A 50334-nucleotide genomic window follows, 5' to 3' on the forward strand; every position below is an offset into this window, starting at 1 on the left:
TTAATGGGTTACCTTGTACGCCGCCTGTCCAAACGAATGTGTTAGCAACAAGTTTTTGACCGTCTTTTAAGTCGATTTCATTGCCAGCAACGTTTGTTACAGGAAGACCAGTTAAGAATGTAACACCGCGTGCTTCTAGGCTAGTAGTTGCACGTTCGATTAAATGGTCTGGTAATACAGGAAGGATTTTTGGACCTGCTTCAACAAGAAGAAGTTTAACTTCTTTTGGATTTACGCCGTGGCTTTTTGCAAGTTTAGGCATAATGTCAGCAAGCTCACCAACTAGCTCAACGCCAGTTAATCCGCCACCACCGATTACGATTGTAGCATCAGCTTCGTTTTTCGTTTTCGCGTATTCACGAATACGGTCTTCAACGTGTTTGTAGATTTTGTTTGCATCAGCAGCAGATTTTAATACCATGCTGTTTTCTTCTAGTCCTGGAATACCGAAGTAAGCAGTTTTACTTCCTAAAGCAACTACAAGTGCATCGTAAGATAATGTAGTGCCACCAGCCAGTTTGATTTCTTTGCTATCAACTGAGAATGACTCAACTGTTGCGATTTTAAGATCGATATCTTTACCTTTGAAAAGCTTTGTAAGTGGCATTGCAATTGCTTGCTCAGCAACGTTACCAGCTGCAAGGCGATGTAGTTCAGTGATGATTTGGTGTGTTGGGTATTGGTTAATCACTGTAACTTGTGCTTCTGATTTGCTGTAAAATTTACGTACGTTTAAAGCGGCAAGAAGACCGCCATAACCAGCGCCTAAGATGACAATTTGTTTTGACATAGTATGATATCCCCCGTCTTTACTAATTGTTGTTATAAGTTAAATTATTTATTGTTACGTTCTGCACTAATTTGAAGATATGCGTTCACAAAGCGGAACATTTTTTGTGCTTGTGGGTCTTTTAGTAATTTTAATAGACCGAATAGGCCGATAACTTCGTTGCTTTCGTCAGCACGATCTTTCGCTTCGATTGCAGTTGCAGCCATGCTTTTCACTGTATCTTTTACAGGCTCTACAAGCTCTGTGATTGCACCAACAGTGTCGCTTTTTAATACTTCATCAGTAGCAACAGTTTGAGCGAAGTCATAAGACTTAGTTAAAATGTTAACAAGCTCAGTTAATTTTGGAAGCTGTTCTACTAGTGTTGTTAATGATTCTTGTACCTCAGGTTTTAACAACTGATCAAGTACATCAAGTTGTCCTTGGCTAGCAGAAATTTGTACAGTTTCTTGTTCTGGCTTTGTTTGAGTCATAGTTTCTGGCATCTCCAATTCTCCTTTACGATAGCAATACTCTTATTTTTTATAAGTAAGATAGTAACCGTTTACGAAACTTTATACAAAGTTTCACAAAACACAATAAAATGCCTTTAAATTTATGACAGCAACTAAGCTGCAAACATAAATCTAAAACCATAACGTCTTACTTATTATTTATGAACTGTCCGATATATGGCTTGTCCGCATAATGGAAAAGCTCCGTTACCGGAAAGTGTATATAATATATATCTTATATTATATACTATATACACCTATGTTAACATAAAAATGATTCCTAATTATTTGATATTGAGTGTATAACGTAGTGCTGACAAGGTATGAAAGCGTATAAAATATTTTGTTTCAGTTAGAAATGTACATATATATATAGAAAAAAAGGAAAAAACGAACAAATTCATGTTCGTTTTTTCCTTTTTCCTATTATTCACCTTCCGCAATTAGCATCGATGTGTTACCTTCTTTTTCAAGATGGCATTCGCCCCAAGAACAAAGAGAATCAAGAATCGATTCTAAAGACCAACCGTAATCAGTAAGAGAATATTCTACTTTTGGTGGGACTTGATTGTATACTTTTCTTTGAATAACTCCGTCGTCCTCTAATTCACGTAATTGCTGCGTTAACATTTTTTGTGTAATACCAGGCATTGAGCGTTTTAGTTCACTCGTTCTCTTTGTACCTTTCGTTAAGTGACAAAGAATAACAACTTTCCATTTGCCGCCGATAACTTCTAAAGTCGCCTCTACAGGAATATTGTATTTCTTCATATGAAACCCTCCTTTTGTGAGCAAAGTAAGTTAAATAATATAAATGTTACTTTTTAGTACCTATAGCACTTTAAAGTACGTACTTTTTATTATGTTAAATATGTTTCATAATAGCACATGTAAGAGGCAAGTGAGTAGTACGGTACTGAAAAGTGACTATGTTACTTTTTGGTGCCTATCGTACTTTAAAGTGCGTTCTTCAAAAAAAGAATGAAACCATTCATAATAGCATTTGTAAGTATGAAATATATGTTTTAGAAGATAGAAGGGCCCTTTTATCACACTATTATGATTGGATTTCTTGTAATAAGGAGGAATTCAATTGAGTTCATATACAGTACCATCTTCGGAAGTTCAGACGAATCGAAGAAGTATGTTTGCTTTATTAGCACTAGCAATTAGTGCGTTTGGGATTGGTACGACCGAGTTTATTAGTGTCGGTTTACTACCATCTATTTCAAAAGATTTAAATGTCTCGGTTACAACAGCTGGTTTAACGGTTTCCTTATATGCGTTAGGAGCGGCAGTAGGCGCTCCTGTTTTAACAGCGTTAACGGCTAGTATGTCGCGAAAGACATTATTAATGTGGATTATGGTTATTTTCATTATTGGTAATGGCATTGCGGCGGTAGCAACAAGTTTCACTATATTAATTATCGCAAGGATTGTAGCTGCATTTGCACACGGTGTGTTTATGTCGATAGGATCTACAATTGCGGCTGCAATCGTACCAGAGAATAAACGTGCTAGCGCAATTGCAATTATGTTTACTGGATTAACAGTCGCGACTATTACTGGTGTGCCAATTGGAACATTTATCGGTCAAGAGTTTGGCTGGAGAGCGTCATTTATGGCGATCGTTGTAATTGGAATTATTGCTTTCATCGCAAATAGTATACTCGTCCCATCTAATTTAAAAAATGGTGTACCTGTATCGTTTCGTGATCAATTTAAACTAATTAAAAATGGAAGACTGTTACTTGTTTTTATTATTACTGCACTAGGATACGGCGGTACATTCGTAACATTTACGTATTTATCACCGTTATTACAAGAAGTAACAGGATTTGAAGCAAGTACCGTTACTATCATTTTATTAGTGTATGGAATTGCCATTGCGATAGGGAATATGGTCGGCGGAAAATTATCGAATCATAATCCAATTCGAGCGCTATTCTACATGTTCCTTATTCAAGCGATTATATTATTTGTTTTAACATTTACAGCGCCGTTTAAAGTAGCTGGATTAATCACAATTATTTTCATGGGACTATTCGCGTTTATGAATGTTCCGGGGCTACAAGTATATGTAGTTATATTGGCAGAGCGCTTTGTTCCAAGTGCGGTTGATGTTGCTTCAGCAATTAATATTGCCGCATTTAACGGAGGAATCGCTTTAGGTTCTTATATAGGTGGCCTTGTAACGAATTCGTTAGGGTTAATCCATACTGCTTGGGTAGGCGGCCTTATGGTAGTAGGTGCTGTTATTTTAACAGCATGGAGTATGACATTAGAAAAAAGAGATCAAGTAAAATAAAAGGAGAGAAAATAAAATGAAAAACTTACAAAGTAAAACAGTATTAAATAATGGTGTAGAAATGCCTTGGTTCGGTTTAGGTGTATTTAAAGTAGAAGAAGGACCAGAACTTGTAGAAGCAATTAAATCAGCGATTAAAGCAGGATACCGCAGCATCGATACAGCTGCAATTTACGGAAATGAAAAAGCTGTAGGTGAAGGAATCCGTGCAGGTATTGAAGCGACTGGTATTTCAAGAGAAGAATTATTTATCACTTCAAAAGTATGGAACGCAGATCAAGGATATGACGAAACAATTGCTGCATATGAAGAGAGCTTAAAAAAATTAGAACTAGATTATTTAGATTTATACCTTGTTCACTGGCCTGTAGAAGGAAAATATAAAGATACATGGAAAGCGCTAGAAACACTTTATAAAGAAGAGCGTGTACGTGCAATTGGCGTAAGTAACTTCCAAATCCATCACTTACAAGATGTAATGAAAGATGCAGAAATTAAGCCAATGATTAACCAAGTAGAATATCATCCTCGTTTAACACAAAAAGAATTACAAGCTTTCTGTAAAGAACAAGGTATTCAAATGGAAGCGTGGTCACCACTTATGCAAGGTCAATTATTAGATAACGAAACATTACAAGAAATTGCTGATAAACACGGCAAAACAACAGCGCAAGTTATTTTACGTTGGGACTTACAAAATGGAGTAATTACAATTCCAAAATCAACGAAAGAACACCGTATTATTGCAAATGCTGATGTATTTAACTTCGAATTAACAAAAGAAGACATGGAAAAAATCGATGCATTAAACCAAAATCACCGCGTTGGTCCAGATCCTGATAACTTCGATTTCTAAGATTAAAGTAGGAAACAAAAAAAGAGTGCTTTTATGCACTCTTTTTTTGTGTGTATAAAAATATTTTCTAATTAAATACTACTTAGTATTAAGTTTGTTATTAAGGGGCTGTGAACATGAATATAAAGCAATCGTTCAAACTTTTAGCTATGTTTTTAAGTGTCTTATTTGTATTATTCCCACTTCAAAAAGCATTCGCAGAAGTTATGGACCATACAAAATATGAAATGGATTGGAGTTATAGTAAGTCAAAGAAGAAACCAATTCGAACAGAACTTATTAAAACGGCAGATGGAAAAATTGCATTTTGCTTAAATGTAGATTTAAAATCTCCGAGCGGTCAAGACTTACCAGAAATGGGTAAAGTGGATATTAACGTGTACCGTGTACTGTTGAATGGATATCCACAAAAGAGCCCACAAGAATTAGGAGTATCTGATTGGAGAGAGGCGCATTATGCAACGCAGCTGGCAGTGTGGAATGCGTTAAAACAAATTGATGTTAATGATTTAGATTTCCGCAATAAAAATGTAGAGAAAGTAACGAAAGACATCGTTGCAAAAGCAAACGCTAGTGAAGAATTACAAGAAATTACGATGAGCGTAACTCCTACAGAAGAACAAGAAGCAGTATTAAAAAATGATTTCTTTGAAACAGGTTTATATACAGTAGAAACAAATGCAAAAAGCGGAACGTATAAAGTGCAAGCAACAGGTGCACCAGCTGGTGTGAAATTTGCAAATGAAAAAGGCGAAGCAAAAACGGAATTTAATGTAGGAGAAAAGTTCCGCATTTTAATTCCGAAACAAACACCAGCAGGTGGATTTAGCTTTAAAGTATCAGGGAATTTAACGAAATTACAAGGGATTGCGCATAAAGGAACACCAACAATTCAAAATGCAGTAGTATTACTTGAGCGTAGTGAAGAGAAAACAAGTCCGGAATTAGCGGTGAGTTGGAAAAAGTCTGAAGGACCACAGAAACCGAATAAACCGTATACTCCAAATGAGCCACATAAACCGAATCAAATTAAAAGATAGTATAAAAAGCATTGGCATTTGCCGATGCTTTTTATATACATGGATTAGAAGGAATGGAAAATACGAAAACATTGACAGAAAAATTTAATGGTATGTTATTTGGGTATGATATACATGACGTATTCTTTAAAATTACCAAACAAGGTTTCGAAAGAATAGAAGGTATACAAGAGGTAAAAGCTTAAAAATAAAAAAGCTCGTAAAACATAATGTTTTACGAGCTTTTTCTTATTATTCAGCTTCAGAAACTAATGTGAAGCGTTCGTTCACATGTTTTGGATTTTCGATTTCATCAAGTGCTGCTACTGCGAAGTCTTCGTAACTTACGTAGCTATCGCCTTTTGAGTTAACAAGAAGATTGTCTTTACCAGCTGTGTAAGAGCCAGTGCGTTTTCCTAATGCGAATAGTGCAGAAGGGCTGATGAATGTCCAAGTGATATCATTTGTTTGTTCCAAGATTTCTAAGTTTTTACCTTGGTTTTGAGCTGTTGCAAGGTATTCGCCTGGGAAACCTGGTGTATCAAATACACGTGTTGTTTTCTCTTCGTCTACAAATAAGCTTCCAGCTCCACCAACTACAAGTAATTTTGTATTTGGTGCACCTTTCACAGCTTCAATCAGTACATTTCCTGCATCTACGTGAAGATGCTCTTGTCCTGCTGGAGCACCGAAAGCATTTACAACTACATCGAATGCTTGTAGATCGTTAGATGTAAGAGCGAATACATCTTTCTCTAAAACTTTTACATTTTTTTCTGTAATTTTCGCAGCATTTCTTACAATTGCAGTAACTTCATGTCCACGATCTAATGCTTCTTTTAAAATACGGCTTCCAGCTTTACCAGTTGCTCCGATGATTCCGATTTTCATAATAAATCCCTCCAAAGTGTTTTGTTAAAGTGTATATCTGAAATGAATGAATGTAATGTAATTAGGTTAGTTACAACCTGATGTAACCATTATAGTTACAGTTATATATTTTTGTCAATGGTGTTGTTTATGAAATTATTTTTTGTTTTAGTATGCACAGCTACTGAAAGTGGAGTCATAAAAGAAGGATGTATTTACGTAGGGAAACCTAATATTTGGAAGTTGTGAGATGTCGAAAAATGTTGATTTTTGAATATTTTTTGAATATAATTCGATTTATGGAGAAAAGGAGGGGTTAATTGTATGAATATTTTAGATCAATTCGTTTCATCAACGAATACGATTCTTTGGTCATATGTTCTTATTGCAATGCTAATTGGTTTAGGGCTTTATTTTTCTATTAAATTAAAATTCGTACAAATTACTCATTTAGGAGAAATGGTTCGATTAATGAGTGATGGACTAACTGGTAAGACACGTAAAAAGGGTAGCGTATCTTCTTTCCAAGCGTTCTGTATGAGTTCAGCAGCTCGTATTGGTATCGGAAACTTAGCTGGTGTAGCGTTAGCTATTTCTATGGGAGGACCCGGAGCTGTATTTTGGATGTGGGTTATTGCAATTATCGGGGCGTCTTCAAGTTTCGTGGAAAGTACGCTTGCGCAAATTTATAAAATAAAAGATGGCAGTGGCTTCCGTGGTGGTCCTGCTTATTATATGGAAAAAGGTTTAAATAAACGTTGGATGGGAATTTGGTTCTCTATTCTAATCACAATTAGTTACGGTTTAATTTTCAACTCAGTACAAGCGAATACAGTTACGTTAGCATTTGAAAATGCATTCGGTTTAGAGCGTTATATTGTTGGGATTGTATTAGCGGCATTAGTTGCAGTTATTATTTTTGGTGGTGTGAAAAGTATTGCGCGTATGTCAGAAATGATTGTTCCGCCAATGGCACTTATTTATATTGCAGTAGCTATTTTCGTTGTTATTAAAAACTTCTATTTAATACCAGATGTATTTACAGAAATCTTTAAAGGTGCATTCGGTTTAGATTCAGCTGTAGGTGGCGGTATCGGTGCTGCAATGAAATTTGGTATTCAGCGCGGGTTATTTGCGAATGAAGCAGGTATGGGTAGTGCGCCGAACGCGGCAGCAACAGCTGATGTAACGCATCCAGCGAAACAAGGTTTTATTCAAACGATCGGGGTTTTAGTAGATACATTCTTAGTATGTACATCAACAGCGTTTATCGTATTATGTTCTGGTGCATATAAAGCAACAAATTTAGAAGGTATTGAATTAACACAAAACGCATTAAGTTCACAAATCGGCCCATGGGCAAGTAGCTTCTTAGCGATTATTATTTTCTTATTTGCATTTAGTTCACTTCTAGGAAACTACTATTATGGTGAAACGAATATTGAATTCATTAAACAAAGTAAAGCTTGGTTAACAATTTACCGTATTGCGGTAGTTGCAATGGTATTATTCGGTTCTGTTGCGACGCTTAAAGTCGTATGGAATATGGCGGATTTATTTATGGGTCTAATGGTAATTACAAACTTAATTGCGATTACACTTCTTGGACGATTTGCGTATGCTGCGTTGGCAGACTATGTAAAGCAAAAGAAACAAGGAAAAGATCCAGTCTTCAGTGCAGATTCTATTCCTGGTTTAACGAATACAGAGTGTTGGGATAAGCCAGCGGTAACGGATAAAGAAAAAGCAGTGTAATGAAAAGGCGAGCATCGAGAGGAATTTGATGCTCGCCTTTTTTGTTGTAGTAAATGATGAGAAGGGTGAAAGGTAATTATTAATATAATTTTTGTTTGTTCATTTCTCTCGTTATTTGTAGGTAACGTACTGTCTTAAAAGTATGATTGGTCGAATAGGATGAGTGATTGAGTAGTGGATAAATGCACGTATTGGTTATAGTTTTAAGTGGAAAACATATGTATGTTAAGAAATCTAACTTAATCATGTCATGAAACCTAACATAAAGTTCTTGATTACTAAAAGTTTTTAGAATATAATTTTCTTATTGTTAGGAAGAGGGGGCAATTCGATTATGGATTTTTTAGCTAAAGTAATTGGGGATGTAAATAATGTCCTTTGGTCATATATCATTATTGCGATGTTAATTGGATTAGGACTCTATTTTTCATTTCGTGTGAAATTCGTCCAAATTCGCTACTTCGGAGAAATGATTCGCCTACTTGGGGACGGGGCGAGTTCAAAGACGAGAAAAGCGCAAAAAGAAAAAAGCGGTGTATCATCATTCCAAGCATTTTGTATGAGTACAGCTTCTCGTGTAGGTACTGGTAACTTAGCTGGTGTAGCTATTGCAATCTCAGCAGGTGGTCCAGGTGCTGTATTTTGGATGTGGTTAATTGCGGTAATAGGGGGTGCTTCTGCGTTTGTAGAGAGCACATTAGCGCAAATTTATAAAGTAAAAGATGGGAACGCATTCCGTGGGGGCCCAGCGTATTATATGGAAAAGGGTTTAAAGAAACGCTGGTTAGGTGTTGTTTTCTCTGTTCTAATAACAGTGAGTTTCGGATTGATTTTTAATGCAGTGCAGTCAAACACAGTAGCGGCAGCTTTTGATGGCGCATTTAAAATGGATAGTAGACTTGTAGGTCTGTTTATGGCTGGTTTACTTGCAATCATTATTTTCGGTGGGGTTAAGCGAATTGCACGTGCAGTTGAAATGATTGTTCCAGTAATGGCAATTATATATGTAGCAGTTGCATTATTCGTTGTTGTAACAAACATTACGGCAATTCCGTATGTATTTAAAGAAATCTTCTTACATGCATTCGGAATTAAAGAAGTAGTTGGTGGGGGACTAGGAGCTGCGATTTTACTAGGAGTAAAACGTGGGTTATTCTCAAATGAAGCAGGTATGGGTAGTGCGCCGAACGCAGCAGCGACTGCGAACGTAACGCACCCAGTTAAACAAGGTTTCATTCAAACTTTAGGGGTATTTACAGATACATTATTAATTTGTAGTTGTACAGCGTTCATCATTTTATTATCTGATGTACCTGGTGCAGCTGATTTAAATGGAATTCAATTGACGCAACAAGCCTTAAGCCAACATATCGGACCGTGGGCATCCGTATTTGTAGCGGTTGCAATCTTCTTGTTTGCATTCAGCTCATTAGTAGGTAACTACTACTATGGTGAAACAAATATTGAGTTCTTAAATGGAAGTAAAGTGTTATTAACGGCATACCGCATTGCTGTACTTGGTATGGTTATGTTAGGATCTGTAGCAACAATTCAAATCGTTTGGGACTTAGCAGATTTATTTATGGGGATTATGGCTGTTATTAACTTAGTGGCAATTGTATTCCTTTCAAAGTACGCTTTCGCAGCGTTATCAGATTACGTAAAGCAAAAGAAACAAGGAAAAGATCCAGTCTTTTATGCGGAGTCTATTCCAGGGTTGAACAATACAGAGTGTTGGGATAAGCCGGAAGTAGCAGAGAAAGAAAAAGCTGTATAATAAAGTGAAACTTTAATCAGTGGGAGTTTTACTGCCCGGTAAATAGCGGGATAAAAGATGGAACGAGCATCAATGAAATTTGATGCTCGTTTTTTGTGTAGTTATAAAATAGGAGAAAGGGGCAAAATACGAACGTTAATGAGGGTTTTATAATAAAATGTATTTTTTTTAGAAAAGTGCGGATATGAGTTGGGATTTATGATAGAATGGAAAATGCCTTTGAGACAAGAGGTTTTATGATTTTTTATATCCAGTAAAGTGTTTTGGTGGAGAAATGGAAAGTTCGGATTATTTCTTGTTTTGAATGGTCAGACGTTCAACGTTAATGAAGAGTTAAATGGAGGATTTTATTAATGAAGTTTGTTATGTTTCTTGTAGGATTACTCGTTGTATTCGTACTCGGTTTTCTTATAAGTGCCGATCGAAAGAAGATTAAGTATAAACCAATCGCACTCATGCTTGTAATTCAGTTAGCATTATCGTATTTCTTATTAAATACGCAAGTGGGTTATATTTTAGTAAAAGGAATTTCAGATGGATTTGGCGCACTTCTTGGGTATGCGGAAGCTGGAATCGTTTTCGTATTTGGTGGCCTTGTTAATAAAGGAGAAGTTTCATTCTTCTTAACTGCATTATTACCAATCGTATTCTTCGCAGTATTAATCGGAATTCTACAACACTTTAAGATTTTACCGATATTTATTCGTGCTATTGGTACTTTGTTAAGTAAAGTAAATGGTTTAGGGAAATTAGAATCATATAATGCAGTAGCAGCTGCAATTGTTGGACAAGCGGAAGTATTTATTACAGTAAAAGATCAATTAAGTAAAATCCCAAAACATCGTTTATATACATTATGTGCATCTTCAATGTCGACAGTATCGATGTCAATCGTTGGTTCTTATATGAAAATGATCGAGCCAAAATATGTAGTAACAGCACTTGTATTAAATTTATTTAGTGGTTTCATTATTATTCATATTATTAACCCGTACGATATTACGGAAGAAGAAGATACACTGAAGTTAGAAAATAAGAAAAAGCAATCATTCTTTGAAATGTTAAGCGAATATATTATGCTTGGTTTCATGATTGCAATTACGGTAGCAGCAATGTTACTTGGTTTCGTAGCATTAATTACAGCAATCAATAGCTTGTTTGATTCAGTGTTCGGTATTACATTCCAAGCTATTTTAGGATATATTTTCTCACCATTAGCATTCGTAATGGGTATCCCGCAAGCAGAGATGGTAACAGCGGGACAAATTATGGCAACAAAATTAGTATCAAACGAGTTTGTTGCGATGCTTGATCTTGGCAAAGTAGCTGGTGATTTATCAGCTCGTACAGTAGGTATTCTTTCTGTATTCCTTGTATCATTTGCGAACTTCTCATCAATTGGAATTATCGCAGGTGCAACGAAAGGTATCGATGAAAACCAATCAAATGTTGTATCATCATTCGGTTTACGTCTTGTGTATGGTGCGACATTAGTAAGTATATTATCAGCGATTATCGTTGGTGTTATGCTATAAAAAAGAATGGTTCTAGCTCATAGCTAGGGCCGTTTTTTATGGTTAATTTACATAAAAAACCAATTAATTAGGAATATATTAACATATAAAAATCTTTTAAAATTTATATTGCATTTCGTCTAGATAACGCTTACAATTTGATTTGTAGGTGGTATCAATTTCAGACTTTTAATACGGTAGGAGAGAAGAGGCTACCTTTTATAAATTGCAATTTATGTAAACGCTTACTGATTTTAGATAACAGTTGAATAGTATTTAGGGGTTTTAAATTTTTTAACATCAATGGTCAGACGTCATTCGTTATACGTTATACGACCAATAACTCGTGGAAGAAGTGGAGGATTCACATATGAAAATAGTAATGTTTCTAGTTGGTTTACTTGTAGTGTTTGTACTAGGTTTCCTTATAAGTTCAGATCGTAAGAAAATTAAATATAAGCCAATTGCACTTATGCTTGTCATTCAATTGGTACTTGCGTATTTCTTATTAAATACAAAGGTCGGATTTGTATTAGTAAAAGGGATTGCAGATGGATTTGGCGCTATTTTAAAATTTGCGGAAGCTGGGGTTAATTTCGTATTTGGTGGTTTAGCGAACGATGGACAAGCACCATTCTTCTTAACAGTATTATTACCGATCATTTTCTTAGCGGTATTAATCGGGATCTTGCAACATATTAAAGTTTTACCGATTATCATTCGTGCAGTCGGTTTCGTACTAAGTAAAATTAACGGTTTAGGAAAACTAGAATCATATAATGCGGTAGCAGCTGCAATTGTTGGTCAAGGTGAAGTGTTTATTACAGTAAAAGATCAATTAAGCAAATTACCGAAAAATCGTTTATACACACTTTGTGCATCTTCAATGTCAACAGTATCAATGTCAATCGTCGGTTCTTATATGAAAATGATTGATCCAAAATATGTAGTAACAGCACTTGTATTAAACTTATTTAGTGGATTCATTATCGTTCATATTATCAATCCATATGAAGTAAAAGAAGAAGACGATATTTTAGAATTACAAGAAGATAAGAAACAAACATTCTTTGAAATGTTAGGCGAATATATTATGCTTGGTTTCTCTATCGCTGTAACAGTAGCGGCGATGTTAATCGGTTTCGTAGCATTAATTACAGCAATTAACGGTGTATTCGATTCAATTTTCGGAATCACATTCCAAAGCATTTTAGGATATATCTTCTCACCATTAGCATTCGTAATGGGTATTCCAACATCAGAGATGCTAGCAGCGGGACAAATTATGGCAACAAAATTAGTAACGAACGAATTCGTTGCAATGCTTGACCTTGGAAAAGTAGCTGGTGATTTATCAACTCGTACAGTAGGTATTTTATCTATCTTCCTTGTATCATTTGCGAACTTCTCATCTATCGGAATTATCGCAGGTGCAACAAAGAGTATCGATGGCAAACAAGCAAATGTTGTATCATCATTCGGACTAAAACTTGTATACGGTGCAACGTTAGTAAGTATATTATCAGCGATTATTGTTGGGGTTATGCTTTAATAAATTAAGAAAAGCAATGAGCGTAGGCTCATTGCTTTTTTTGTTTAACTTGCTTTATCCAAGTCTTTTTTAAATCGTGGTCTCTCTAAATAAGTTCCCATTCTCCACGCATATTCTATAGGGCCCATTTGGTATTTTTGTAGCCAATAGGCGCTAACGAATAATTGAATTGTATAAATTCCAATGGTCAAAAGAATACCGAAGAAATATCCGATTTTACCGAATAAGCCAAAGCCGTATGCGTAAAAAATTGTTGTTGTGATAATGGATTGAGCTAAGTAATTACTAACCGACATTTTCCCCATATTCGCCATATATGTTAGTAAGCGCGATGCTTTTTTGTAATGGAATAATAAAATAATGGTGCTTCCGTAAAAGAATGTCATGGTTACTGATGTAAGGCCATCTTGTAACATAATTAAAATTGGATGCTTTACGAACATGGCTAAGATTTTAATTGTAAAAGAGAAAATACCAGTGATAAGCCAAATCTTTTTGATAGAAGGTATGTGTTTATCAATCTCAAATAGCCAGCCCTTTTTTCCTACATACATTCCGAGTAAGAAAAGTGGGGACATAAAAATTATTGCGAAAATTGATATGAAAACTAGTCCGAAGAAACCGTTAATCCCAATATAATCGAAAGGACTTTCAGTTAACCTAAAGTTGACATGATCCATATAGCTTCCAGTTTCATGAACTTTATGCTCTTTTTCAATATAAGGAGCAAAATCATTAATATTTGTATTTGGATCAGTTTGATAAGACATAAGTGTAATGAGTGCGAGTAGAATAGTTGCCCAAATCAATAATGTTTTTGGTTTTCTATTTATAAACATCATTAAGAAAATCCCGATAAGTCCGTATGCAAATAAAATATCTCCGGACCAAATAAAGGTACCGTGAATGAAACCTAGTAGTAAAAGAATGCTAATACGTCTTATATATGTGGGGAAAAACTTTTTTCCTTTTGCGATAATACTTTTTTGTAACAAAATAATGCTAAGCCCAAATAAAAAAGAGAATAGGGAAATGAAATTTTGTGTGCCGAAAAATTGAATAAACCAATTAGCACTTTCATCGAGTTTTCCGAAAATATAAGTGGGTTTTTCATTAGCGAATAACCCGAATTGAATTAATGTTATATTAACAAGTAAAATGCCAAATAAAGCGAAACCACGAATTGCATCAACAGCTTCTACACGTTGACTCATTTTTTCTCTCCTCACATATTGTTTTATCCAGCATTAACGAGCAGTAAGACTCCCACCTCAAAATTTGGCGGGGGCAAAGAGGTTAGGTGGGAGATCAACTGCCTGTAAAGACCCGATTAGTTCAACTAATAATCCGTGGTGGATGAACGCCCCCCCACGGACCAAAGTTTCACTTTATATTGAAAATAATACCATTTTTTAACTAGTTCTATGTCAAATGCTAGGAAATTTAAGGTGATTTTAAGATAGAAAGCAAATAAAAAAATCACCTTAATACACTCATTAAGGTGATTAAAATATTACTCAGCTGGAGGCGTAAATGTACGTTTCTCTAATTCAGCATCTAGCATAAATAGTGCGTTTGAATCGCTTGTAATACGTTTTAATTTTTGAATGATGCTATCGAATGAAGCTTCTTCTTCTACTTGCTCATCAACGAACCATTTTAAGAATGTAATTGTTGCATGCTCACGCTCATCCCAAGCAATATCAGATAAGTGATAAATACGTTTCGTTACTTCACGCTCGTGCTCAAGTGCGACTTCAAAAGCGTTCAATACAGATTCATATTCGTTATTTGGATTATCGAATCCAGTAATAATAGCGCGCTCACCGCGGTCGTTAATATAGTTGTAAAGCTTCATTGCGTGGAAACGCTCTTCTTCAGCTTGTACAAGGAAAAAGTTAGCGAATCCATCATAGCTCTCAGCTGTACAGTAAGCAGCCATTGCCATATAAGCGTGGGCAGAGTAAAATTCAAAGTTCATTTGTTCATTTAATGCGTCGTGCAATTTTTTAGATAACATAAAATCCCCCTTATTATTGTGACAAGAATATTATACCATAATTGATAATATTCTCATTTGAGTGCTTCGAACCTTTTCGAAAGCTTTGTGACGTGTGCGTCCATAATGTCTTGTAAATCCAAATCATATTTTTGCGAAAGAATAATAAGGTTAGATAGTACATCACCAAGTTCTTCTTTTAGTTCTTGTTTTAGCTCTTCTTCTGTTTTCGCATCTTCATCGGGACGATCGCGGCCGATTTCAATAGCGCGAACAACTCGTGAAACTTCTCCAACTTCTTCAGTTAAGAAATTTAAGCGAATAAAGGCATTATACTGTGACCAGCTTCGTTTTTCGTAAAATTCCTCAACCCATCTTTGAAATGCAACGATATCCATTTCTTCCTCATCTCCTCAATATGTTGTACAATGTCAATTGTATCATAACAATATATAGTTTCGGGGTGTAGGAATGAGAAAGATTTGTGTGTTTGCAGGTTCCAATTTAGGGGAGAGACCAGAGTTTAAAGAGCAGGCAATTGAATTAGGTAAAATGTTTGTTGAGAATGACTATGAGCTTGTATATGGCGGTTCATGCGTCGGATTAATGGGAGAAGTAGCAAACGAAGTTCTTCGTTTAGGCGGACGTGTAACAGGTGTTATGCCGCGTGGTCTATTTCGAGGAGAAATCGTACATACAGGATTAACAGAATTAATTGAAGTAGAAACGATGCATGAGCGCAAGGCGAAAATGGCAGAGCTTGCGGATGCTTTCATTGCATTACCAGGCGGATATGGAACGTTTGAAGAGCTCTTTGAAGTAGTATGTTGGTCACAAATTGGTATACATAATAAGCCGGTTGGTTTATTGAACATAAAAGACTTTTACGGACCAATTTTGCAAATGGTTGAACGGGCAGCAGAAGAAGGCTTTATGAATCCATCGAATAAAGAGTTAATTGTTTCCGCTGAGACGGCAGATAAACTAATTCATGAAATCCAAAATTACGAGCGTCCTGTCTTGGGGACGAAGTGGAAGCAATTATCATAGTACGTTTTTATAGCGATTTATAGAAACACATGTCTTTTTTATCGTAAAAAGACATGTGTTTTTAATTCAGTTAAATATATTAATGTTATAATATATAGTTTTCCGGAAAGGAGAAATAGATGGAGAAGTTTGTGTATTTACGTCCTGTTTTTAAAAGTATTTTAGCAGCGTCTATTCTTGTTATGCTAATTGTTTTAAGACAGAAGAAAGAGCTGATTAATGAGTTTTCGCTTTGGTTTATTTTGATATTGTGTGTTGGTGTTTCAGCGATAACATTGTTTATGTCTGGATTTATCGTTGATGAGTATAGTCTAGGTGGAGATGGACAATCGTTTTGTATGTTTATTGCGATTGGTTGTATCAGTGGTTTGAATTTTGTTATTTATTATAGACGGAAATAAAAGAAGGCATTCCATATTACTTTGGAATGCCTTTATCATTTTGATTACTTTGTTTTTTATACAGGTACCAGCCACCCCAGCCGCCACCAATTGCTACAACAACGAGGAAAGCATAGTCTTTAACCTCGACACGTATATTGAAAATATTAGCTATAAGTAAGACGATTCCAACTGTTATTAACGCAAAAAATGCTCTAATTAAGTAGTCTTTCAACTGAACCACTCCCGCCATTTAAGTAGTAAATGATGAATTTGGAAAAGCTTTTTGGATCTATTTTACTAAAAGGTGTTTCCTATATTTTAACATAGATGAGATTGTAATATATTGATAAAAGTAGGGCGAGGGGTGTGTTAATATTGTCGTGATTTGTCGGTAAATTGATATCCTTTATCGAATCGTTGATATATTGCTTGTAATGATCGATATAATGAAAAAATCGTTGATATATTGCGAGTTATGATCGATATATTTGAAAAATCGTTGATATAATTTCGTGTACCGTTAAATGCAACCATTACATAAAAAAAGCGACTCTGAACGAGTCGCTTCCGCTTTTAATCTATTATTGATTCAAGAACGCACGTAGCATCCAAGCGTGTTTTTCTAGTTCTGTGTAGATGCCTAGTAGTAGGTCAGATGTCATTTCATCGTCAGAGTCTTGAGCGATTTCCATGCCTTTTTTCAGTTCGACTAGCATCATTTCGTAGTCTTTCATGATTGCCTCGACCATCCCTTCTGCAGTTTCTCCGTAAGCTGCTTCTTGAATAGAAGATAGTTCTAAGTATTCTTTCATTGTTGCTACTGGTTTGCCGCCAATTGCTAAAATGCGTTCTGCAATTTCATCGATGTGAGTAGCTGATTCTGTGTAAAGTTCTTCGAATTTCTCGTGTAATGTGAAGAATTGAGGTCCTTTTACGTACCAATGGAAGTTGTGTAATTTTGTAAATAAAACGCTCCAGTCTGCTACTTGTTTGTTTAATACTTCGATTACTTGTTTGTTCATTATGATCAATCTCCTTTTGAGTTGTTATGTTATATCAATTACTAATTTATAATTATTATAATCTAGTAATTTGTATAAATCAACCCTTTTGCTGGAATTAATTTGAACAAATTATGAACTGTTGTAAATAAAAGGCCCTATTACGGTGAAGTAATAGGGCCTTTGTTTGTTAAACAGCCTTTTGTTTTTCTTCTACATCCTGCCCATCCCAACACTCTGTATTCTGTAAGCCAGGGATAGAACTTGCAAGGAAGACAGGATCTTTACCTTGTTTCTTTTGCTTAATGTAGTCTACTAATGCTGCATAGGCAAATTTGCTAAGGAATGAGATGGCAATTAAGTTTGTGAATACCATTAGTCCCATGAATAAATCAGCTAAACTCCAAACAGTTTGAAGGGCAGCGATTGATCCGAAGAATACCATTCCGACAACTGCAACGCGATAAATCATTAACCATGTTTTGCTTTCTTTAATGAATGCGATGTTTGTTTCACCATAATAGTAGTTTCCTAGTAAAGAGCTGAAAGCGAAGAGGAAAATAATAATCGCTAAGAAAGTGCTTGCCCACGGTCCAATTTGTGAACTTAATGCTTGCTGTGTTAATTCAATACCTTCTAAATTTGATCCTTTGTAAAGTCCAGAACATAATACGATAAACGCTGTTGATGTACATACTAAGAATGTATCTACGAAAACACCTAATGCTTGAACAAGTCCTTGTTTTACAGGATGAGATACATCAGATGTTGCTGCTGCATTAGGAGAGCTCCCCATACCTGCTTCTGTCGCGAATAAACCGCGTTGGATTCCGAACTTGATAGCTGCTCCAATACCACCAGCGATGGCTTGGTCTAAACCGAATGCACCGTTAAAGATTTCCATGAAAATGCTTGGTAACATATTGAAGTTGTTAATCACGACAAAAATAGCCACACCAATATAAACAATTGCCATTGGGGGAACAATCATTTCTGTAATGCGTGAAATGCTCTTAATACCGCCAAAAATAATAACTGCAACTAATAAAGCTAGTAGAGCTCCTACAATCGTTCGCTCTAATCCGAAAGCATTTTCAAACGCTATTGTTACTGTATTTGCTTGTACTGAATTGAAAATTAATCCGTACGCAACTGTAATGAGAAGTGAAAACCAGACACCCATCCAGCGTTTGTTTAACCCTTTTTCCATGTAATATGCTGGGCCACCACGGAACCTGCGTCCATCTTTTACTTTATAAATTTGCGCGAGCGTACATTCTACAAAACTAGTAGCTGCTCCGAGAATCGCGATAAACCACATCCAAAATATTGCACCAGGTCCTCCCATTGAAATTGCTAATGCTACACCAGCTAAGTTCCCGATACCGATACGTGCGGCTGCACTTAAGCAAAATGCTTGGAATGGAGAGATGCTATCTTTCTTTTTTTCTTTTCGATTAAATCCTTTACTAATTAAACTGACCATCTCGCTGAAATGAGTAATTTGGACAAATTTTAATTTGAAAGAGAAATAAAGACCGAAGCCGATTAGCATTGCAATAAGAATATATGACCATAAAATATTATTCGTTACCTCAAGGAATCTGCTAAAGATATCAACCATATAATACACTTCCTTTTTTCCGTAATAAGAAAATTATATGCAAAAAATATACTAGAATCAATTTTTCTAAAAAATGATGTTACTTAAATGTATTTTATGTTATGATTATGTTACATCGTAATATTTTTAGAATTATTTACATTTTAAAAAACTAAATGTAAAGCGAGAAAGTGGGGATAATTTGAAAGAAGAAACTTTATTGAAAGTAAGCCTTGAGAGTTTAAAAATGAGAAGCAATGTATTTTTTATCGTTACATCTTCAAGTATTTTTCTAGGGGCCACTTATTATTACAATAAAAGATTTCCAAATCATAAGTATCCGGAGTGGTTAGAATTTCTAAAATTGGTTGGATGAACAAAAGACTGAAAAACAGAAAATTCAAATAAAATTGTTGAGGAGGAGCTAAATATGAATATTAGAGAAAGTGAACTTCCAGGTATTGGGTATAAATTTCAAATCGTTACGAAAGGTAACGAAAAAATGGTGATTGTGATTCATGATGACGGACGTAGAGAAATGTATCATTTTGATTCAGATCATGAAGAAAGTATTTCTAGTATTTCATTACGTGACTCAGAAGCAAGACAAGTTGCAGCAATATTAGGTGGAATGGTATATAAGCCTAGGGCATTAGAAAATGTTGAGATGGTCTTTGAAGGTTTAGCGATTGAGTGGTTTAAAGTGGAGAATGCAGCTCCAGCAATCGGAAAAACAATTGGTGATCTTGAAATAAGAAAAACGTATAGCGTAACGATAATTGCAGTTATGAAAAAGAATATGAAAAAGCTATTTAATCCAGGACCAGAAACAGTAATTGAAGAAGGCGATATGCTAGTAGTTTCAGGTGAGAGAGAAGAAATTAAAAAAATTATTAATGAGTTACTTTCGAATAGGGGGACTGACTAGATGGATACTTTAATTTTTGAAGTTGGTACAGCTTTGGTTCTAGTGGCAATTGCGGCAGTAATCGCTGGAAAGTTTAAGTTCTCAGTAATTCCTTTTCTAATTGTTCTTGGCATGTTAGTAGGGCCGCACGCACCGACAATAGGTGTTATCGATCTCAAATTTATTGAAAGTGCAAGTGTAATATCCTTCCTTGGAAGAATCGGTGTTCTGTTCCTTCTCTTCTATTTAGGGCTAGAATTTTCGATGAAAAAACTAATTAAATCCGGACGTTCTATTGCGATCGGCGGAACAATCTATATTTTAATTAACTTTTCACTTGGATTATTATACGGGTTTATCATGGGATTCCCATTACTAGAAATCTTAATTATTGCGGGTATTATTACGATTTCTTCTAGTGCCATCGTTGCAAAAGTATTAGTGGATTTAAGAAGAACTGGTAATAATGAAACCGAATTAATTTTAGGAATTATTATGTTTGAAGATATATTCCTTGCTGTATATTTATCAGTCGTTTCTGGTTTAGTACTTGGGGATCATGCTTCCTTCTTAGGTGCTCTTACTTCAATTGGAATTGCTTTAGGATATATGCTTCTATTCTTTATTGTGGCTAGAAAAGCAACGCCGTTATTAAATAAATTGCTCAATATTAGTTCAGATGAAATCTTTATTATTGTAGTATTTGCTTCGTTATTCTTCATCGCTGGTTTTTCAGAAACAATTCACGTTGCAGAAGCAATCGGAGCACTTCTTTTAGGATTAGTTTTCTCTGAGACAGAGCATAGTGATCGAATTGAACATCTTGTTGTTCCATTTAGAGACTTTTTCGGAGCAATTTTCTTCTTCAGCTTCGGGTTAAGTATCGATCCGTTCTCGTTAGGCGGAGCAATATGGTTAACGCTAGGTGCGGTACTTCTTACGATAATCGGTAACTTTGTAGCAGGGATGATTGCAGGAAGACAAGCTGGATTATCTCATAAAGCTTCTACAAATATTGGATTAACAATCGTTTCAAGGGGAGAATTCTCCATCATTATGGCTAATATCGGTATCGCTGGTGGTTTAATGTCAGTGTTAAAACCATTCTCAGCACTATACGTGCTTATACTATCCATCTTAGGCCCACTTCTGACAAAAGAGTCAAAGAATGTATATAAATTTTTAAATAAAATCTTTAAGTGGGATACGAAGACTAACTAAATTTTAAAAAATAAAAGTACAAGATACTTACTGCTTGTACTTTTATTTTTGGTAACGAAAACAGTAAAGAGAGGTAAATGATGTTAGGAGAGTTGATTCATTCAGTTTTAGTTTTTCTAGAAGGACTTGGTTATTGGGGAATTATGCTTGGATTGATGTTAGAAGTTATTCCGAGTGAAATCGTATTGTCTTATGCAGGCTATTTAGTATCAACAGGAAGCATTACATTTTGGGGAGCTGTTGCGTTCGGAACAATTGGCGGTGTAATCGCACAACTATTTATTTATTGGATTGGTCGATACGGAGGAAGACCTGTTCTTGAGCGATATGGAAAATATATTTTAATTCAGAAGAAGCATATTGATTATGCAGAAGATTGGTTTAATCGTTACGGAACTGGCGTTATCTTTACGGCACGTTTTATTCCTGTTGTGCGTCATGCGATTTCGATACCAGCGGGTATTGCAAAAATGTCACATGCTAAGTTTATGACGCTAACTACATTAGCTGTTATTCCATGGTCAATTGTGTTTGTATATTTAGGATTTAAATTAGGAACAGAGTGGGAAAGTATTAATAAAGTAGCTGGGCCATATGTGAAATATTTTGCACTTGCTGCTATTGTTTGTGCAATTGGTTATTTTGTACTAAAAAAAATTATGAAAAAAAAGTAATTATGGAAAAGAACCTATACTAATATAGGTTCTTTTTATTGTCATTTTTCAAAGGGGGAAAGAGTATGTTTAATATTTACCATATTGTGGCATACATATAGAAAAAGAGAGCTTGGAAAGGGGAATAAAAAGAAATGGAACTCCAGTTTCAAAATGTATATCAACAGGTGGAGAATTGGTATGTGTTGGATTCGGAGCTTCCTTGGGATGTCAAAAGGATTAGAGAGGATTTATTTTCTCTTATTGAAGTATGTAAAACGCCAGTTATTTTTTGTGATACGTGTGATGCAAATCATGTACTTCTATCATTAGGGGAAGAGGAAGAGGAGTTTTTATTCCCCGTAGGTGGTTTTTATCATAAAGAAAAACAATTAATTTTCGTTTGTATGTGGGATGAGTATGAGCAAGTGCTTAAAACACTACTGCATGAATTTCGCCATGCGATGCAGCATAAGAGAGAAGTATTGTATGTTGGAAGTGAATCGTATGAAGAGAGATGGATTGAGAAAGATGCGAGGAAGTTCGCGGAGAGGAAATTAGATGAATATAAAAATAGAAAATTGATGTAAGCATAGTGGAGAAATAGCACTATGCTTTCTTTGTTACTTACTAAAAATAAGCAATTGACTTCTATAAAGTTTAGTTCTAAACTAATAGTATGAAACGAGCGAGGTGATGAAATGAAAACAGAAGATAGATTAGGACTACTATTATGGTTTCGTTTATCACGTTTTTATAACAAGAGTATTCGTGAGACGAATCAGCATTTGAAAAAATGGAATGTATCTGCCGCTCAGTTTGATGTACTAGCTCAAGTTGGAGGACATAATCGTTTAACGCAGCAAGAGCTTGGGAAGAAGCTATTTGTTACGAAAGGAAATGTCACGCAGCTTTTAAATAAAATGGAGCAGCTGGACTGGATTGGGCGTGAACAAGAAGGTACTACGAAATATATTTCGTTAACAGAAAAGGGAAGAGCTTTATATGAGGAGATCGTCCCGCCCCAGGAAACGTTCCAAGCGGAGCAGTTTCATAAATTAAATATAGAAGAACAAAATCAATTATTAAAATTACTAAAAAAATTACAGTAAGAAACAATTTTAAAGTAAATCTTGAATTCGAGATAATATGAGGTGAAGGATATGTTTAGAAAAGTTGATCATAAAAATATGGGTAGAGCAAATCACGGTTGGTTAAATACACATTTTCATTTTTCCTTTGCTAATTATTACAATCCAAATAATATGAGTTTTGGAGCGTTACGTGTTATTAACGATGATTCAGTAGCGGCACAAACTGGGTTTGATATGCATCCGCACCGCGATATGGAAATCATTTCTTACGTTGTAGATGGTGCCTTAACACATGAAGATAGCATGGGGAATAGAGGAACAATTGAGCGTGGACATGTTCAATATATGAGTGCTGGTACTGGTGTATTTCATAGTGAACATAATTTAGGAAATGAAACATTGCGTTTATTACAAATTTGGATTTTACCAGACCGTGCTGATCATAAACCAAACTATGGTGAGTTTAAATTTGATTGGAGTAAACGTGAAAATGAGTGGTTCCATATGGTTTCCCCAGTGGAAGGTGATGCGCCAATTCAAATTCACCAAGATGCGAATTTATATTCTTTATCGTTAGAGGCTGGAAAAGAAATTCATTTTCCTGTGAAAGAAGGCCGTCAATTGTACCTTGTACAAATTGAAGGAAGTAGTGTGATAAATGGTGAGATACTTGTTATGCGCGATGCGGCAGAAGCAGTAGAAGAAGATATTCATATTCAAGCGAAAGAGCAATCACACTATTTAGCAATTGAGCTAAAAAAATAACAAAATGTTTATAAAAAAGAGGACACCTGATAGGGTGTCCTCTTTTTGCGTGGAATTATCTGAAAAATGTTTCTCAAATTTTTTGAAGAGGTATCAAGTTAAAGATTCAGAATTTTATAAAAGTGTCAAAAATCTTTATGGGAATGGGGAATGTTATAGTGAAAAAGCAAGTCATTTCATCAGCATTAGCGTTAACTGTTATCGCCGGGGGATTTGGAACGTTTGGAGCAACGACAACGAAAGCGGAAGAACAAAAAATTCAATATCATCAAGAATTTAAAACACCTGCATACATAGGTGAAGAATGGAAAGCACCGGAAGGACTAGATAAAAAAGAGACGGTCTTTCAATATTTAGAAAGTAAGAAAGATATGTTTAAATTAGCAGGAAACATTGATAAACATTTCAATGTCGTTGGGGAAGAAAAAGATGCTGAATCTGGTACGACACATGTGAAGTTAGTTGAGAAACATAATAACATTCCTGTGTATGGTTCAGACCAAACTGTTACACTAGATAAAGAGAATAATGTAAAAGCATTCTTCGGACAAGTTATTCCGAATTTAGAGGATAAAAATATTCCTACCTTTGCAAGTATTAGTGCGGAGCAAGCAGAAACAATTGCAAAGGCAGATATTGAAAAAGAAGTTGGTAAAGTAAAAAATTATGATGGTGTGAAAAAAGATTTATTTGTGTATGAAAAAGATGGAAACTACTATCTTGCATACTTAGTTAAGGCATCGATTTCAAAACCAGCTCCAGGCTATTGGCATTACTTTGTTGATGCAACAAATGGAAATGTGATTGAGAAATATAATGCTGTAGATAACATTACAGGATTTGGTTACGGAGTATTAGGTGCTAGACAATCATTTGAAATTGCCCAAAATGAGAAAACAGGAGCATTCCATTTATTTGATGGTAAGCGTGGACAAGGTGTTCATACGTTTGATGCAGAGAATATGGATGAAAACTGGTTTAACATATTCTCACAATGGTTTGGATATACAGGTGTCGAAGTAGAAAGTAAAAATAAGTTCTTTGATGACAAAGCAGCGGTTGATGCGCATGTAAATGCAGGGAAAGTATACGATTACTACAAAAAGACATTTAACCGTAACTCTTTCGATGATAAAGGTGCGAAGCTGATCTCCTCTGTTCACGTAGGAGAAAGCTGGAATAACGCAGCTTGGAACGGTATCCAAATGATGTATGGTGATGGAGATGGCAAGACATTTATTCCATTATCTGCTGGCCTAGATGTTATCGGGCACGAATTAACACATGCTGTAACTGAGCATACAGCAAACCTTGTTTATAAAAATGAATCAGGTGCGTTAAATGAATCGTTATCTGATATTATGGGTGTCATGGTTGAGAAGAAGAGCTGGGATTTAGGTGCTGATATTTATACACCTGGTAAACCTGGTGATGCGCTTCGTTCTCTGAAAGATCCAGCATCTATTCCAAACCCATTAAAACCAGGTGAAGGTTATCCAGATCATTACAATAAACGCTACACTGGAACAGCTGATAATGGCGGCGTTCATATTAACAGTAGTATTAACAATAAAGCTGCGTACTTAGTATCTGACGGTGGCACGCATTACGGCGTGAAAGTAACTGGAGTGGGCCGTGAAGCGACAGAAAAAATTTACTACCGTGCTCTTACTAAATATTTAACTGCAAACTCTGACTTTAAAATGATGCGTCAAGCAGCACTTCAGTCAGCAGAAGATTTATATGGTAAAAACTCTAAAGAGTTACAAGCTGTAACGAAAGCTTATGATGCAGTAGGCGTTAAATAATAAGAGAAAAAGACCTGACCATGATGTCAGGTCTTTCTTTATTTAGTCACGAATACCTAATGCGATTTTCGCCATACGTGACATACGTTCTTTCGACCATGGTGGATTCCAAACGACATTTACTTCTATTTCGTTTACTTCAGGTACGTTCGTTGATAGTACTTTTTTAACGTCTGATACGATTTGACCAGCCATTGGGCAGCCGATAGAAGTCATCGTCATTGTAATGATAGCATTATTATTTTCATCCGCTGTAACGTCATAAACTAATCCAAGATTGATAATATCAACACCTAGTTCAGGATCAATAACAGCTTCTAAGTTTGCATATAATTTTTCTTCAAATGCTTGTTGTGACATGTGTAGCACCCCCTACAGATTAATGATATCGATTCTCATTATAACGGATATATGTATAATGTGCAGGGAATGAGCTCAAAAAAATATTCCTCTTGAAAGAGGAATATTTTTTTGAGCTATTCAGTTTTAAAATGAGATACGAGTTGATCTAATTCTTCAACCGTTTGTTTCATTTGTTTTGCAGTTACTGTCATTTCATTCATAACAATAACTTTCTGCTCAGCAGATTGTGCCGTTGCGGCTGTTTCACTAGATACTTCATTTGAAATAGAAGCGATGTTATTAAGTGAAGCGTTCATTTCTTCAGCGCTTGCAGCCATTTCTTCAGCAGTTGCTGATATGTCTTGCATTTGAGTTGATACTTTATTTACTTGTTCAACAATTGTTGTGAAAGAAGTACCAGCCTCACGAACGACAGTAATGCCTTCAAATGCTTCAGAACGACCTTTAGACATCATAGAACTAGCTGTTTCTGTATCATTTTGAATTTGATTTAGTAATTGGTTAATATCTGTTGCAGCAGTTTTAGATTGTTCCGCAAGTTTACGGACTTCATCAGCTACGACAGCAAATCCTTTTCCTTGCTCACCAGCACGAGCTGCTTCAATAGAAGCGTTTAAAGCAAGTAAGTTTGTTTGCTCAGCGATATTAGAAATAGATTGTACAGCCGTATCAATATATTTCGTATGGGTGATTAGACGTTCGACTACTTCTGATGTAGCATTTACAGCTTCATGTATCGTTGTCATTTGTGAAACAGATTTTTGGATAACAGTACTTCCATCGTTAGCATGTTCAGATGTAGCTACAGCAAGTTCGGCTACAGATGAAGCAGATTCAGCGATGCGTTGAACGCTTATTGCCATATCATCCATCGCAGTTGAGCTTTCTTCCATACTAGAAGTTTGCGATTGAATACTTGAATTTAAGTTGGACATCGAGCTTTGAACTCGTATTGTTGCCTCGCGTGATGTATTAGTCTTTTCTAGCATATTTTCAGAAGCTGTTTGTACTTCTACAGATGTTTTTTGAACACGATTAATGATATGTTGCAGGTTTGCTAACATTTTATTAAACGATGATGCAATTGCACCGATTTCATCATTGCTATTTACTTGTAGACGGGCTGTTAAGTCGCCTTCTTGAGAGGCTAATTCTTTTAGCTTAATATCAATTTGTTGAATTGGTTTTACAAGCTTACCAGAGAACCACCATGCAAGAATAATTGCAGTTACAATACAAATAACAAGTGATAAGAAGACAACATATTCAATTCGTAGTGAAGATTGATCGATTTTTTCAATAGATTGTTCGCGTAATTTAGCTTGTTCATTACTGTAATTTGTGAAATCACCAATTACTTTATAAACAGTACCATTTTCTGTAGAAGCTACTTGTAAAGCTTCTTCCCATTTTTGTTCTTTTGCAAGAGTGAATACTTTCTCTTCAATGAACTTTCTCCAAGTGGATCCTAATTCCATTGTGCTTTTCACGGACTGAGAAGTGTTAGGGTTAGAAAGAAGTTGCCCTTTTGTATCTTCAAGACGTTTACTCATCTCATTAAACTTGTCTAATTCGACTTGATCATGTTGTAGTAAATAACCTCTTAAAGCAGAAAGTTGTACTTGATAAGCGTCTCCGCGCTCTTTTAATTCTGTTGCAAGAGGAGAAATTTCTTTTTGTAATGTTTCAGCTTTATGAGACTGATCCATGGTAAAGAATAAAATAAAAGCTAAGGCAATGCCGAATAAAGCACAAATCGTTCCCATCATGAACATTAGTTTTTTTCTGATACCTATAAAATTCATATGATAAAAAGCCTCCTTTGTCAAATCTTAGTATTAGAATTAATTAATGTAAAAAGTTGAAAGAAAGCTTTATTCCAGTAGGAATAAAGCTTTCCTCTTTCCTTTAGGAATTATAGCAGACAGAATGGGAGATAGAAAGAGATATTTTAGCGTGAAAAAAGAGAGACTCTAAATCGCTCTTTCTAACAATTTAGAGTTCGTAGAAGTATAAATGGAATTTTCATTTTAAACATTTGTTTTGAAATGAGAAACGAGCACTTCAAGTTCTTGTACAATTGTTTTCATTTCTGATGATTTTTTAGCAACGATACTCATTTTGTTTACTTGGTCACCAGCTGAAGTTGCTGTTTGTGATGTTTCGGCAGCAACTTCATTTGAAATAGAAGCGATATTATTTAAAGCTGCATTCATTTCTTCAGAACTTGCGGCCATTTCTTCAGTAGTTGCAGACATTTCTTGTATTTGTGTAGATACATTGTTAATGTGATTAACAATTTCTGAGAATGAAGATCCAGCGGTACGAATGACTGTAATTCCTTCAGAAGCTTCTGACTGACCTTGTGTCATCATGTCATTTGCTATTTTTGTGTCCGCTTGAATTTGATGAAGTAAATGGTTAATATCAGTTGCTGCTAGCTGAGATTGTTCAGCAAGTTTTCGTACTTCATCGGCAACAACAGCGAATCCTTTTCCATGTTCACCAGCACGGGCCGCTTCAATAGAAGCATTTAAAGCGAGTAAATTCGTCTGCTCGGCAATATTAGAAATAGATTGAAGTGCAGTATCAATATGATTCGTATGTGTAATGAGTCGCTCTACCACTTGTGATGTAGCGTTAACAGCTTCGTTAATTGTATGCACTTGTGTAATAGACTTCTCAATGACTTTATTTCCATCATCTGCTTTTTCAGAAGTTGTAACAGCTAGGCTAGCGACAGAAGATGCAGTTTCTGCAATACGCTGAACACCCGTTGCGATATCATCCATTGCGGTTGAACTTTCTTCGATGCTAGAAACTTGGGAATGAATATTGTGCACAAGAGCATTCATAGTCTCTTTCGATTTTGTGGTATTTTCCATAGAAGCAGTTGTTTCGATAAATACATTTTCAGAAGCTTCTTTTACACTTGTTGATGTTTGTTGAACTTGCTTTATTATACACTGTAAGTTAGCAAGCATTTGATTAAAGGAATTTGCAATGTCACCAATTTCATCTTTACTCGTTACGTGTAATCTAGCGGTTAAATCGCCATCTTGCGAAGCTAATTCTTTTAACTTCGCATCAATTTGTCGAATCGGTTTAACGAGTTTACCAGAGAACCACCATGCCAATAGAATAGATGTTAATGTACATGTAATGAGTGAGAAGAAAATAATATATTGAATAAGGGATGAAGAAGACTCTACGTCAGCAATTAATACATCCCGTTTGTCATTTTCTTCATTTGTATATTTAGTAAAACGACTTAAAAGGTCATTTACATAATCTGTTTGAGCAAGAGCAATTTTGGATGCTTCATCCCATTTTCCTTCACGCGCAAGAGGGAGGACTTCATTATCTACGACGCTGCGCCATTTTGCTCCCATTAAAATGGCCTCTTTCATTCCTTCTGGGAGTTTTTTATCACTTGTTACTTTCTCCCTAGTATCAGCTAGTTTTTTTCCTTCCCGGTTGAATTTATTCAATCCTTTTTGGTCATGTGATAGTAAATATTCTTGTAAACCAGCGACCTGTGCTTGGAACCAATCGCCACGTTCTTTTAAAATCGTTGCTCTTTTCGATACATCATTCTTTAACGTTTCGATTTCACTTGCTTGATGCATCGCAAATGAAAGAATAACAATAAGAGCAATGCTAAATAAGGAAGAAATGCTTAAGAGTGTGAACAGTAGTTTTTTTCGAATGCTAACATATTTCATCGTTACCCCTACCTTTTAAAACTGTTTATTATAATTTATAAATATTTGGAACGAAATTAATAAAAACATGATTAAGAAGTTATTAATCTGTTCCATGAAAATTATAGCAGATAATGGAATATGGCAGATTAATGTGAGTAAATGTTCTTAAAATGTATACATTTGTATATCAAAAAATTCATAAATAAAAATTAGAAATGGTATTGTAATTTGAAATAACATCATGTATACTTCTAATTAGTTGATAACGATTATCAGTATCAACTGAAACATTACTCTTCGTTATGTTGGTCATACCCCTTTTTGACGACGTAAGTCAGAGACAAAATGTTGAAATATCTTGTGTCCTATTCTACAGAATTATGGTAATCTCCAACCTCAACTTATATGCGTAAGCATGCAAAAAGGATCCTATCCGTGAAGGGATCCTTTTTTGCATGTTGTCGCAATTAATGTATATAGACCTGGTATACGTTCTTCAATTCCTTCAGGTGAAGTAGAAGGGAAAACCCACCTTTGATGAGATCCGTGTTCTTCAACTAGCTTTTCAATTTTAAAACGTTCTTCCGCAAGTGTTGTAACAATTTCTCCTAATGTCCAGCGGCGTATGTTTGTTTTCGGTAAAGCCTCTTTCTGCGATTCTGTAAGAAGAATGCTATAAGCAACATCATCTTCAATCAATTCTTTATCGAAATAATTTCCATTGGCCCGAAATGATGGATGATCTACACCTAATAATTTAGTGTAAACAGGATGATAGTCACGAAGGATAAGCATTCCATCTTGTTTAAGTAAGTTAGCAATCTTTTGAAAGAGTGGTTTTAAATCTAAAAAGTAATGAAGTACACCAAGTTCCAGCAAGACGACATCAAATGATTCGGAAAGATTTACATCCAGTACATCAGAGACGATGTATTGGATAGAGACACCAGCGGCTTCTGCAAGTTCATTTGCATATTTGGCATTACTCGCTGAAATATCAACAACTGTTACGTCAGATCCTAATAGGGAAAGAGCGACGGCTTTGTTTCCTTTTGACCCGAGTAAATTAATAATACGTTTTCCTTTTGGCGATTGTATGTAAGGTAAATAATGTGCTACTTCGCGTGTGGGCTCTTCCATAATCTTTTTCGCATAATCAACTGGCGCCCCGTGGCGATTCGTCCAAGCTTCATAAGCAGCTGCATTCCAGCTTTTTTCATTCATCATGCTTAGTTGCTTTTGATTCAATGTTATCACTCCTTTTACGAACGTATAGTTATTCGGCAGGAAGATGGGATTTCCTGTTTTTTGAAATAGAGTTTGATTTTTCTGTAATTAAGTCGTAAAATACGTGTTATACGTAAAAGCGTTGAAAAGGAAAAGTAGGATGAAACCATTCTTTCCAGAGAGCTTCGGTAGGTGAGAAGAAGCAAGAATATTCATTTGAACAATGGCCTTTGAGCTTCGTCCTGAACTTATCAAATGATAATAGTAGGCGGCGACGAGAGTTGGTACTCGTTATCAAAACCACAGTATAAGAGCATATAGCTCCGTACTTGTTAAGGCTAATTATGTGAGTGATTGGCGAAATAAGGTGGTACCGCGACTGTTTATACAGCCCCGCCCTTATCTTTTTTAAGATAAGGGCGGGGCTTTTTATATTTTAAAGGAGGAATATAGGATGAGTATTTTTATTGGAGGCGCTTGGCCGTATGCAAATGGTTCATTACATCTTGGGCATATTGCCAGTTTGTTACCGGGAGATATTTTGGCACGTTATTATCGGGCAAAAGGTGAGAATGTGTTGTATGTTTCAGGAAGTGATTGTAATGGAACACCGATTGCAATTAGAGCAAAACAAGAAGGTGTGACGGCGAAGGAAATTGCTGATAAGTATCATGAAGAGTTTGAGCGATGTTTTCGTAGCCTTGGTTTTACTTATGATTGCTATACACGTACAGATAGCGAGCATCATCATGAAACAGTTCAAAAAGTTTTTTTGCGTTTATTAGAAGAAGGTTATATTTATAAAAAAACAGTGGAACAAGCATATTGCGAAACGTGTACACAGTTTTTACCAGATCGTTACGTAGAAGGAATTTGTCCTCATTGCCATGAAGCAGCAAGAGGAGATCAATGTGATGCTTGTTCGGCCATTTTAGATCCACTTGATTTGTTAGAAAAGAAATGTAAGTTATGTGGTAGTACGCCATCCGTACAGGAAACAGAGCATTTCTATTTCGCACTGCATACATTTCAGGAGCAAATTAAAGGAGTCGTAGAAATTGCAAAACAAAAAGGAACATGGCGTGACAATGCAATTCAGCTAACAGAAAGATATGTAAAAGAAGGGTTGCAAGATAGGGCAGTATCGCGTGATTTACCAGTCGGGGTTCCAATTCCAGTGGCAGGATACGAAGATAAGAAAATTTACGTATGGATTGAAGCAGTGACAGGATATTATTCTGCAAGTAAACATTGGGCTGAAAAAACAGGGAAAGATGACCAAGAGTTTTGGGATAAAGAAACGAAAACGTATTATGTACACGGAAAGGATAATATTCCATTTCACTCTATCATCTGGCCAGCGGTATTACTTGGAATAGGAGAAGAAGCAATTCCTCGTCATATCGTTTCAAATGAGTATTTAACGGTAGAAAAAAGAAAATTATCGACAAGTAAAAACTGGGCAGTATGGGTACCTGATATATTAGAAAGCTATGATCCAGATTCGATCCGTTACTTTTTAACAGTAAATGCACCAGAAAATCGTGATACTGATTTTTCGTGGCGTGAGTTTATTTACAGTCATAATAGTGAATTGTTAGGTGCATATGGGAACTTTGTGAATCGGACATTAAAGTTTATTGAAAAGTATTATGATGGCATTGTACCGAATAGAATTATTAATGAAGAGCTGAAAGAGAAGATAGAAGGATTATATATAAATGTAGGAGAATCAATTGAGCAAACTAAATTTAAAGTGGCTCTAGAAACAATATTTGATGCAGTACGTTTTGCAAATAAATACTTTGACGAAAAGCAGCCTTGGAAACAAAGAGAAGATGATCCAGTTTCATGTGAAGAAACGATTTATAATTGTGTTTATCTTATCGCTAATTTTGCAAATCTCCTTGAACCATTTTTACCATTTTCAAGTGAAAGAGTTCGAAACACATTGTCGATTGTTAAACGAAATTGGGAACCTCAAAATATGTTGCCGAATAAAATTGATAGCGTACAGCCATTATTTGAGCGAATTGATGTAAAACAAATTGAGCATGAGATAGAGAAACTGTATGGAGCGGTAAAGTGAACGAGAGAGAAAAGACCTTTCAAGTAAATGAAAGGTCTTTTCTTATGCACTATGCACACGATTATGTTTGTTTTCTTTTCTATACGTAAGGAGCTGAGGAGTGAAAATACCAAACAATATAAATATAATTCCAATCCACTGCATAAGCGTTACAACTTCATGTACAAGTGTTATAGAAGCGATAATGGCCGTTGGTAATTCAGCTGCACCTAATATTGTACCAAGTCCTATTCCGACTTTCGGTACGCCAATTGAAAAACAAATGACAGGTACGACAACGCCGAATAATCCGAGGAAGAAAGCATATTTCCATAGACCGGCTTGCAGGGCACCATCTGTTAAAAAGGTTGGCGGGAAGAATAGGCAGACGATAAGGGTAGCACTTGTTGTCATGAGAAAGCTTTTCGTATAAGGCGGAACATCTGTAGCAACGCGTCCACTTGCAAAAACATAGAATGAAAAAGAGACAGCAGCTAATAATCCAAAGATAATACCTTTCGTAGAAAAACTTTCTCCTAGACCTTCAAAGACACCGCCAGCAAACAATGTACCAGTGAATAAAATGATGATAGATATAACTTTTTCACGGCTTGGAAACGTTCGATTTGCAATAGCTTCGATGACTACTCCGATCCATGTGAACTGGAAGAGTAGAACGACAGCGATAGATGCTGGCAGTTCTTCTACAGAAATAGCATAGAAAATACCAGTCATACTCATTGTTGTGCCGACTGTTAATAATGACAAGAATTGCTTTTTTGTTACTTTATGGCGTGAAAAGAAAAGAACGAGCAGAAGTAGTCCAATCCATCCGAAGACATATTGTCCCCCTAATAGTTGATGTGCTGAAAATCCGTTAATAAATCCGAGTTTGAAAATAGTTGAAAGCACGCCGTAGCTACAAGCACCGAGTAAAACGAGTAGTGAATACTTAAACTTCTCCATAAAAATCCTCCTTTTAAAATAAAAAACGCCCGCTATCCAAATAAGGACAACGGGCGAACGAAACAGAGTAACATACTCTACAAAATTCCGCCATTCATACAAAGTATGAATTTGGGGTATGAAATTACAATAGGTTTTACATTGCCTTTGGGAATACAATGGAGCATTTTACACCTTGAGGTGTGTTTTGTATTCCATAAGGAAACTGATGTTTATCTAATATTTGTTTTACAATATATAACCCAAGACCACTACCTTGTACTAAGCCATGTTTGTCAGGATTTGCGCGATAGAATGGCTCAAATAAATGGGCAAGTTTATCTTCATCAATTTGAGAACCTGTATTTAATACTTCTAATGCGTAACCGTTTGGCTTTTCATAAAGCTTTATATATACATGCTGATGGTCAATTGTATAATGAATTGCGTTTGAAATAATGTTAAAAATAGCAGTTTGCATAAATTTAGGATCAGCTAAAATTTGTACATCTTGTTTAATGTTAGATTGAACATTTAATTGTTTTACAGATACAAAATAATCTACTTTCTTTATAACGTCCTCAATAATATTAGTCAATGAGATAACTTTTAAATTGGGTTTAAATTGAGGGTTTTGTATTTTGGATAATTCTGACACCTTTTCCGTTAATATGTTAATATCTTGCATCATCTCATATGAACGTTTTAAATATTTATCTCTATCTTTATAAGCGCCAATTCCGTGAATCATGCCATCGAGTTGTCCCATAACGGCTGCGATTGGTGTTTTTAATTCATGGGATATCATAGACATAAATTCTTTACGAGATTGTTCTAATTGTTGTTCCTTCTTGATTTCATTTCTTAAATCTTGATTGCTTTCATGTAAATTTTTCACAATAGTAGGTACTTGTGAGGCAGCTACTTGCAAATTAAAATCTGTTTGATCTGTATTTTTGTTAAGTAGCTTTTTATCTGAGAAATCAAGATTCATAATATCTTTTAAAGCATCGCTCATATATTGGAAAGGTTTGGCGATTATTTTTGCGTAGATTAAAGATCCAAGCAGAGATAATGCAAGCATTGTCGCCCCAATATGTGGAGCTAATTGCTGCAACACATCTGTTAACGATGGATTATCATGTGTATCATTTGTTTTACTTGCTGCATTTTGTGTATGTAAGGCATCATTGTTAGTAACTTGCTTTTCCGCTTCTGTAAGTGAAGACGTTGTGTTACTTTTCCCCGGAATATTTTGTGCATGTTCTTTTGCTTTTGCAGTTTGGCTAGGCTGCAAAAGATGATTGATGGCTGTAGAGAGTGTATTCATGTCTATTTGAGAAGATTGAAAATTAGAGATGCTACTCTCTGACACAGCTTTATTTTGCTTTGTTTTACTTTGGTCGTTTTGTTTGTCTGATTCCGCTTGTTCCGCAGTTTGCGTTCCAGACGCTCTCAAACGATCTTTATCGTAATTTGAGGCTAGAAAATAAATAATTTGATAAAGACAAAGTGATAACAAAATACAAAATAATAAGGTTTTGATGAATATATTTTTGGTGATGTTGTCTTTGCTACGATTCGATTTTGTAGCCAATGCCTTTCACCGTTTTAATATAAGGAATTTCTAATTTTTTTCGTAAGTTTTTAATATGTGTATCTATAACTCTCACATCACCAAAATGTTCATAGCCCCATACCTTATTCAACAAATCACTTCTTGATAGTACTTTTCCCCGATTTTGCAGTAAAGTATATATAATTTCAAATTCTTTTGTAGTCAATTCAATTTGATTACCATGAACATAAGCGGCATATGCTGTAGAATTTAACATCAATTCATGGAATTGTAGTATAGTTGCAGCTTCTGCTTCCTTCGTTGCTGCCCTTCTCAATACAGCTTCTACACGTTTTATAAATACGGTGTAATGGAACGGTTTTGTAATATAGTCATCAATACCTAACTCAAATCCTTTAATTTCACTTTCTTCATTATGTAAGCCTGTTAGCATAATGATTGGTACATCAGATTGTCCTCGCATAATTTTACAAATACTATAGCCATCTATATCTGGTAACATTACATCGAGGAGGACAAGGTCGTATGAATTTTTTTGGAAAAGAAGAATGCCTTCTGTACCAGCACCAACTACATCAACAGTAAAGTTTTGTGCCATTAGAAATTCACGAATAAGTTCTTGTATATCTGGGTTGTCTTCAATCACCAGTATATGCGTCATAGTAACACCTCCTAAATAACGCTTTTTACTGCAATATTCGAATTCATCATTTTTCGGATGACTCAGATTGTTTATACATATAATAAGCCCCCGCTATAAAATAGTAATGAAAGTAGCAAGGGGGATTGTTTAGTGTCACTGAATATTTCAGAATTACAGTAGTTCTATTATAGTATGTATTGTAAAATTTATAAAATATTATAACTGTATAATTTTAATATCCATGTTTATCAATGTTACGATGATGTTGAACGCAATCTATTTTTATTATATATGTAAATACAGTTGTTTTGCTACTGTAAATGAATAAATAAAATAAGCCAAGACATAAAATTCTTGGCTACACGTAAATCTTGTTCTTAGGTTAATTTACAGTGACAGTAGCTTGCTGCTGAATGCGCTCAAATAACCAGTGAATATCATTGTTAAACATACGAATACAACCAAGTGTTGTTGCTTTCCCGATTGCTTGATTATTGTTAGTTCCATGAATCGCATACGTTGTTCCGTAAGTTCCTGCCATATTTAATCCGAGCCAGCGGTCCCCAAGTGGATTACGTGGATCGCCGCCTTTAATTTTTCCTGTATAGTAAGGACGGTTTTTAATTTTATTTACAATTTGAAAAGTACCCTTAGGTGTAGGTGTTGCTGCTTTTCCAGTAGCGACAGTGAAACTTTTTATGAATTTTCCATTTTGATAATAATCCATTTTATTTAGTTGTGTGTTTACGATAAGCTGATCTTTCGTTGTAGCTGCTTCTGCAGTAGTGAATGGAAGAGTTAAAAATCCTAATGATAATAGCGCACTTAATAATAATTTTTTCATTATATTCTCCTTTTACTTCTTGTAGTAGTCTTACATACAATGAATTTGTAATCCTCGTAATGCTTGATTAACATTTTCATCTAATGTTTCAAAGAAGGTAGTAATCTTTGGATTGCATTTGTTGTTTTTATCAATAAGTAATCTTTCATTTAATAAAAGCTCACCATGTAGTCCAAAACTTTGAACTTGAATATTTAGTTCATCTTCAGTTTCAGAAATAATTGGTAAGAAATAGTGAAAAGCTTTCGTTGGAATGATGTAGCTTTTGCCAATCATGCTTTCTGGATTTGAATTCACCCATTTTCTAGTGACAATCTTAATGTTCTTTTTTGAAACGATAAAAGACAGCGTAGTAGATTTTGTTAAACTTACGTCAAATTCATTTGTTTCACATATTTGTAAATTAAAAACGGTTTCATTTTGATGAGATTCAACATTCGTATTAATAAAATCGTGCATTTTATAAGCTTCCATTTCTTATTCACCCTTTTTTCAATTTCGAAAAGCGACTTATATTTATTCAATTTAATGTTTAGTCATATATTAGCTAAATTTTTCAACAAATTCCGATATAATCTTACAATACGTATATGAAGCTAATATGAAGTTCGTATGAGTTTGTGGTGGTTTTTTATAGAGAACAAAATAAGATAGTTTTTTAGTGTTAAAAATTGGATAAAAAATGTATATTAATGGATTTCATTCGCGTGATATATAGTTGTTAGCTTGTTTTTAAATGCTAATAGATATAAGTAAATAGAGAACAAAAAAATTTAGTGTGAGCCTTACAAAAATGTAATAAAAATGTAAGCTATTGTGATAGTTATTTCGACATTTTTTTTATACAATAATAGTAAGAAGTTGTACGTGACTGAAAGGAGAGATGACATGGAATGGGTTCATGAATTATTTCAGCAATACGGGTATTATGTTGTACTTGTCGGGTTGCTGTTAGAATATATTGCGCTGCCGTTTCCGGGAGAGCCAACATTAGCATATGCGGGATTTTTAGCACAGAAGGGTGATTTAAGTTTACCAATTTTAATTATCTTATCCTTTATTGGGACAAGTGTAGGAATGACGATTCAATACTTTTTAGGAAATAAATTAGGTATGCCTTTCGTTCAAAAATATGGGAAATACGTATTTTTAACACAAAGAAAAATCGACTTAACAAGAATGTGGTTTGATAAGTATGGGTACTTCTTGATCTTTATCGGTTTCTTTATTCCTGGTGTACGCCATTTTACAGGATACTTTGCAGGAATTATTAATCTACCATTCCGTCGTTTTGCGATTACAATTTATTCAGGTGCTCTGTTTTGGGTGTCATTCTTCTTAATCGGTGGTTATTGGTTAGGTGGAAACTTACATGATATTTTTGGGGTGTTAGAAGGTCATATTGGTAAAATCATTTTTGGAGTTATCGTAATCGTAGCAATTACGCTAGGCATTCGTTTCCGTAAACAGTTAAAACGAGTATTGTTACAAAACGCAAGTTAATATGGAATCCATTCTATGTCAAAATTTAGGGAGGCAGTGCAAAAGCACTGCCTTTTTTATTTTATCCCGCTATTTGTCGGGCTGCCCGTAAAAGCCCGATTGGTGAGGGTTGATTAAAGTTTCACTTTATATTCCAATCTATTTTTAACTTTCCTTTTAGCTGATTTCCGCTAACTATAATGTAATAAGTTCCTGTCTTAATCGCTGCGAAATGGTATGTGTTAGGTCCAGATGGAGCTAAATAATTTTCTTCCTCTTGAAATTCACTAGCCATTTTTATGTCCTCCATGTAGCCATTTGAATTTTCAGCTCGTGATTCAATGGTGAATTCTAATATGTCCCCTCGTTTTAATTCAATTGGGACTTTATGTTCACCACTAAAATGTTGAAAAGATGCTTCGAAAGAGTTATCTGTTTTTGTTTCGACCCATTGTTCTTTTGATGTTCCAAACCTTTCTAAATCTACTAAGTTAATTGTGATAAATATAATAAACATAATGCTTGGCACGAAATATTGTACCCACTTAAATTTTGTTGCTATAACTGTACATAAATAGAAAGAAAGAGAACATACTGCACCAATTGATCCGAGGAACAAGAACTGTATTAGACTAGCTTCTTTAAATATTAGGAAGGGAAGAAAAAATAAATAGCCACAAAAAATATAAAGTAATAATGTCTTCAGTCTTGTATGTGTTTTTAATTTCAATTTATCGATGCAAATAGAACAAAAAATTGCATATGCAGCAAGAATAGGAACGAAGGGAACATATAGCAGTTCTCGTAATCCAGCTAAGAAACTATATAATGTTTGTTGACTAGTTGTTAAGAGAAGCGTGCTAATAAGTAATAATAATAAGAAAGTCGCTGTAAGCTTAGTAAGAATATAGGAAAAAGTAGATGTTTTATTCATATGTCACTTCCTTTGTTTAATATTTCACATTCATTATATAGGTTATTTTCATCATAATACATCCTTATTTTTGTCAATTATTATAGTCGTAATGACAATTATAATTGACAAAAATAAGGATATTATTTACAATTTTAATTAAATAAATGAAAAAGAGGGAAGATATGAAGCTTCAAAATCGAGTGAGGGAATTGCGAGCAAAGCATCGTTTATCACAAGGGGATTTAGGGAAAGCGATTGGCTCATCACGGCAAACGATTAGTTTAATTGAGCGTGGGGATTATGCACCATCTATTGTATTGTCGTTAAAAATCGCAAAAATTTTCAATGTACCGGTGGAGGAAATATTCACGTTAGTGGAGGGGGAAGAGGACGATGAAGAGTAAACGAAAAAAACAATTTGATTTTGTGGGAAAAATAGCATTAAGTATGATGGGTGGTTTTTTAACATCTTATATAGCTTTAGATTTACTCTCGGATGAACCGAGAAAATTATCATCTAATCTATTTATAGGTGTATGTACTATTTTTGGAATTTTAATGATGTACTACACTTGGAAGAATACACGTATGTTAGCGGAAGCACGCGATGAAGAAGAGAGCGTACAAGGCAGAAAATTAGGCATTATAAGTATATATTTACGTGTAGGTGATATAGTTACGCAGGCATGGTTTGTATATGCAGTTATTACATGTAGACGTGCACTGTTACAGGATACAAATGTTTCATTTGCGGTGTGGAATTTAGTAGCTTCTATTGTTTGTTTAACTACTGTAGTGATTATCGGGCTCATAACAAAAAATCGTTATAATAAGCTATATCCTGAACAAGGTGTAACATATATGGAATCTATGAAAATGTGGACGAAAAACGCAGATGAAGGATTAAAACACATTGTGCATGAGGCTGGATATAAAGCGTATGAATTTACGAATACAATATTGGCATATGTATGGTGGGCTGCCGTTATATATACAGCGGCTAGTAATATCGATTTTGTATTAATTGGCTTAATCTCATTTATTTGGATATTGCATCTCGGAAAATTTATGTACGAAATGCAGAGGAAAATGATTTATTAAGGAGAGAAAAGAGTGGATATTTTAAGAAGGCCAGCTAGTTCAATGACGGTGGCGCTATTTTTGTCCATTTTATATGGAGTAATCCGAACTGGGAAATTAGAAGTAATGTTGAATATATGGGCAGTATTTGGAATTGTATTATTAGTGTTAGCCATTCATGAGCTAGGGCACGTAGTATTTGGCTTGATAGGTGGTTTGAATTTTAAATTTATGACAGTAGGACCTATCACTGTTCAAAAGGAAAAAGGGAAATTACGCATTCGAGAAAATAAATTATGGGCGTACTTTGGTGGCGTGGTGATGTTAGCGCCGTCTTCTATAGAGACACCGAACCTTTCAAAGAAATGGGCGTGGATGACTTTAGGTGGGCCAATTATGAGTTTACTATTCGGTATTACTTCAGGTTACATATATATGGTGAGTTATTATCAATATCTTTTATATTTTTCCGTTTTCCACTTTGTGATTTTTGCAGTTACAATCGTGCCGATAAAAGGAACGCTTCTGAGTGATGGTATGCAATTTCTCATTTTAATTAAAGATGATGAAAAAGCTAAGCAGCATTTATATACGATTCAAATATCGAGTGAGTTATTTAGTTATAAAAGACCGAAAGATTGGGATGAGAGATTAGTAGAACTTAGTGAGGAAAAATTAAAAGAGGATAAAAGTATAAGAGAGATAATGAGCGGACTTATGCTCGTCTTTTATGCTCGAGCTGATCAAAAGGGAATGGAAAGAGCGATACCGTATATAGAACAAATTGTTCAACTATCTGTAACGAAGGAAAATAAATTTTTCGTTAGTAGTTTTCATAGTTGGTATCTTTTATATAAAGCTCTTTATCAGATAAATAGCCTTTCTCTGCAAGAAGCAAAGGAACATGCAAAGGCCATTACCAAAATGGATTTAAACGGATATTACCGTACACAAGGAATTATTAAATATTTAGAGGACGATATGGAAGCTTCCCGCACTTATATGAAGAAAGCTGATAAAGAATTGGAGAGCGCTGAGAAGAGTGGAATGGGATATTTACAAGTAGAGAGAGAATGGTTTGAGCAGCTACAGGCGAGGGTATCTTACGATGGGTGAGGTATCCTCTTTTTTATATGTCATCTTATAACGTTCCATAAACAGCCTAGGACGAGTAAAATAAGATAAGAAGAGCAAAGCTTGGAGGAAGTAAATATGGAAATTTTATCAATTGTTTTGATAGTCTTGCTCATTTATGTTGTTTTTAAAGTAGCATATGTAGCATTAAAGATACTCGCGATCCTATTAATTATCTTTTTAATCGTAGAGTTCGGCAGTAAGTTGCTTGGGGGATAGGGTATGTTGTGCGTTTCGAGTGTCGAAGGTTGTCGTTAAATCGATATCTTGTGTCGAATCTTCGATATAATGAAAAAATCGTTGATATAAGTGGAGAAACGATCGATATATTTGAAAAATCGTTGATATATTTAAGTGAATACTAAGTGGGGTATATGGAAAAGAAGTTGCCGTGGAGGTAACTTCTTTTTATTTTGGTGATGGAGTGTGAACAGGAAAGAATAGCAAACAAAAAAGCTGGAAGATATTCTTCCAGCTTACGAGTTACTTTCAATTTGACGACCATTTTCTTCTTCAGTGTCTTGTAAAAGATTGAATACATCTGCTAGGCAGAATGCGATAAACCAAGTCCATAGACCGTGGAAGAAAGCAGAGCTTAATTGAAGTGGTAATGTATAGTTTGTCATTGAGTAGGAAATACATCCACCAACGATTCCGATCATTGTTAATAACATTGTTTTTTGAGCATTTTCTTCTGGATTGAAGAGGAAGTAAATGTATCCGCCTAAAATTGAAGCGCTTACAAGTGTTTCGATTCCATTAAAAATGATATTCTCTCCAAGCTGAGTGTTTGTCCAGAAGCAAATCACACCGCCGATAATGGCAAACAGGACAGCTATTGTATATCGTATATATTGATTCATATGTTCATCTCCTTATGTAATAAGATGATTTGGAAGTCAAAAAGGTAGGTATAGTATATTGAAGTGAATTTTAGTTGTACGTATCTTTTTATAAAAAGATTAGTGAAGAATAACTAAGATGATCGGTTTTTAAACCGTTACGTGTATGGTGACTGAAATATACCCGACTTCTCGTTTCTTTTTGTTTGTAAAATATGAGAAACTTCCAAGTCTATATACTCTTTTTTTTGTGAGTCTGTTTTCATTATAACACATTTAGGGACACAATAATAGAATTATCTGATTTTGTAATAAGTGTAAAAAATAAAAAGCGCAAGGAATGTTAGTTCCTTGCGCTTTTTTATATGCGTTTGAAACGGCCGACAATTTCAACTGTTTCAGTAATGTTCATGAATGCTTTGTTATCCACTTGACGGATAATACGTTTCATTTCGCCTAACTCATATCGAGTCACGACAGTGTAAATCATTTTTTTCTTATGGTTTGTATAGCCGCCGACAGCATCTACCATTGTCACCCCGCGTATGCCGTGATGTAATAGTGCGCTTTTTATTTCCTCACCTTTTTCTGTAACTGTCATTATCGTTAATTTAATATGTTTTGTATGCACGGCATCAATTACTTTGCTGACTACAAACCGGCTAATTAACGTATAAAGCGTAATATCCCATCCGAAAATAAATCCTGCTGCAACAAGTAAGATCAAGTTGAATCCAAAGATGATTGCTCCAATCGAAATATCTCGATGTTTTGCTACAATCAATCCAACGACATCAAAACCACCTGTTGAAGAAGCAAATCGGAATATGATTCCTGAAGCTGCTCCGCAAATTACACCACCGAATACAGAAGAAAGTAAAATATCGTCTGAAACTTGATGTACTGGGATAATGTTCATCGCTAAAGATGACACAGCTACAAAATACGCTGTTAAAAAGGTTGTCTTCTTGCCTAAGTAAAAGTGACTTAAAATAAGAAGAGGAATGTTTAGTAAAAAGATAAGTGCACCGATATTGTAATGCATTAAATAACCGATAATCATCCCTACACCAGCAAATCCACCGCTAATCATATTATGCGGGATAAAAAACATGTTCATAGAAATTGCATACAAAATAGAAGCTATGAAAATAACAACCAACTGTATCATAAATTCTAAGTGAAATGTTTTAGCTGCTGGGAAAGATAAAAAGGCGGTGTCGGGAACGTAATCGGCGTCTCCTAGTTGACCCATAGTATGTTTCATCTCCATATTCATTTTTGATTACAAGAAGAGAATAAAGGTTTTTTCAAAAACTGGCAATAGTTTTATTATAATGCAAAAATTTTATAAATTTCTAATAAATCAAGCCTATTCATTGATGTGCGTGAATATACTAAAGAAAGCGAATACAATGTTTCTTAATTATTGTTTTCTTGAGAAAATATGCAAAATACTTTTTTTGAAAATAAAAGGAAATAGAGAATATTTGCCCGATGTGCTAAAATGAGCTTATTAAGGATGTGAAGCGATGGAATTTTTATTGCAGGATGCAATTCTATATATATCGTTTGTAACAACGGCGCTTTGTTTATTAGAAGTTTTCTTCCTTGCCAATGTTTCTCGCTTTGTGCGTCAGCAAGCATCGAGCGGTAAACAAAGAGCTTTTGTGTTAGTTGATACATGTGAAGATAGTGCAGGAAATGTAACGCTATTTTCTATTTTTTATAAATATGGAATGATTCGTTCTGTTCGCAGACAAGAATCAAGTGAAGAGAATGACGAGGTCGGTCCGTATACACCAATGTTTCGCTAAATAATTACGAAACATTGGAGGAATGAACATGTTAAAATCATATCGAGCTGTGCTCGTTAGTTTATCATTATTACTTGTTTTTGTTTTATCTGGTTGCAGTAATGCGGCCCCAATTGATGCACATAGTACTGGGATTTGGGATCATTACTTTGTATATCCAATCTCGTTTATGATTCAATTTGTTGCTCATCATATACCTGGAGCTAGCTTCGGGATTGCGATCATTATCATGACGCTAGTTATTCGTTCAGCAATGATTCCATTAGCTGTTTCACAATACCGTAGCCAAGCGAAAATGAAAAAAATGCAACCTGAATTGCAGAAGCTAAAGAAAAAATACGGTGATGTAAGCAAAGATCTTGAAAAACAAAAGCAGTATCAAAAAGAAATGTCAGAACTAATGAAATCAGGCGGTTGGAATCCACTTGCTGGTTGTTGGCCAATTTTTATACAAATGCCGATTTTCTCTGCTTTGTATTATGCGATTAGCCGAACAGAAGAGATTCGCACATCTTCATTTTTATGGGTGAACTTAGGACATGCAGATCCATATCATATATTACCGATTATTGCAGCGTTAACGACATTTATTCAGATGAAAGTTTTCCAATCTAATATCACACCTGGAGAACAAGTACAAATGCTAAAAATGCAGCAAATTATGATGCCAGCAATGATTCTATTTATGGGATTTGCGGCGCCATCAGGTCTTGTACTGTATTGGATTACAGGTAACCTATTTACAATGACACAAACAATTGTATTAAGAAAAATAATGGAACGTGAAGAATTACAATTACAAAAAGCTTAGAACAACGCCGCTCGTGATGAGCGGTGTTTTTTTGTTAAGTCGTTAAGGGAATTTTAAGAAACCAATATTACTATAGGCATTGTATACGAAAGTGTACATGCTTTAGAAATATGAAGGAGGAAATTTCCTATGAAGAAGAAAACAGTTGGGTATTTAGCAATTGCAGGTGCTTTATCATTTGGAATTATAGGAGGAGTGGGTGTACCAGCATTTGCGGCAACGAATACTCCAGCAGCGGATCAGCCTACAAAAACGGTGAAGAAAGATTTAGATGACGCTACAAAACAAAAAGTGAAAACAATTATGGACGATACAAAGAAACAATTAGAGGAGCTAGGTGTAAAGCTTCCAGAGAAAGAAAAACGTAAAGATATGCTTGCGGGATTAGATGATCAAACGAAAGAAAAAGCAAAATCAATTTTAGAGCAAGAGAAATCTGGGAAGTTAACACATGAACAAGCGCAAGAAGAATTAACAAAGCTAGGTGTGAAATTGCCGGAGAAGGGTAAACACAAGGATATGTTTGCAGGATTAGATGATCAGGCGAAAGTAAAAGCAAAGTCAATTTTAGAGCAAGAGAAATCCTTAAAATTAACACGTGAACAAGCAAAAGAAGAATTAACAAAGCTAGGCGTGAAGTTGCCAGAGAAGGGTAAACATAAGGATATGTTTGCAGGATTAGATGATCAGGCGAAAGAAAAAGCGAAATCGATTTTAGAGCAAGAGAAATCCGGAAAATTAACACGTGAACAAGCAAAAGAGGAATTAATAAAGTTAGGCGTGAAACTTCCAGAGAAAGAGAAGCATGCAGACATCTTCGCGGGATTAGATGAAGCAACAAAGGCAAAAGCAAAAGCAGTTCTAGAAAATGAAAAGAAACAATTAGAGGAATTAAATGTGGATCTTCCGCATCATAAATTTTTTATGAAAAAAGAAGATAAATAATTGAGTTATGTATCTTTCGTGTGGGCAACCGGAAGGTACATATGTGAGGAGGTTTTCTTTGGAAAGCCTCCTCTTACTTATTGTCGTTTTTTTGTTGGGAAATCGTTCATATAATTTTTTATCGCTACACTGTTTCAAAGATATGAGGCAATTAGAGAAAATAAATAGCTTCTGTTATAATATAAGAAGAGAAATATTTCTTATGTTATATAAAAAATATATTGATTTTTTCTAACAATTCAATATAATGAACAATAACTACAAAATTCGACATCAAGAAGTGATGATGAGGACATGATCAATTTTTTACGATTCTCAGAGAGGGAAGCCTTTGGCTGTGAGCTTCCTAGTACGGGAAAATAGATTACCACCTCTGAACTGCAGCAGTGAACGGATACCTAGTAATTGCTTGCCGGCAAAAACCGTTATTTAGACTTGAGAAATTGGTGAAGTATGTCACTTTGCGAATTGAAACAAGGGTGGAACCACGAATATAACACTCGTCCCTTTTTTAGGGAGGAGTGTTTTTTTATTTCATTTTTGCATCACACTAGGATTGGAAGGAGGATACGCAGCATGCATCATGATGAGAAAAACAAAATTGGTTTAACAGTAGCGCTTTCTATCGTAGTAGGGACTATCATTGGATCTGGTGTGTTTATGAAACCAGGGAGCGTATTAGATTACTCAGGGAGTTCTAATATGGCTATTCTTGCTTGGGTAATTGGTGGTCTGTTGACACTAGCAAGTGGTTTAACAGTAGCTGAAATTGGAGCGCAAATCCCGAAAAATGGTGGGTTGTATACGTATTTAGAGGAGATTTACGGAAGTTTTTGGGGGTATTTATCAGGCTGGATGCAAACGATTGTGTATGGCCCAGCTATTATTGGAACGTTAGGGTTGTATTTTAGTTCTTTAATGATCAATTTTTTCTATTTAGATAAAGTATGGAATTTACCAATCGCAATTGGTACCGTTGTGTTCCTAGGCGTTGTAAATAGTATGGGGACAAAATATGGAGGTATCGTCCAAACGGTTACGACAATAGGGAAGATGATTCCGATTATTTTAATTGTTGTATTAGGCTTTTGGAAAGGGAATAGTGATATTTTTAACGTAGTAGTGCCGATATCAGAAAATCAAAGTATAGGTATGGCAATTTTAGCAACTTTATTTGCTTATGACGGTTGGATTTTACTCGCTTCCATCGGCGGGGAAATGAAGAATCCAACAAAGTTATTACCGAAGGCAATGACAGTTGGTATTTTAATTGTAACTGCTGCTTACGTATTAATTAACTTGGCGTTACTGAATGTATTACCAGCAACACAAATTGTAGACCTTGGAGAAAATGCAACAGCGACAGCTGCAGGCATGCTACTTGGAGAATATGGCGGAAAAATTATTAGTATCGGTATTATCGTTTCTATTTTCGGTTGTTTAAATGGAAAGATTTTAACGTTCCCACGTATCCCGATGTCGATGGCAGAGCGTGGACAACTTCCATTTGCTAAGTTTATTGCAAAGGAAAGTCCGAGATTTAAAACACCAGCAAATGCGATTACTGTTGAAATCATTTTAGGAATTATTTTAATGCTTATTAGTGATCCGAATAAGCTATCTGAGATTTCCGTATTCATTATTTATATTTTCTATGTAATGACGTTTATAGGTGTCTTCATTTTAAGAAAACGTAACAAGAATAAAGAGCGTGCATATAGTGTACCGTTATTCCCAATCGTACCAATCGTTGCGATTTTAGGTTCGTTCTTTGTAATCGGTAGTGCGATTATTAACGATCCAGTAAGTTGTTTCTTATCAATTGGAATTGTATTTACTGGACTGCCGGTGTATTGGTATTTAAATAAGAAGAAAGAAACTGAATGATGGAAGGGTAGGTGTATAATGCGCCTACCTTTTTTATTGTAAAAAAAATTGTACTTGCTTACAGTTTCCTTTTTGGTTACTATAGTCGTAGTAACCAAAAAGGAAGGCGTGGGGAAAGACTTGAATTTTCGTGTATATATTTTAGCTATTGCGGCTTTCGTAGTCGGAACGGTTGAGCTAATTATAGGAGGGACGCTTGATTTAGTTGCCGATGATTTAGGTGTGTCGATTAGTGCAGCTGGTCAGCTTATAACAATATTTTCGGTAGTATTTGCTTTGTCAGGTCCAGTTTTATTAGCTGTGACAGGGAAGTTTGAAAGAAAAAAATTATATGTTGGAGCATTATCGATTTTCTTAATTGGAAATATCGTTTCGGCATTTAGTGTGAATTACGAGATGTTAATGTTCTCAAGGGTCATTTGTGCGGCGAGTGGTTCATTAATTATTGCGCTATCTGTAACACTTGCTTCTAGTGTGGTAGAACCGCATTTTCGTGCGCGTGCAATTGGAATCATTTTTATGGGAATTAGTGGATCACTTGTACTTGGGGTACCACTTGGTCTTGTGCTCGGCAATGCATATGGATGGCGTGCACCATTTGTATTCATTTCGATATTAACAGTTATGGCAATCGCTTGTATTTCATTATTTTTAACGAAAGTACCGCCGACATCGGTGTTATCAATAAGAGAACAAATTGCTACGTTGAAAGATAAAAAAATTGTAAGTGCACAGTTAACATCATTCTTATTTTTAACGGGGCATTTAACACTATATGCATATTTAACACCATTTTTAAAAGATGTGATGCATGTTGAAGCGGATTGGATTAGTGTATTTTACTTCATTTTCGGAATTGCAGCGGTACTTGGAGGCGGCCTTGGGGGCTTGCTTGCTGATAAATGGGGATCGAAGAAAAGTATTATTTCAATTATTATCGTATTTGCGTGTGCGATCTTCATATTGCCAATGATGACATTCTCATTCCCACTGTTCATTATTATGATGGGACTTTGGAGTATGCTGAGCTGGGCTATTTCACCAGCACAACAAAATTACTTAATTGAAATTGCACCAGAATCAGCTGGTATTCAGCAAAGTTTAAATAACTCTGCCCTTCACTTAGGAATTGCGCTCGGTTCAACAGTAGGCGGAGTTGTTATTGAAAAATCATCTGTTATATATAACGCTTGGGTAGGCGGTGGCTTTATTATACTGGCACTTCTATGTGCGATTTTCTCGATTACGAGAGGACGTTCTACTCAGTTTGTGAAAGAAGAATCTATCGTTTGATAGGTTCTTTTTTTATTTGTAAAAAATGGAAGGTGTTAGTAGGAAAATGAAGAAGGTATATATTGCGAGGTGATAGTATATGTATTCAAGTTTTTCACTCATTGGTTTATTATTTACGATCATACCATTCTTTCTTGTAATTTTTCTCTTTAGATGGGTTCGTTTCATCTATCAAAATTCAGAGAAACAAGTGGAGCAAAATGAGAAAATCATTGAGCTGTTGATGGATATAAAGGAACAAAATGAAAAGGAGTCTAAGTGAAAAACTAGACTCCTTTTTATTATTTAATTAGTATCTTAATTTCATCAACAAACTCTTAATTTCCTCATCTTCCATAAAGAGATCATGGTGTTTCTGGGTAATTTTCGCAAGTGCAACGTCATGATAGAAGAATTCTGTAAAGAACTTCACGAAAGGTTGTGACATTGTTTTCATTGCTTGCCATGACTCTTGTTCTACACCAGCAAATAAAATTTCACGGTCGTCAACGATGAGTAGTAAGTAGCGCTCTAATGCATTAGGTTCTTCAGCTGGGATTAGAAAATGCATGTTTTCTAAATCTGTTTCTACTTTTCCAACTATAAGGGACTCAATTTGGACGCCTTGTTTTGCTTTTTGTTCTAGTAAAGGAAGGTATTCTGAAAGAGTGTCATTCCAAGCTGAAATACGAATCGATTCTTTTGCACTTTCAATGAGCTCTTTACTTTGAACTCGAATAGAAGATTGCATCTTTAAGCTCCACACACGGTCATCCGTAAATGATTTTTTTGATATATTTGTTTCTAAGTCTTTAATATTTGATTGGAATTCTGTCGTTAATTTTTCAATTGCTAGTTTTAGTGGCAATGCTGTATACAACTTTTTCTTTTCTGAAACAGAATCCATTACCATTCCTTTATCTATCAGGCGTGCTAGCACTTCATATATTTTTGCTTTTGGAACACCAGAGTGCTTCACAATTGTTGTAGCATCTAACGGTTCATTGCTTGATACGACAACTTCATAAGCTTGGCTTTCATATTGTGAGAAACCGAATTTTTGTAACATAGTTCCCTCCGAACGAATGAGATTATATTTTAAGGATAATGAACTATTTGTTTTTGCACAAGTGGTAGTAAGTTTTCTAATCAGATTGAAATGAGAATTAGTTTCAATTTTTTGATTAATCCATTATACTTAATATAGTGATTAATGTAATTATATTACAACGAGAAGGGTAATTAACTGTTACGATTTATTTAACCAATTATAGCTAAAGTTAATTAAATATATCAGTAAGCCCTGCTAGTCAAGTGATTGGCTAGTAGTGAGGGTTAACTGCGGGCAATCCC

Annotated in this window: 51 protein-coding genes, 1 pseudogene and 2 other annotated features (1 of these 54 cut by a window edge); of the genes and pseudogenes, 29 read left to right on the forward strand and 23 right to left on the reverse strand. The window is 35.2% G+C overall.

The window, feature by feature from the left end:
* The 3 genes from JDS95_RS17285 to JDS95_RS17295 form a co-directional block, all read right to left on the reverse strand.
* On the reverse strand, positions 1–790 hold the 5' portion of the coding sequence (locus JDS95_RS17285) for an NAD(P)/FAD-dependent oxidoreductase (RefSeq protein WP_000043190.1). 389 nt of this gene lie to the left of the window's left edge; 790 of the gene's 1179 nt are visible here — the first part of the coding sequence; it begins with the start codon at positions 788–790; its stop codon lies beyond the left edge, outside the window.
* Between the two features lie 44 nt (positions 791–834).
* Positions 835–1275, reverse strand: a complete 441-nt coding sequence (locus JDS95_RS17290; RefSeq protein WP_001115309.1) for a DUF1641 domain-containing protein — start codon at positions 1273–1275, stop codon at positions 835–837.
* 435 nt (positions 1276–1710) lie between these two features.
* Positions 1711–2055 carry a winged helix-turn-helix transcriptional regulator gene (locus JDS95_RS17295; RefSeq protein ID WP_000760481.1) on the reverse strand — a complete coding sequence of 115 codons (345 nt, stop codon included), beginning with the start codon at positions 2053–2055 and terminating at the stop codon, positions 1711–1713.
* A 373-nt stretch (positions 2056–2428) separates the two neighbouring features.
* On the opposite strand from JDS95_RS17295, the gene JDS95_RS17300 reads away from it, so the two are divergent.
* The 4 genes from JDS95_RS17300 to JDS95_RS17315 all read left to right on the forward strand — a co-directional run bounded on the left by JDS95_RS17300 (position 2429) and on the right by JDS95_RS17315 (position 5673).
* The gene (locus JDS95_RS17300; protein ID WP_002045713.1) at positions 2429–3592 is read left to right on the forward strand and encodes an MFS transporter; all 1164 of its coding nucleotides are present in this window, start codon (positions 2429–2431) and stop codon (positions 3590–3592) included.
* A gap of 16 nt (positions 3593–3608) precedes the next feature.
* Positions 3609–4448 carry an aldo/keto reductase gene (locus tag JDS95_RS17305; RefSeq protein WP_000793554.1) on the forward strand — a complete coding sequence of 280 codons (840 nt, stop codon included), beginning with the start codon at positions 3609–3611 and terminating at the stop codon, positions 4446–4448.
* A gap of 116 nt (positions 4449–4564) precedes the next feature.
* Positions 4565–5488, forward strand: a complete 924-nt coding sequence (locus JDS95_RS17310; protein ID WP_001022527.1) for a thioester domain-containing protein — start codon at positions 4565–4567, stop codon at positions 5486–5488.
* A 53-nt stretch (positions 5489–5541) separates the two neighbouring features.
* On the forward strand, positions 5542–5673 hold the full coding sequence (locus tag JDS95_RS17315; protein ID WP_085450736.1) for an enterotoxin: 132 nt from the start codon (positions 5542–5544) through the stop codon (positions 5671–5673).
* Positions 5674–5719: 46 nt separating this feature from the next.
* Here the strand turns inward: JDS95_RS17315 and JDS95_RS17320 are convergent, their stop codons facing one another.
* Positions 5720–6358: an NAD(P)-dependent oxidoreductase gene (locus JDS95_RS17320; protein WP_000689916.1), complete on the reverse strand. Its 639-nt coding sequence runs from the start codon at positions 6356–6358 to the stop codon at positions 5720–5722.
* Positions 6359–6661: 303 nt separating this feature from the next.
* Between JDS95_RS17320 and JDS95_RS17325 the strand changes: the two genes are divergently transcribed.
* The 4 genes from JDS95_RS17325 (at position 6662) to JDS95_RS17340 (ending at position 12935) form a co-directional block, all read left to right on the forward strand.
* The gene (locus JDS95_RS17325; protein ID WP_001022880.1) at positions 6662–8092 is read left to right on the forward strand and encodes an alanine/glycine:cation symporter family protein; all 1431 of its coding nucleotides are present in this window, start codon (positions 6662–6664) and stop codon (positions 8090–8092) included.
* Between the two features lie 334 nt (positions 8093–8426).
* A complete protein-coding gene (locus JDS95_RS17330) occupies positions 8427–9869 on the forward strand; it encodes an alanine/glycine:cation symporter family protein (protein WP_000346395.1) in 1443 nt (480 codons plus the stop codon).
* Positions 9870–10222: 353 nt separating this feature from the next.
* Entirely contained in the window at positions 10223–11404 is a 1182-nt protein-coding gene (locus JDS95_RS17335) for a NupC/NupG family nucleoside CNT transporter (RefSeq protein ID WP_199690696.1), read from the forward strand.
* 349 nt (positions 11405–11753) lie between these two features.
* Entirely contained in the window at positions 11754–12935 is a 1182-nt protein-coding gene (locus tag JDS95_RS17340) for a NupC/NupG family nucleoside CNT transporter (protein ID WP_000706852.1), read from the forward strand.
* Between the two features lie 44 nt (positions 12936–12979).
* Here the strand turns inward: JDS95_RS17340 and JDS95_RS17345 are convergent, their stop codons facing one another.
* The 3 genes from JDS95_RS17345 to JDS95_RS17355 all read right to left on the reverse strand — a co-directional run bounded on the left by JDS95_RS17345 (position 12980) and on the right by JDS95_RS17355 (position 15332).
* On the reverse strand, positions 12980–14149 hold the full coding sequence (locus tag JDS95_RS17345; RefSeq protein ID WP_000083135.1) for a DUF418 domain-containing protein: 1170 nt from the start codon (positions 14147–14149) through the stop codon (positions 12980–12982).
* A gap of 299 nt (positions 14150–14448) precedes the next feature.
* A complete protein-coding gene (locus JDS95_RS17350) occupies positions 14449–14955 on the reverse strand; it encodes a ferritin (protein WP_000949400.1) in 507 nt (168 codons plus the stop codon).
* Between the two features lie 53 nt (positions 14956–15008).
* Complete coding sequence (locus JDS95_RS17355; protein WP_000355745.1) at positions 15009–15332, reverse strand: MazG nucleotide pyrophosphohydrolase domain-containing protein; 324 nt, start codon at positions 15330–15332, stop codon at positions 15009–15011.
* Positions 15333–15405: 73 nt separating this feature from the next.
* On the opposite strand from JDS95_RS17355, the gene JDS95_RS17360 reads away from it, so the two are divergent.
* Entirely contained in the window at positions 15406–15984 is a 579-nt protein-coding gene (locus JDS95_RS17360; protein ID WP_001225739.1) for an LOG family protein, read from the forward strand.
* 119 nt (positions 15985–16103) lie between these two features.
* On the forward strand, positions 16104–16385 hold the full coding sequence (locus tag JDS95_RS17365) for a hypothetical protein (protein WP_000410658.1): 282 nt from the start codon (positions 16104–16106) through the stop codon (positions 16383–16385).
* Positions 16386–16401: 16 nt separating this feature from the next.
* Here JDS95_RS17365 and JDS95_RS17370 read toward each other — a convergent pair whose 3' ends face one another.
* The 3 genes from JDS95_RS17370 to JDS95_RS17380 form a co-directional block, all read right to left on the reverse strand.
* Positions 16402–16599: a hypothetical protein gene (locus tag JDS95_RS17370; RefSeq protein WP_000656329.1), complete on the reverse strand. Its 198-nt coding sequence runs from the start codon at positions 16597–16599 to the stop codon at positions 16402–16404.
* Positions 16600–16948: 349 nt separating this feature from the next.
* Positions 16949–17389 carry a Dps family protein gene (locus JDS95_RS17375; RefSeq protein ID WP_001041895.1) on the reverse strand — a complete coding sequence of 147 codons (441 nt, stop codon included), beginning with the start codon at positions 17387–17389 and terminating at the stop codon, positions 16949–16951.
* 169 nt (positions 17390–17558) lie between these two features.
* Positions 17559–18992: an alanine/glycine:cation symporter family protein gene (locus JDS95_RS17380; protein WP_000227600.1), complete on the reverse strand. Its 1434-nt coding sequence runs from the start codon at positions 18990–18992 to the stop codon at positions 17559–17561.
* Positions 18993–19401: 409 nt separating this feature from the next.
* Between JDS95_RS17380 and JDS95_RS17385 the strand changes: the two genes are divergently transcribed.
* The 7 genes from JDS95_RS17385 to nprB all read left to right on the forward strand — a co-directional run bounded on the left by JDS95_RS17385 (position 19402) and on the right by nprB (position 25419).
* On the forward strand, positions 19402–19899 hold the full coding sequence (locus JDS95_RS17385; protein WP_001026079.1) for a cation:proton antiporter regulatory subunit: 498 nt from the start codon (positions 19402–19404) through the stop codon (positions 19897–19899).
* On the forward strand, positions 19900–21099 hold the full coding sequence (locus tag JDS95_RS17390) for a cation:proton antiporter (protein WP_000380223.1): 1200 nt from the start codon (positions 19900–19902) through the stop codon (positions 21097–21099).
* A gap of 80 nt (positions 21100–21179) precedes the next feature.
* Positions 21180–21773 (forward strand): undecaprenyl phosphate transporter UptA, encoded by a 594-nt coding sequence (gene uptA / locus JDS95_RS17395; protein WP_000900223.1) that lies wholly within the window; start codon positions 21180–21182, stop codon positions 21771–21773.
* A 134-nt stretch (positions 21774–21907) separates the two neighbouring features.
* Positions 21908–22342: a DUF3920 family protein gene (locus JDS95_RS17400; RefSeq protein WP_000422812.1), complete on the forward strand. Its 435-nt coding sequence runs from the start codon at positions 21908–21910 to the stop codon at positions 22340–22342.
* A 111-nt stretch (positions 22343–22453) separates the two neighbouring features.
* Positions 22454–22864 (forward strand): MarR family winged helix-turn-helix transcriptional regulator, encoded by a 411-nt coding sequence (locus tag JDS95_RS17405; protein ID WP_000845483.1) that lies wholly within the window; start codon positions 22454–22456, stop codon positions 22862–22864.
* 51 nt (positions 22865–22915) lie between these two features.
* Positions 22916–23611 carry a pirin family protein gene (locus JDS95_RS17410; protein ID WP_085450692.1) on the forward strand — a complete coding sequence of 232 codons (696 nt, stop codon included), beginning with the start codon at positions 22916–22918 and terminating at the stop codon, positions 23609–23611.
* A 158-nt stretch (positions 23612–23769) separates the two neighbouring features.
* A complete protein-coding gene (gene nprB, locus JDS95_RS17415; protein ID WP_000745149.1) occupies positions 23770–25419 on the forward strand; it encodes a neutral protease NprB in 1650 nt (549 codons plus the stop codon).
* Positions 25420–25461: 42 nt separating this feature from the next.
* Here the strand turns inward: nprB and JDS95_RS17420 are convergent, their stop codons facing one another.
* The 4 genes from JDS95_RS17420 to JDS95_RS17435 all read right to left on the reverse strand — a co-directional run bounded on the left by JDS95_RS17420 (position 25462) and on the right by JDS95_RS17435 (position 30716).
* Positions 25462–25779, reverse strand: a complete 318-nt coding sequence (locus JDS95_RS17420) for a metal-sulfur cluster assembly factor (RefSeq protein WP_000082520.1) — start codon at positions 25777–25779, stop codon at positions 25462–25464.
* A gap of 116 nt (positions 25780–25895) precedes the next feature.
* On the reverse strand, positions 25896–27587 hold the full coding sequence (locus JDS95_RS17425; protein WP_085450691.1) for a methyl-accepting chemotaxis protein: 1692 nt from the start codon (positions 27585–27587) through the stop codon (positions 25896–25898).
* A gap of 225 nt (positions 27588–27812) precedes the next feature.
* Entirely contained in the window at positions 27813–29507 is a 1695-nt protein-coding gene (locus tag JDS95_RS17430; RefSeq protein WP_199690697.1) for a methyl-accepting chemotaxis protein, read from the reverse strand.
* Positions 29508–29918: 411 nt separating this feature from the next.
* Positions 29919–30716, reverse strand: coding sequence for a class I SAM-dependent methyltransferase (locus JDS95_RS17435; RefSeq protein ID WP_002060242.1), 798 nt, complete (start codon positions 30714–30716; stop codon positions 29919–29921).
* 133 nt (positions 30717–30849) lie between these two features.
* Positions 30850–31120, forward strand: a binding site (T-box leader).
* A gap of 50 nt (positions 31121–31170) precedes the next feature.
* On the opposite strand from JDS95_RS17435, the gene metG reads away from it, so the two are divergent.
* Positions 31171–32805 (forward strand): methionine--tRNA ligase, encoded by a 1635-nt coding sequence (gene metG, locus JDS95_RS17440; RefSeq protein WP_000021552.1) that lies wholly within the window; start codon positions 31171–31173, stop codon positions 32803–32805.
* Between the two features lie 42 nt (positions 32806–32847).
* Here metG and JDS95_RS17445 read toward each other — a convergent pair whose 3' ends face one another.
* The 5 genes from JDS95_RS17445 to JDS95_RS17465 form a co-directional block, all read right to left on the reverse strand.
* On the reverse strand, positions 32848–33750 hold the full coding sequence (locus tag JDS95_RS17445; protein ID WP_000410521.1) for an EamA family transporter: 903 nt from the start codon (positions 33748–33750) through the stop codon (positions 32848–32850).
* Between the two features lie 136 nt (positions 33751–33886).
* A complete protein-coding gene (locus JDS95_RS17450) occupies positions 33887–35326 on the reverse strand; it encodes a sensor histidine kinase (RefSeq protein WP_000201947.1) in 1440 nt (479 codons plus the stop codon).
* A complete protein-coding gene (locus JDS95_RS17455) occupies positions 35304–35969 on the reverse strand; it encodes a response regulator transcription factor (protein ID WP_000148831.1) in 666 nt (221 codons plus the stop codon). Before JDS95_RS17455 ends, JDS95_RS17450 begins: the two co-directional genes overlap by 23 nt.
* Before the next feature lie 364 nt (positions 35970–36333).
* A complete protein-coding gene (locus JDS95_RS17460; protein ID WP_000735064.1) occupies positions 36334–36795 on the reverse strand; it encodes a L,D-transpeptidase in 462 nt (153 codons plus the stop codon).
* Positions 36796–36825: 30 nt separating this feature from the next.
* Positions 36826–37269, reverse strand: coding sequence for a DUF3978 family protein (locus JDS95_RS17465; RefSeq protein WP_000388765.1), 444 nt, complete (start codon positions 37267–37269; stop codon positions 36826–36828).
* 414 nt (positions 37270–37683) lie between these two features.
* On the opposite strand from JDS95_RS17465, the gene JDS95_RS17470 reads away from it, so the two are divergent.
* Positions 37684–38298: a DedA family protein gene (locus JDS95_RS17470; RefSeq protein ID WP_000455364.1), complete on the forward strand. Its 615-nt coding sequence runs from the start codon at positions 37684–37686 to the stop codon at positions 38296–38298.
* 121 nt (positions 38299–38419) lie between these two features.
* Here the strand turns inward: JDS95_RS17470 and JDS95_RS17475 are convergent, their stop codons facing one another.
* On the reverse strand, positions 38420–39211 hold the full coding sequence (locus tag JDS95_RS17475) for a hypothetical protein (RefSeq protein ID WP_085450689.1): 792 nt from the start codon (positions 39209–39211) through the stop codon (positions 38420–38422).
* Between the two features lie 164 nt (positions 39212–39375).
* Between JDS95_RS17475 and JDS95_RS17480 the strand changes: the two genes are divergently transcribed.
* The 4 genes from JDS95_RS17480 to JDS95_RS17495 all read left to right on the forward strand — a co-directional run bounded on the left by JDS95_RS17480 (position 39376) and on the right by JDS95_RS17495 (position 41626).
* Complete coding sequence (locus JDS95_RS17480; protein WP_000776158.1) at positions 39376–39597, forward strand: helix-turn-helix transcriptional regulator; 222 nt, start codon at positions 39376–39378, stop codon at positions 39595–39597.
* Positions 39587–40294, forward strand: a complete 708-nt coding sequence (locus tag JDS95_RS17485) for a DUF3169 family protein (protein ID WP_000837706.1) — start codon at positions 39587–39589, stop codon at positions 40292–40294. The genes JDS95_RS17480 and JDS95_RS17485 overlap by 11 nt, the downstream gene beginning before the upstream one ends.
* Positions 40295–40336: 42 nt before the next feature.
* Complete coding sequence (locus tag JDS95_RS17490; RefSeq protein ID WP_139823528.1) at positions 40337–41389, forward strand: site-2 protease family protein; 1053 nt, start codon at positions 40337–40339, stop codon at positions 41387–41389.
* A 96-nt stretch (positions 41390–41485) separates the two neighbouring features.
* Positions 41486–41626, forward strand: coding sequence for a DUF3985 family protein (locus JDS95_RS17495; RefSeq protein ID WP_000404759.1), 141 nt, complete (start codon positions 41486–41488; stop codon positions 41624–41626).
* 257 nt (positions 41627–41883) lie between these two features.
* Here the strand turns inward: JDS95_RS17495 and JDS95_RS17500 are convergent, their stop codons facing one another.
* Both JDS95_RS17500 and JDS95_RS17505 read right to left on the reverse strand, forming a co-directional pair.
* Entirely contained in the window at positions 41884–42270 is a 387-nt protein-coding gene (locus JDS95_RS17500) for a DUF3938 domain-containing protein (protein ID WP_001077779.1), read from the reverse strand.
* 340 nt (positions 42271–42610) lie between these two features.
* A complete protein-coding gene (locus JDS95_RS17505) occupies positions 42611–43504 on the reverse strand; it encodes a YitT family protein (RefSeq protein WP_000530041.1) in 894 nt (297 codons plus the stop codon).
* Between the two features lie 277 nt (positions 43505–43781).
* Between JDS95_RS17505 and JDS95_RS17510 the strand changes: the two genes are divergently transcribed.
* From JDS95_RS17510 to JDS95_RS17535, 6 genes and pseudogenes are all read left to right on the forward strand, one after another.
* Entirely contained in the window at positions 43782–44066 is a 285-nt protein-coding gene (locus tag JDS95_RS17510; protein ID WP_199690698.1) for a hypothetical protein, read from the forward strand.
* Positions 44067–44094: 28 nt separating this feature from the next.
* The gene (yidC, locus tag JDS95_RS17515) at positions 44095–44877 is read left to right on the forward strand and encodes a membrane protein insertase YidC (protein WP_000920530.1); all 783 of its coding nucleotides are present in this window, start codon (positions 44095–44097) and stop codon (positions 44875–44877) included.
* Positions 44878–45006: 129 nt separating this feature from the next.
* Positions 45007–45822: a hypothetical protein gene (locus JDS95_RS17520; RefSeq protein ID WP_199690699.1), complete on the forward strand. Its 816-nt coding sequence runs from the start codon at positions 45007–45009 to the stop codon at positions 45820–45822.
* 274 nt (positions 45823–46096) lie between these two features.
* Positions 46097–46333, forward strand: a binding site (T-box leader).
* A gap of 65 nt (positions 46334–46398) precedes the next feature.
* Positions 46399–47709: an APC family permease gene (locus JDS95_RS17525; RefSeq protein WP_000546328.1), complete on the forward strand. Its 1311-nt coding sequence runs from the start codon at positions 46399–46401 to the stop codon at positions 47707–47709.
* Between the two features lie 11 nt (positions 47710–47720).
* Positions 47721–49002: pseudogene (locus JDS95_RS17530) on the forward strand (MFS transporter).
* A 79-nt stretch (positions 49003–49081) separates the two neighbouring features.
* Complete coding sequence (locus JDS95_RS17535) at positions 49082–49264, forward strand: hypothetical protein (RefSeq protein WP_000287386.1); 183 nt, start codon at positions 49082–49084, stop codon at positions 49262–49264.
* A gap of 27 nt (positions 49265–49291) precedes the next feature.
* Here the strand turns inward: JDS95_RS17535 and JDS95_RS17540 are convergent, their stop codons facing one another.
* The gene (locus tag JDS95_RS17540; protein ID WP_000939469.1) at positions 49292–50050 is read right to left on the reverse strand and encodes a TrmB family transcriptional regulator; all 759 of its coding nucleotides are present in this window, start codon (positions 50048–50050) and stop codon (positions 49292–49294) included.
* Between the last annotated feature and the right edge of the window lie 284 nt (positions 50051–50334).

Source organism: Bacillus cereus group sp. N24 (assembly GCF_016483345.1).
GTDB classification, from domain to species: domain Bacteria; phylum Bacillota; class Bacilli; order Bacillales; family Bacillaceae_G; genus Bacillus_A; species Bacillus_A toyonensis.

Excerpts from the sequence above, each read along its gene's own strand:
- JDS95_RS17290 (WP_001115309.1), bottom strand. The coding sequence starts at position 1,275 with ATGCCAGAAACTATGACTCAAACAAAGCCAGAACAAGAAACTGTACAA.
- JDS95_RS17295 (WP_000760481.1), bottom strand. The coding sequence starts at position 2,055 with ATGAAGAAATACAATATTCCTGTAGAGGCGACTTTAGAAGTTATCGGC.
- JDS95_RS17300 (WP_002045713.1), top strand. The coding sequence starts at position 2,429 with ATGTTTGCTTTATTAGCACTAGCAATTAGTGCGTTTGGGATTGGTACG.
- JDS95_RS17305 (WP_000793554.1), top strand. The coding sequence starts at position 3,609 with ATGAAAAACTTACAAAGTAAAACAGTATTAAATAATGGTGTAGAAATG.
- JDS95_RS17310 (WP_001022527.1), top strand. The coding sequence starts at position 4,565 with ATGAATATAAAGCAATCGTTCAAACTTTTAGCTATGTTTTTAAGTGTC.
- JDS95_RS17315 (WP_085450736.1), top strand. The coding sequence starts at position 5,542 with ATGGAAAATACGAAAACATTGACAGAAAAATTTAATGGTATGTTATTT.
- JDS95_RS17320 (WP_000689916.1), bottom strand. The coding sequence starts at position 6,358 with ATGAAAATCGGAATCATCGGAGCAACTGGTAAAGCTGGAAGCCGTATT.
- JDS95_RS17325 (WP_001022880.1), top strand. The coding sequence starts at position 6,662 with ATGAATATTTTAGATCAATTCGTTTCATCAACGAATACGATTCTTTGG.
- JDS95_RS17330 (WP_000346395.1), top strand. The coding sequence starts at position 8,427 with ATGGATTTTTTAGCTAAAGTAATTGGGGATGTAAATAATGTCCTTTGG.
- JDS95_RS17335 (WP_199690696.1), top strand. The coding sequence starts at position 10,223 with ATGAAGTTTGTTATGTTTCTTGTAGGATTACTCGTTGTATTCGTACTC.
- JDS95_RS17340 (WP_000706852.1), top strand. The coding sequence starts at position 11,754 with ATGAAAATAGTAATGTTTCTAGTTGGTTTACTTGTAGTGTTTGTACTA.
- JDS95_RS17345 (WP_000083135.1), bottom strand. The coding sequence starts at position 14,149 with ATGAGTCAACGTGTAGAAGCTGTTGATGCAATTCGTGGTTTCGCTTTA.
- JDS95_RS17350 (WP_000949400.1), bottom strand. The coding sequence starts at position 14,955 with ATGTTATCTAAAAAATTGCACGACGCATTAAATGAACAAATGAACTTT.
- JDS95_RS17355 (WP_000355745.1), bottom strand. The coding sequence starts at position 15,332 with ATGGATATCGTTGCATTTCAAAGATGGGTTGAGGAATTTTACGAAAAA.
- JDS95_RS17360 (WP_001225739.1), top strand. The coding sequence starts at position 15,406 with ATGAGAAAGATTTGTGTGTTTGCAGGTTCCAATTTAGGGGAGAGACCA.
- JDS95_RS17365 (WP_000410658.1), top strand. The coding sequence starts at position 16,104 with ATGGAGAAGTTTGTGTATTTACGTCCTGTTTTTAAAAGTATTTTAGCA.
- JDS95_RS17375 (WP_001041895.1), bottom strand. The coding sequence starts at position 17,389 with ATGAACAAACAAGTAATCGAAGTATTAAACAAACAAGTAGCAGACTGG.
- JDS95_RS17380 (WP_000227600.1), bottom strand. The coding sequence starts at position 18,992 with ATGGTTGATATCTTTAGCAGATTCCTTGAGGTAACGAATAATATTTTA.
- JDS95_RS17385 (WP_001026079.1), top strand. The coding sequence starts at position 19,402 with ATGAATATTAGAGAAAGTGAACTTCCAGGTATTGGGTATAAATTTCAA.
- JDS95_RS17390 (WP_000380223.1), top strand. The coding sequence starts at position 19,900 with ATGGATACTTTAATTTTTGAAGTTGGTACAGCTTTGGTTCTAGTGGCA.
- uptA (WP_000900223.1), top strand. The coding sequence starts at position 21,180 with ATGTTAGGAGAGTTGATTCATTCAGTTTTAGTTTTTCTAGAAGGACTT.
- JDS95_RS17400 (WP_000422812.1), top strand. The coding sequence starts at position 21,908 with ATGGAACTCCAGTTTCAAAATGTATATCAACAGGTGGAGAATTGGTAT.
- JDS95_RS17405 (WP_000845483.1), top strand. The coding sequence starts at position 22,454 with ATGAAAACAGAAGATAGATTAGGACTACTATTATGGTTTCGTTTATCA.
- JDS95_RS17410 (WP_085450692.1), top strand. The coding sequence starts at position 22,916 with ATGTTTAGAAAAGTTGATCATAAAAATATGGGTAGAGCAAATCACGGT.
- JDS95_RS17420 (WP_000082520.1), bottom strand. The coding sequence starts at position 25,779 with ATGTCACAACAAGCATTTGAAGAAAAATTATATGCAAACTTAGAAGCT.
- JDS95_RS17425 (WP_085450691.1), bottom strand. The coding sequence starts at position 27,587 with ATGAATTTTATAGGTATCAGAAAAAAACTAATGTTCATGATGGGAACG.
- JDS95_RS17430 (WP_199690697.1), bottom strand. The coding sequence starts at position 29,507 with ATGAAATATGTTAGCATTCGAAAAAAACTACTGTTCACACTCTTAAGC.
- JDS95_RS17435 (WP_002060242.1), bottom strand. The coding sequence starts at position 30,716 with ATGATGAATGAAAAAAGCTGGAATGCAGCTGCTTATGAAGCTTGGACG.
- metG (WP_000021552.1), top strand. The coding sequence starts at position 31,171 with ATGAGTATTTTTATTGGAGGCGCTTGGCCGTATGCAAATGGTTCATTA.
- JDS95_RS17445 (WP_000410521.1), bottom strand. The coding sequence starts at position 33,750 with ATGGAGAAGTTTAAGTATTCACTACTCGTTTTACTCGGTGCTTGTAGC.
- JDS95_RS17455 (WP_000148831.1), bottom strand. The coding sequence starts at position 35,969 with ATGACGCATATACTGGTGATTGAAGACAACCCAGATATACAAGAACTT.
- JDS95_RS17460 (WP_000735064.1), bottom strand. The coding sequence starts at position 36,795 with ATGAAAAAATTATTATTAAGTGCGCTATTATCATTAGGATTTTTAACT.
- JDS95_RS17465 (WP_000388765.1), bottom strand. The coding sequence starts at position 37,269 with ATGGAAGCTTATAAAATGCACGATTTTATTAATACGAATGTTGAATCT.
- JDS95_RS17470 (WP_000455364.1), top strand. The coding sequence starts at position 37,684 with ATGGAATGGGTTCATGAATTATTTCAGCAATACGGGTATTATGTTGTA.
- JDS95_RS17475 (WP_085450689.1), bottom strand. The coding sequence starts at position 39,211 with ATGAATAAAACATCTACTTTTTCCTATATTCTTACTAAGCTTACAGCG.
- JDS95_RS17480 (WP_000776158.1), top strand. The coding sequence starts at position 39,376 with ATGAAGCTTCAAAATCGAGTGAGGGAATTGCGAGCAAAGCATCGTTTA.
- JDS95_RS17485 (WP_000837706.1), top strand. The coding sequence starts at position 39,587 with ATGAAGAGTAAACGAAAAAAACAATTTGATTTTGTGGGAAAAATAGCA.
- JDS95_RS17490 (WP_139823528.1), top strand. The coding sequence starts at position 40,337 with ATGACGGTGGCGCTATTTTTGTCCATTTTATATGGAGTAATCCGAACT.
- JDS95_RS17495 (WP_000404759.1), top strand. The coding sequence starts at position 41,486 with ATGGAAATTTTATCAATTGTTTTGATAGTCTTGCTCATTTATGTTGTT.
- JDS95_RS17500 (WP_001077779.1), bottom strand. The coding sequence starts at position 42,270 with ATGAATCAATATATACGATATACAATAGCTGTCCTGTTTGCCATTATC.
- JDS95_RS17505 (WP_000530041.1), bottom strand. The coding sequence starts at position 43,504 with ATGGGTCAACTAGGAGACGCCGATTACGTTCCCGACACCGCCTTTTTA.
- JDS95_RS17510 (WP_199690698.1), top strand. The coding sequence starts at position 43,782 with ATGGAATTTTTATTGCAGGATGCAATTCTATATATATCGTTTGTAACA.
- yidC (WP_000920530.1), top strand. The coding sequence starts at position 44,095 with ATGTTAAAATCATATCGAGCTGTGCTCGTTAGTTTATCATTATTACTT.
- JDS95_RS17520 (WP_199690699.1), top strand. The coding sequence starts at position 45,007 with ATGAAGAAGAAAACAGTTGGGTATTTAGCAATTGCAGGTGCTTTATCA.
- JDS95_RS17525 (WP_000546328.1), top strand. The coding sequence starts at position 46,399 with ATGCATCATGATGAGAAAAACAAAATTGGTTTAACAGTAGCGCTTTCT.
- JDS95_RS17535 (WP_000287386.1), top strand. The coding sequence starts at position 49,082 with ATGTATTCAAGTTTTTCACTCATTGGTTTATTATTTACGATCATACCA.
- JDS95_RS17540 (WP_000939469.1), bottom strand. The coding sequence starts at position 50,050 with ATGTTACAAAAATTCGGTTTCTCACAATATGAAAGCCAAGCTTATGAA.